This window comes from Thalassotalea sp. G2M2-11, assembly GCF_017168195.1.
Taxonomy (GTDB): domain Bacteria; phylum Pseudomonadota; class Gammaproteobacteria; order Enterobacterales; family Alteromonadaceae; genus Thalassotalea_E.
This window is the reverse complement of sequence record NZ_JADNYL010000002.1, coordinates 1-57671: the sequence shown is the minus strand read 5'-3', so window position 1 is coordinate 57671 and position 57671 is coordinate 1. Positions and strand designations below refer to the sequence as shown.

Below are 57671 nucleotides of genomic sequence, written 5' to 3'. Positions count from 1 at the left end.
TCTTATTCTTAAGAGAATAACTTTAATGTTTCATTAACGTCTATGTATGAAGAAGTATTTGAATCAATTATTAAAATAACCAAGAAACAAGACTCAGATGAGTTTAGTGTAAGTGTTGTTGCTACGATAGCTGAAATAATACCTAAATCTATTGTTGCCTTGTTTAGATATTCTGCTTTTGCCGAAGTAGGGTATCAGTGTGTCACTTCTTTAACCATAGATAAATCGAACAAAAAAGGGGAACAATACCAGTGGGAAGTGGACTTACCTTCCTCTTCTTTACAATATATAGATGAGTATCAAAAAAGCTTAACTCAGCTGACAGAATTTAGCACCGATGATGGTCGATATCATGTGTTTATCCCTATCGAAATAGACGGTAAAATTGTTTACGGCATTGAAATTTCATCTCCCAAGAACTTTAAGAAAAAGCTCGATATGCTCAGTGCTATCACTAAGGTGTGTAATAACTTTTATACCATTTTGTCGTTTAGTGAAGTGGATAGTTTAACTGGCCTATATAATCGTAGAACCTATGATAATAAATTAAATTCGTTATTAAAAAACCAGCAAGCGACTCAACAAGGAAGTGAGCATCAAGGTCGTATGGAAGATGAAAATGCTCGCTTAGTAACCCATGAAACACACTCTTGGTTAGCCATTATCGATATTGATTTATTTAAAAAGGTTAACGATAAGTATGGTCATCTTTATGGTGATGAAGTGTTATTGAGTTTGTCACAATTGATGCAAAAATCTTTTAGAAAAAATGATTTACTGTTTCGTTTTGGTGGTGAAGAGTTTGTCATTATTTTAGAGCCTATTTCGTTTGAGCAGGCAGAAAATGTGTTAGTTAAATTTAAAGATATTGTTGAAGGGCATCCCTTTCCTATGGTAGAACGCATCACAATTAGTTGTGGTTTTGCTAAAATATCTGAAAAAGATCACCCTAAAACTGTCTTTGATAATGCTGATAAAGCCCTATATTACGCAAAAGAAAGTGGTCGAAATCGTGTTTGTAGTTATGAAACATTGGTCAAAATGAGCCTAATATCCGACAATGCTGAAGAAGGTGAAATTGAGTTATTTTAACTGTTTGTCATACCGATAAACCGTGAGCAAGTTTATATCAAGTGAAAGTGTGTTGTTGTCGTGTTTAAAGAGATGGCTTTCGCTTGAGCATTAGTCAAAATAAGGTGTTGTGTTGCGATGAACCGTAAAAAGAAAATTAACGAAACATTAAAAAAGAAAGCTAAAAAAGCGAACGCAAAACTACATAAAAATAATAAACCTCGTTACATTTCTAAAGCTGAAAGGGAAAAACTAGCTGCACTTGAGCAAACTGAAAACGATACATTGCACGAGTAGCGAATAAGCTTATTCTGTGCTGATGGTTAATATCGATTAATCGGTATTGTTACTAGGGGAGAACAGGTGTTTTTAAAAGGAGTTAGTCTTCCAGAATGCCGCAGCCAACTTTAGTCCTGAACACCTTGTGTTCAGGGCGGAAATTGCTTAACTGCCGTAGGCTTCCCGATACGAGCCGGGCTTGCGCAATAGTAATTAATTAACTTCCTTAGGTAATACTTATCGGCTCAGGGACATAGTCAACATACAAACACCCCAGAAGACTTAATGCTAATTATAGCGAATATTAGTGGCGTCATTAAGTCTTTTTTCGATTAATCTATACCAAGTGGTGATAGAACAAGCTAATTGACTTATCTTTAACCACTTATTGATTTTGAATATTTGGGCAGGGTTGGTAATTAGGATCTTTTGATCGCCAAATGACTTCATCAATCAATTGTTGATTCGCTTTTGCTTCGCCGTAATTCAGCCCACTATCTAGCCATTGTATGAACAGTGATGGATCAAAAAACATGACATTACTTGCTTGGTTAAATCGGCTCCTTGATTCTTTGTTAAAAGGCTTCTCTTTTATCACTTCTAGGGCAAGTTCCTTAAAGTTGTGCTTTTCATAATAGGTTTTCATTAATCCTATACCAACCATAGTGCCCAGCATTGATTGACTGTTGTTTTTCATTTGTTGCCCTAGTTCAAAGCAAGTTTCTGCAAGTACTGAGTTTACCTCAGCACTACGGCAATAGTTTACTGGACCAAGAAAACCGGAAGTAAAGCTATCAAGATTAAAGCTGAGCCAAATAAGGTTTGCGTTGTCAGTACTTGTTAGAAAATATTTACTTGCCGTTTGATAAAATAATGCGATTTGCTCATGATAATATCCTGTAAACTTATCCGCTTGGCTTGCATGTAGAAGGACATTGTTGGCTTGTTCAATTTCCCCTTGTTTTAGTAAAATCATGGCTAATTTGAGCCAGAGTTCACCATTATCGTCAAAAGCCGTTATTTGCTTAAATAAACTGTCATCACAATAACGGTAATTGTTTTGTAAACAAGCAGATAATAAGTGTGAATAGGCTATGGTGTTATCAGGGTACTGTTGGTAAAAATTAAAAAGAGAGTCAGTATATTCTTGGTGATCTTTAAGGCGTTTAGCTTCGGCTTTTTGTTGACCACTTTCATCGTATCTTTTCGCCTTATCAGACAGTAAAATACTCATTAACTGTTCATTTGGCAGAGTTATATCTAATTGTTTTAATAGTTGTGACTCTAAATTTAATACCGTTTTTTCATCCAATATTGATGAAGGTTCGCAGCTGATCATGTCATTGAATTCTGTCTTTTCTATCTTAGTTCCGTTATTTTCTTCTTTGTTTTCGGCAGGTTGAGCGTTTTCTGTTTGCAAGGGAGGCTTTTTTACTTTAGTTGTATTTATTGTTGCCTTTTGTTGCAGCACTGATTTATTTTGTACTGCGGCGTTTGTATTATTTTCAGAATGGTTTGGAAGATAAACAAAGTAATAAAATATAAGAAAAACAAGAGAGAGTAGAGTAAGTATAAGACCTCGTTGTCTGTTATTCATGTTTCCTCCATAAACACGAAAATTGGCTTAAGCTTTTTTCTTTGGCTGTTTTACTGCTTGTTCAATGGTTTGTTGTAATAGGTCTATTTGGCTGTGTAATGCTTTTTTCTCTTGTTCAAATTTGCGTTGTTGAGTCAAATAATCATTCGCTAAATTGAGCGCCGTCATTAACATGGTTTGCTCGGGGGTCTTTAACGACTGTCCCTTTTGTTTATCGTTATTTAATCGTTGGTTAACTTCTTCTGCTGCTTGTAACAATGCAGATTCTTGTCCTTGCGGGCAAGCAACTTTTAGTCGGCGGTTCGCCACTTCAATTGTTACATTATGTTGATTCATAAAAGTACAGCGACTCTGGTTAACGATTAATGACAGTTCAAATACATTACTAAGTTTGCTATTTGACTGTAAAACATACAGTTTTAGCTTACTAGCATCAAAATGAACTATAACGGTGCACGATCACAAGTGCAAGCGCGATTTTGTATTATTCTTCAATAGTTTTATGAGCGGTGCAATGGTAGGATAAAGCGATATAAAATTTGGCTAATATATTGAGCAAATGACAGACAATAATCCTTTAGACTTCGCTTCAGTACAAGCGATCATTACCACCGAAGATATAAAAATTCATGCGGCCGAGTTGCACGGCGTGTTAACTGGCTTAGTGTGTGCGGGCTACCATTTTGAGAATAGCGATTATTTAAGCATGTTAAATGATGTGTTTAATAATGGTGAACCCTTGCCAAATAAAGTGCGTACGACCACCAAATTGATGTTCGGCCAAGTGTGGCAAACCATACTTGACGATTCTTATAGTTTTAATTTGTTACTGCCTGATGATGATGACTCTTTGGTTGAGCGAGGTCATGCGTTGGGAGCTTGGGTACAAGGCTTTAATTTAGGCTTTGGTTTACAACAAACTAAAACGGCGAAATTTTCTGATGACGTAAAAGAAGTGCTGAGTGATTTCGCCGAAATTGCCAATCTTTCTGATGAAATTGAAGAAGATGAAACTACAGAACAAGCCTATTTTGAAATTGCTGAATATGTCAGAATTTCTGCGTTGTTATGTTTTACCGAATTAGGTACACCGCCAGAAACTAAAGATACATCTGACACTTTGCATTAAGGGGGAGTGATGAAGCATACCTTAATGCCTGTTGGTGAATTTGCTGCGCGACGTGCCAAAGTACTGGCGCAAATGCAAGATAACAGCATTGCATTTTTTTCTGCCAATAGTGAAGTAACTCGAAGCAATGACACTGAATACTTATTTTGCCAAGACAAAGGGTTTTATTATTTAACTGGTTTTAATGAACCTGATGCTGTGCTGATGTTGGTAAAATCTGATTCCTGTCACAGTGTCTTATTTTGTCTAGCCAAAGATCCATTAGCAGAAGTTTGGCATGGCAGGCGAGTGGGGGCAGAAAATGCCCAAAAAGACTATCAATTTGATCAGGCTTTTGAATTAGCACAGCTTGAAGATATCGCCATAGAGCATCTTGCTAATAAGTGTGCGGTTTATTATTGTCGAGGACATCAAAAAGCCTTTGATACGCAACTGATGCATTGGCTTGCACAAGTGAAAGGACAATCTCGTCAAGGGATTAAAGCACCACAATCACTGATTGATGTTCAACCATTGCTCAATGAGCTGCGTTTGATCAAATCATCGGCTGAAATTGACATCATGCGGCAAGTGAATCAAATAAGTGGTAAGGCGCATCAACGGGCGATGAAAAAAACTCATGGGGGCGTATTTGAGTATCAAATTGAAGCAGAATTATTACATGAGTTTGCCCGTCATGGTGCGCGTCATGCCGCGTATAATTCGATTGTTGCTGGTGGTGAAAATGCCACCATTTTACATTACACCGATAATTGCGATCCGTTAGCAGATGGTGAATTATTGTTAATTGATGCTGGTGGTGAGCTTGCTGGCTATGCTGCCGATATTACCCGAACCTTTCCGATCAATGGACGATTTACTGAGCAACAAAAAGCACTGTATCAGTTGGTGTTAGACGCGCAAGAACAATGTATTAATGCCATCAAACCCGGGCAAACCTTAGCGAAATTGAATGAACTTTGTATTGAGATCTTAACTCAGGGCTTGATTGACTTAGGCATATTGAACGGCCAGTTAACTGAATTAATTGCTGATGGCGCATGTAAAAAGTATTTTATTCATGGCTTAGGTCATTGGTTAGGGCTTGATGTACATGATGTGGGTGATTACCAAGTTGAAAACCGTAAACAACTAAGAGCATTTGAACCTGGTATGGTGTTGACCATTGAACCAGGGTTGTATTTTGCTAAAGATGATCTTGATGTAGAAGAACAATGGCGTGGTATAGGGATCAGAATTGAAGATAATGTCTTAGTCACTGATCAAGGTCATGAAAATTTAACGACAAATGCGCCAAAATCTATCCAAGAGATAGAGCAATTAATGAATAAATAATTGTTTGAATAAAACAACAAACCAAAGTACGAGATATTTGTGAGTGATACCAAGCAACATTTTGACGTAGTCATCGCAGGCGGCGGTTTATCAGGCGTTTTGTCTGCGATTAGTTTGGCGCCATTAACCAAACAAGATGGTAGCAAACTGTCAATAGCCATAGTTGAAAATAATGCGCTGCATGATGACGTGTCGTTAACCTTTGACTCCAGAGTATTAGCGCTTTCTCATGGCAGTGTCAGTTATCTGCAATCGTTAGGTGTGTGGCAAGAGCTGGGGCAAAATGCTGCGCCGATCAACCAGATTCATATTTCCGATCGCGGTAAATATGGCAAAGCTAGAATTAATGCTGATAGCCATCAAGTTTCTGCGTTAGGTTATGTGGTGGAAATGTCTCTTTTAGGTAAGGCCTTGCTTTATTGTGCAGCACAATTTGTCAATATCACGTGGTTTTGCCCTGATACTATTACGTCAGTTAACTGGCAAGTTTCACACGTTGACATGCTGTTGGCGTCAGAGCAAGCGATATCAGCTCAATTATTACTTGCGTGTGATGGCGCACAATCTAAATGTCGACAATATGCCAATATTGCTTCAAGCACTAAAGCATATGAACAATCAGCGTTAATAGTTAATGTTACTATGGCAAAGCCTCATCACCATGTTGCTTATGAGCGCTTTACTGAGACTGGCCCCATTGCCATGTTACCATTGACTGATGGTTCACAAAATAGCCATAAATGCTCGGTTGTGTGGACAGTTCGCCCTGAACAGGCTCAAACATTAATGTCATTATCGGCCGCTGAATTTAGTCACGCATTAACTAATGCTTTCGGTCGTTGGTTAGGCACCGTGGATAAAGTAGGGCAACGAGTAGTATATCCTCTGCATTTAGTCAGGGCGAAGGAGCAAGTATTTCATCGTATGGTGTTGGTGGGTAACGCTTCTCATACCATTCACCCGATTGCGGGACAAGGTTTTAACTTAGGGTTGAGGGACGTTGCCGCGCTTAGCCATATGATAGCCAACCAACTTGCTGACGCTAATGATATTGGGGGATTTTCTAATTTAGCTGCCTACGCAGAGCAACGAGCGAGAGATCATCAAAGTGTGATTGATTTAACGGACTCCTTGGTGACGCTATTTTCTAATGAGTTACCGCCATTAGTAGCAGGACGTAATGTCGGCTTAAAAGTATTAAATTATTTCACGCCATTAAAAAATACCTTTGTTAATAAAACCATGGGTTATTAAGGGGAGTGAAATGATGATAAACAAAAGAGATTTACATGCAAAAGTATGATGTTTTAATTGTTGGTGGTGGCATGGTGGGGTTAACCACTGCGTTAGCCATTCGCCAAAGCAGTGCGTTAACCGTTGCCATTGTTGATACTCAACCATTAGCCAAACTCGGTCAAGACGCTGATGTTAGAGTGAGTGCGATTAATGCCGTTAGCCAGCAATTATTTGAAAACTTGGGCGTATGGACGGCAATCGAAAGCCAACGAATTCAGCCATACCAGCACATGCATATTTGGGATAAGGCTGGCTACGGACAATTAGATTTCTGCCTTGATGATTTGTCTGAGCGTCAACATAAAGGTCAATTAGGCTGGATCATTGAAAATAGTGTGATCCGCCAAGCGTTATGGCAAAAAGCCGAGCAGGATGACGGGATCAGTTTTTATACTCAAGAGCAATTGAGCAATATCAGTATCGGGCAAAGTGAAGTGTTTGCCAGCTTTAGCCAACAAGCACCTATTACGGCTAAACTAGTTGTTGGCGCGGATGGGGCACGTTCTTGGGTCAGAGAGCAAATGCAGTTTTCATTAACCTTTAGGGATTATGATCATCATGCCATTGTTGCCACTGTAAAAACACCGCAAGGGCATAATAATACCGCTTGGCAAGTATTTTTGCCTGAAGGACCGCTGGCTTTTTTACCTTTATCGCTAAGGCAGCAGGGTAGTGACTTGTGCTCTATTGTTTGGTCCACCTCACCCGATGAAGCTAAGCGTCTTTGTGCATTACCTGCGCAAGAGTTTGCTAAAGCGTTAAGTGCTGCCTCTGATGGTAAACTTGGCCAAACTTCGTTAGTGAGTGAACGGTATACCTATCCGTTAACCATGCGTTTTGCGCAAGAAGTGGTGAAAGATAAAGTGGTGTTAGTAGGAGATGCCGCCCACACGATACACCCTCTAGCTGGTCAAGGTGTCAACTTAGGTTTGTTAGACGCTGCGGCGCTGGCACAAACATTAACGGAGTCATGTGCAGATGATGATAATGAGTTTAGCTCCATAGCGTTAAATCACTATCAACGCTGGCGAAAATCAGATGCAATGGAAATGATCGCCGCAATGGAGGGGATCAAACAGGCGTTTACCCCGCAACAGCAGCCAATTAAACTGTTGCGAGGCTTAGGTTTGAGTGTGATTAATCAACTTCCTCCTGTTAAAAGTCTAATGATTAAACAAGCGCTCGGTTATAAAGGTCAGCTGCCGACATTAGCAAAAGCGTTGTAGTTTTTGCTAGCCACATCAATGATGAAAATAACAAAGGAAGCGCCTTGGTGCTTCCTTTGTTGTATCGTCTAAGCTGTTTTGGGGGTTAACGGTAGCTGTAATACTGATAATTTGTTGTTTTGTAAGGCAGTAATTCATAATGCGGCTGTATAAAAGTGACTAAATTAATCAGCTCACTAACGGTCATGACATCATTAAATACTTTCATCTTGGATTTACCATCTTGTTGGATCTCAGCTAAAGGATAGCCTCGTGCAAATTTATGTGATGGATTGATCACTGAGGTTAATAACTCTGCATAGGTTTTAACTTTCGTCTTTTTACCGCCCAGTTTAATGGCAAATTCAGCATCTTCAGGTTGTGCTATATCATCTAATTGATGACAGCCATTACATTGATACTTAATAAATACTTGTTTTCCTAATTCAGCATTACCTTGAGGTAGGCTAAAGCCTCGAGGGGAATCAACACCTTTCTCACAACTGGTTATTAATAATAAACAAAGAATAACTCCCACAGTAATTATGTATTTCATTGTGTAAATTCCTCTTATCTTTAGTTGTTACTAACAAACATAGACTAAAAATCTGATTTTAATAAAGAATAAATAGAAATTTACTGATGTTTTACACGGTGGAAATATTAGGGTGAGCAAGGTTTGAGTAGTAGCAGCAAGTGTGATGGTGCTGTGCTGAAGAAGTTTGGTTTAAGGCCTAATTTAGTGAAATTTAGCGCTAACATTATTGAGTAAAAACTTGCTTGAGCTTTCTTTGATCACGCAGCGAAGAAATTCAGGGATATACTCAGCATTTGCGATATAAGCATCACTGTCAAATTTATTGAAGGCGTTATTTTTGGTAAATTGCATATCTAAGTCGTCGGATAAATGTTCAATAATATGCTCTGGCACCGCTAAACGTGTGGCGAGCATAATTAACTTAGTGGCTTTGTTTTGGTGTAATTCTCTTAAAAAGAACACATCGTATGTGACCCCTTGTTCACTGACACGAATAGGATCTATTATCAACTCGGCAGTGGCAATGGCCACAAAAGTGTATTTCATCTTGCGATCAAGCGAGCTATTCAACCAAATGGTGGTATGACGCTTTTTATCTAGACCAACTTTGCAATAGTCTTTTAAATCATCATCAAGTTTGATTTTGATTTTGAGCTTTTGACAGATTGCTTTTAAATCAACGGTATCACCCTTTGTTGCTGATTTAATTAATTGTTGAATATCAATGCCACTCATACTGATGATCCTTAAACTGTCATACTGACAAGATCTTGCCTATTACATTTAGTTTGTTATCTATCTTATACATTTTCAAGAATATTTTGGGGAACCAGTTGTTATCGTGTTCTTATAACAGTTTAACCTTTCTATGATAAAAGACATTTTAACGCCATGGTGTTGTTCTACAATATATAATTATCTTTGGTTGAATGGAATAAGCACAATAATGTTTGGTCTTGTCTTATTTAGCCATTAACAAACTGATAAATATTTTCAAAAGGTAATAGTTTTCGAATAAAATTTTTATTAACGCATTTAAATGGTTTTTAATTTGCACTCTTGCTATTTACTTGTTGAATCAACAAAGTCTCCTCGCTATACTTAGCGCAAATTTGTAAACACTTAGCTTTAGGTGAACACTGGAGGTTTGCACTAAGGTTATTACTGCTATCACACTGGAATTTTTACAATGACTAATAAAACCGTATTACATGAAAAGCATCTTGAAGCAGGTGCAAAAATGGTGGATTTCCACGGTTGGGAAATGCCAATTAATTATGGCTCTCAAATGGAAGAACATCATGCAGTACGCAAAGATGCGGGTATGTTTGATGTTTCACATATGACCATTGTGGATGTAGCAGGTAGTGATGCAAAAGCTTATTTACGCCGTTTAGTCATTAATGATGTTGCTAAACTAGATGTAGCTGGTAAAGCGCTTTACACCGGAATGTGTAATGAACAAGGCGGTGTAATTGATGATTTGATCATCTACTTTTTTTCTGACACAGAATATCGTTTAGTGGTTAACTCAGCGACTCGTGAAAAAGATTTAGCGTGGATGAATCAACAAGCACAAGGTTTTGATATTACCATTACCGAGCGTCCTGAATTTGGCATGATCGCTGTGCAAGGCCCACAAGCGAAAGCTAAAGTAGCCACTATTTTAACTGCTGAACAAACACAAGCAGTGGATGGAATGAAACCATTTTTTGGTGTGCAAGCGGGTAATTTATTTATCGCAACAACCGGCTATACCGGTGAAAATGGCTATGAAATTGTGGTTCCACAAGAGCAAGCAGCTGATTTATGGCAGCAGTTAATTGATGCTGGTGTTGCACCTTGTGGCTTAGGCGCTCGTGATACGCTTCGTTTAGAAGCGGGTATGAACCTTTACGGGTTAGATATGGACGAAACTGTATCGCCATTGGCGGCTAATATGGCATGGACAATTAGCTGGGAACCAGAAGAGCGTAACTTTATTGGTCGTGAAGTGTTAGCTGCTCAACGCGAAGCAGGCAATCAACCTAAGTTAGTTGGTTTAGTGATGACAGATAAAGGCGTATTACGTACAGGCTTAAAAGTTGTAACCGATAGTGGTGAAGGAGTAATCACCTCAGGTACATTCTCACCAACATTACAGCATTCAATTGCCATGGCACGCGTTCCTCGTAGTGTGAAAGTAGGTGATGAAGTTGAAGTTGAAATGCGTAAAAAGTTGGTTAAAGTTAAAGTGGTCAAGCCAAGTTTTGTACGAAACGGTAAAAGCCAGTTGGATTAATTTTTAACATGCTCTATAGTCAATATTTGAGTAGGGCACAGTATAAATTTTTGATAAAAATACATAAACATTAGGACAAAAAAATGAGCAACATTCCTTCAGAGTTAAAATACGCAACTTCGCATGAATGGGTACGTAATGAAGGTGACGGTATCGTTACTGTTGGTATCACTGAGCATGCGCAAGATCTACTAGGCGATATGGTTTTTGTTGAGCTACCTGAAGTGGGTGAAAATGTAAGCACAGGTGATGATGTTGCCGTTGCTGAATCAGTAAAAGCGGCTTCAGACATCTATGCACCAGTATCTGGTGAAATTGTTGAAGTTAATGAAGACTTAGAAGATTCACCTGAATTAGTTAACTCAGATGCTTTTGGTGATGGTTGGTTGTTCAAAGTGAAATTGGATGATGAGAGCGAGCTTGAAGCATTATTAGATGCTGAAGGTTATGCAAGCTCAATCGATGAAGACTAATCGTTAATTAACAAATAGTTAAAAGCCCTGAACAGCAGTTTGGGGCTTTCTTTTTTATACATTTATAGTGAACCTGTTTTATGACTACTCAATCGTTATATGAATTAGAGCAAACTCAAGATTTTATTCGCCGTCATATCGGCCCAAATCAGGCACAAACGCAAGCCATGTTAAATGATATTGGCGCTGAGTCTGTTGATGCCTTAATCAATGAAATTGTACCAAGCGATATTCGCTTAGCTGATTTACCAAATATTGAAGAAAGTAAAACAGAAGTTAAAGCGTTAACTGATTTAAAAGCTGTCGCCCAGTTAAATACAGTGAACACTAGCTATATTGGTTTAGGCTATTATGGCACATTAACACCCAATGTTATTTTACGTAACGTATTAGAAAATCCAGGCTGGTATACTGCTTATACACCATATCAACCTGAAATTGCGCAAGGGCGTTTAGAGTCATTATTAAACTTCCAACAAATGTGTTTAGATCTAACGGGTTTAGACCTAGCATCAGCGTCATTACTTGATGAAGGTACGGCTGCTGCAGAAGCCATGGCATTGGCAAAGCGTGTTTCTAAAAACAAGAAATCAAACGCATTCTTTATTTCTTCTGATACATACCCACAAACGATTGACGTAGTGAAGCAACGTGCAGAAATGTTTGGTTTTGACATCATTGAAGGAGATACGGATGATGTGGTTAATCACGATGTATTTGGCGCCTTGTTACAATACCCAACGGCAACGGGGGAAGTGCGTGATCTTTCTGAGTTAATTGCCAAAGTTCATGAGAAAAAAGGGATTGTTGCTGTTGCTGCCGACATCATGAGCTTAGTATTATTAAAATCACCAGGTGAACTGGGTGCTGATGCGGTTATTGGGTCTACCCAACGTTTTGGTGTACCAATGGGCTATGGTGGTCCTCATGCGGCATTTTTCACAACATCTGATAAATACAAACGTTCTTTACCTGGCCGTATTATTGGTGTTTCAAAAGATACGCGTGGTAATAACGCACTGCGTATGGCAATGCAAACGCGTGAACAACATATTCGCCGTGAAAAAGCCAATTCAAACATTTGTACTGCGCAAGTATTATTAGCCAATATGGCTGCATTTTATGCGGTGTATCATGGTCCTCAAGGGTTAAAAACAATTGCAACACGTATCCACCGTTTTGCCGATATTTTAGCGCATGCAGCTAACACCAAAGGCTTAACGCCTTTACATGGTAGCTATTTCGATACGCTTACGTTTAACTTATCTGAAGGATTAAAAGCAGAGATCGTGACACGAGCATTAGCTAACGGTGTTAACTTCCGTGTTGATGTGAAAAACCAAATTAGTATCTCGCTTGATGAAACGACCACGCGTGATGATTTAAGTACCTTGTTCAACGTACTATTTGGTGATGAGCACGGTTTAGATATTGAGTTGTTAGATGCAGAAGTAAGGGTATTAGACACACCGTCAATTCCTGAGTCTTTAGTACGTGAATCAGAAATACTGACTCACCCAGTATTTAACTCATATCATAGCGAAACAGAAATGTTACGTTATATCAAAAAGTTAGAAAATAAAGATTTAGCATTAAACCATTCAATGATTTCATTAGGTTCGTGTACGATGAAATTAAATGCGACCGCACAGATGATCCCAGTATCATGGCCTGAATTTGCTAACATGCATCCGTTTGCGCCAACCGATCAAGCACAAGGTTATAAGCAGATGATCGATGAGCTGGGCAAATGGTTGGTTGAATTGACCGGCTATGACAACATTTCAATGCAGCCAAACTCTGGTGCGCAAGGTGAATATGCTGGTCTTATCGCGATTCATAAATACCATGAAAGCCGTGGCGAAGGTCATCGTAACGTGTGTTTAATTCCTTCTTCTGCTCACGGCACTAACCCTGCCTCTGCGCAAATGGTGGGGATGAAAGTCGTGGTAGTTGCTTGTGATAAAGAAGGTAATGTTGATATGGATGACTTACGTGCGAAAGCAAGTGAGTTAGCTGACAACTTAGCTTGTATCATGATCACTTACCCGTCAACGCACGGTGTATATGAAACGACCATTGCAGAAATTTGTAATATTGTTCATGAACATGGTGGTCAAGTATATCTTGATGGTGCCAACATGAACGCCCAAGTTGGTTTAACTTCACCTGGGCATATTGGTGCTGATGTATCACACCTTAACTTGCATAAAACGTTCGCTATTCCACATGGTGGTGGCGGTCCTGGTATGGGGCCAATTGGTGTGAAATCTCATTTAGCGCCATTTTTACCGGATCACAGCTTAGTTAACGTTGATGAAACCACCAAAGGTAACGGTGCTGTATCTGCTGCGCCATACGGTAGTGCAGGTATTTTATGTATTTCATACCTTTATATTGCCATGTTAGGTAAAAAAGGTGTCACAGATGCAACGAAATACGCCATCACGAATGCCAATTATTTAGCAACAAAACTGAGCCAACATTATCCGATTTTATATACCGGTAAAAATGGTCGTGTTGCCCATGAATGTATTGTTGATTTACGTCCATTAAAAGAAACCTCAGGTATTACTGAAATGGATGTGGCTAAGCGTTTACAAGATTACGGTTTTCACTCACCAACGATGTCATTCCCAGTGGCGGGCACATTAATGATTGAACCAACCGAATCTGAGTCTAAGGTGGAATTAGATCGTTTCGTTGAAGCGATGAGCTCAATTCGTGATGAAATACGTAAAGTAGAGCAAGGGGAATGGACTGCGGAAGATAACCCGTTACACAATGCTCCGCATACTTTAGCCGATATCACAGATACATGGGAGCGCGCATACTCCATTGCAGAAGCCGTATTCCCAGTACCAGCGGCTGCCGCGAACAAGTTCTGGCCAACGGTTAACCGTATTGATGACGTTTATGGGGATCGAAATTTGATCTGTAGTTGTCCTGCGATAGAGACGTATCAAGACTCGTAACTACTGTTGTCGATGCTTAATTAAGTTTGTGAACGTTTTAATAAAGTTTGTGACTTAGAATTAAGTTTGTGATCGAAAGTTTGTGAAAAGGTGGCTTTAGCCACCTTTTTTATTTTAAAGCTTATGTAAACTGGCTTGATTGTTGTTTTTAAATTTACGATAGATCAAGCTTGAAGAGGAAAATCTATATTGAAGCTTTCTAATTACTTCTTGCCGTGGCAATATCTTATGATTAATAAAAGAATAAGAGATTGAAATGTCAGAAGTTAAAAATGGATTTTACGTCTTTCCGGTTCAACCCTTCCCTATTGGACAAACGATCGAATCCGCCCTAGCTAAGTTGAACCGTTCGAAAGTAAACATACAGTCTTGGACTGAGATGGATATAGTTGGAAGCTTTATTGCAAGCGAAGTCTTGCAAAGTATTGATGAGTCAGATTTTGTTGTTGCTGACATATCGGTTCTTAATTTCAATGTTACTTATGAAGCAGGGTTTGCAATAGGAAAAGGTAAAAAGCTATTACTGACAAAGAATAAGAGTATTCGAGAACAATCGCCCTCAATAAGAGAAGTTGGGATATTTGATACACTAGGTTACAGAGAGTATCAAAACTCTGATGAACTTGCTGCTTTTCTTAATCAACATGATAGTTTTAAGTGTATAAACGTTCCCAACAAGATAAACACAAAATCTCCAGTATACTTGCTGGAGGGGATGTACCGAACAGACTGGGCTACTCGAATTGTCTCTAGAATCAAAAAAGCTAGATATCTATTTCGTTCATTTGATCCAAATGAGCAGCCAAGACTTTCTGCAAGTGATGCTATTTCGCAAGTGGCTCAATCTCATGGTGTTGTTATTCCGCTTCTGAGTAATGGAGATGATGGTGGTGATATTAATAACATGCGTGCGGCATTTTTGGCGGGGTTATCTCATGGCTTAGGAAAAGCTACCTGTATGATTCAAAATGGTGAGGAACCTGTGCCAATTGATTATAGGGATTTAGTAACAGCGACATATCACCCCAATGATATTAATGAAGTAATAGCAAATTTTGCAGGTGACGTAGCTGAAGCTTTCCAGAGAGATTTTGTTCTTTTACCTAAGGCTAAAGAAACATTTTTGCAGTCTTTGGAGTTAGGCGCTAGTTCAGCAGAAAATGAGATGAGGACGCTCCAAAATTATTATCTAAAAACAGACCAGTTTTTGAAGTCACTCCGCGGTGAAGCAAATATTGTTGTTGGTCGAAAAGGTGCAGGTAAATCAGCGATATTCTTACAGGTTAGGGATAAGGAAAGAAACAAAAAAGATAATATAGTTCTAGATTTAAAACCAGATGGTTACAAACTCATTAAGTTTAAAGAATTAATTTTAAGCTTTTTAGAAGAGGGTACATTTCAGCATACAATTATGGCGTTTTGGGAATATGTTCTCTTATTAGAAATATGTTATAAAATTTTGGAAGCAGACCGAGAACAGCATATTCACGACCATAACTTATATGAGCCGTATAGAAAGTTAGCTGAGCTATATAATGCGGATGGTTATGTTACCGAAGGGGATTTTTCAGAGCGAATGTCCGCCTTGATGGAAAAAATTTCTACTGAGTATCGATCTAAATATGGTGAGGAGAGTTCGGTTCGTCTTTCGGTTCCAAATATTACAGAAATGCTGTATTCGCATGATGTTAAGACCCTCAGTTCTCTAGTAATTGACTATATGAAGAGAAAAGATACCTGTTGGTTACTATTCGATAATATTGATAAGGGGTGGCCAACATCTGGATTGCAACATGAAGACTTACTAATAATCAGAGCGTTAATAGATGCAACCAAAAAGATAGAAAGGCAATTCAGTAGGTCAAACGTAGCGGTAAATACTATCGTTTTTCTTAGAAATGATGTGTATGAGTTGCTTGTTCAAGAAACATCTGACAGGGGGAAAGAGGCGAAAGTTCTTTTAGATTGGACAGATCCTGATCTATTACGTGAACTGGTTCGCCTTAGAATTGTATACAGCAACGCAAACGGTGATAACTCATTTGAAGCATTATGGCGTAGGCTTTGTGTTAGCCACTATAAAGGAGAAGAATCTTCTCAATTTTTGATTGAGCGTTCATTAATGCGACCTCGATTTTTATTGAACTTGATTAGTCAGTGTAAAAGTTTTGCCATTAACCTGAATCACGAGCAAATAAAGGAAGATGATATTACTAAAGGCCTTGAGGCATACTCAACTGATTTATTGACTGATATAAGTTATGAAATTACTGATATTTCGCGGAATGCCGAAGATGTTTTATACGCATTTATCGGTTGTACAGCTAAGTTAACAAGAGATCAAATCAACGAAAATTTGGTAGAGCACGGTATTGAAAAAGAGAGTCTTGATAACATATTTGAGTTGCTTTTATGGTACGGTTTTATCGGTGTAGAGCATCAAGGTGAAGTAAAATATATATTTGATTTCAATTATAGTATGAAGTTAATGGAAGGGGTTATGAAGAAGAACACTGGCACTATGTTTAATATAAACCCTGCATTTTGGCCATCACTTATGATTGACTAAGCTCAGTTTATGGTTTTAAGCACTTTGCCATTGGCGAAGTGCTGGGACATATACAAGCGATGATATGAATTTTAAAACTGGTCATGGGCCCTATCTGGCATCAAAGAAATAAGATTAGAGTGAAGCTTTAGTAATGTTTTTTTTGGCAGCGTATTACGAAACAGCCACTATAAAAAATGAAAATTTGGTCTGATTCAATGTAGTTATTTTACAATATCTTTTATTAGTAATAGAGTAATAGAGTAATAAGTAATCAAGTTATATGATTGAATTTATAACTAAACCTATTTTAACAGTATTAAATGGAAGTAATATCTTTGTTCTCATCTCAATCAAATTTAACAAATAAACTTCCTTTTATCATTGGTGTTTCAGGGCACCGTGATATTAAGCATCTTGATATTCCCGGTAAGGAAGCTAGTTTAGATGGTGTAAAAGATGAAATAAAAAAAGCCTTGAAATACTGGATAGAAAGGCTTGGGGGTAATACACCTATTTGGCTATTAAGTGGGATGGCTGAAGGAGCGGATTTATTAGCAATTGATGCTGCTGAAGAGTTAATTAAGAATGAAAAGTCCTTAACATCTGACTCAATAAAGATTATTCCATGTTTACCTATGCAAAAAGAAAGTTACGAAATGGACTTTCAGGCAACCAATGGTGCAAAGGTCTCGGGATTAGAAAAGTTTAAGGAATTGTTTGAAAGGTACGCTAAAAATCATATTGTTATTGCGAATAGTTTAAATGTTGATGATTATGAACGAGCTATGAGTAACTCTGATGGTGGGGTGTTACGCTCATCGTTATATTTAAATTTAGGTGCTTTTATTGCAAAGTATAGTAATGTTCTTATTGCTGTTTGGGATGGTTACGAAGGTAGTGGTGTAGGTGGAACACATGACGTTGTTTTTTTTACAGCGGGAAGAAAAATCTCTTGGCCTGAAAATACTGAAAATGAAGTTTTAAAGCAACTAAGTGACTTTGATGGCCAACAAGGTGGGGTTATCCATCACATTCCTGTTAAACGTAAAAATAAATCTCAGGGGAGTAATTGCCTTAAACAGTTGTTACCGTTTGAAGAAACTTCAGAATCGGAGCATAAACTATATATTTGTGCAAAAAATGACATCTCCGATGAAGCTAAAAAATATAATTGTGATGATTGGAATGAATCGTCATTGCAAAAGTTCTTACAAAAAGAGTTTCAAATCCTCATTCAACAAATAACTGAAAATAATTTGAGTTTAAACTATTGGGAAAGAGTGTTTTTTAAACAAAAATACTATCTAAAAGATATTTTTCAAACAATAAAAAGGAAAATATTTTTTAGAAGTAAGCAAGAAAAAAAAGCTACGAATAAAAGTGAATTTGAATCCAGCTTGTATGATGCTCAATCTATATTTAGTCGGGCAGATAAGAATGCTATTGTTTATCAATACATGTATAGATGGATAACATCTATCTTCTTTTTTTCTGCTTTTATAGGGCTTGTACTTTACGAATATCTATCCAGCTATATTGGTACAAATACCGGGGTAACTCTTAATAAAGTTATTATTCTTAGCATCATAATATGTGTTGCTAGTATCAAGTTATCTAAAAAGAAAAAGCTCAAAACTAAATATCAACTATATAGGAGTGTGGCTGAGGCTATGAGAATTAGAGGGTTCTTAAACTTAGGCAGTGTACCTCCTGAGAGTAAACCTATTTTACCAAGACGTTATCGGCAAAGGTTTCCTGTGATTAATCATGCAATATCGGTAGTTGAAATTGGTTGGTGGAAACATTCCCCTTTAGCTAACTTGAAAAAAGTTAAGGAAAATTGGATTGATTCACAGTTAGAGTTTTTGGAAAACAGGTTACAAGTAGATAACAAAAATAACTGGTTAGGAAGGGAGTCTATTTTTAAAAAAACTAAGTTGGCAGCTAGCCTTTTAACTACTTCAGCACAATATGCTTTTATTTGTTCTGTCTTAAGTGGAATAGGTCTTTTGGTTATTCAGTACCTCCACTTAAATAATTATTTGTTTATTTCAATTCCTTATTCGGTTGCGGAAAGCAGCTTAATGTTGATTGTTCAATTGACACTGGTGTTGGCTGGTGCCTTGGCATTATGGAAAGAGTTAGCTAATTATGAAACAACGGTAGTCGGATATGAGGACTTGTATTTATTATATCAAAGAGCACACTTGCTTCTTCAAGTTGATAGCGGAGATAAAACTAAAAGAATGCTGATGGAGCTAGCTAGAGAAGCTATTCAAGAGCACGCTGAATGGAATCATAATGAAGATAAAAGCGATTTAAGTAATCGTTAGAATTTAATATCAATATTTAGGGGAAAGGAGATATAAATGGAAGAAGTATTTATTTCGCATGTATTTGACGAATTTAAAGAAGAAGTGCGGGAGATTGAAAATGAAATTAATAATTCTCCTTTTTTAAAGCAGTATAATATTCGTCCAAGGATATTATCAAATAATGAAGCCTATTATCAAAACCCAAAAGAAAATAGTGTTAAATTATTACAAGACTCTGAATATGTAGTTATTCTTATTGGTGAAACCGCTGGTAGCTTTGCAGATGACGGCATAACATACTTAGAACATGAAATTAACGCAGCATTATCTAGCGATAAAGTAGGGGTTTACGTATATGTTATTAGGAAATCAAGTGATATAGATTTTAAAGAAGAAGAGTATGAGTACCCTCCAGCAACTAGAGACTTAATTGAGAGGTTGAAGTCTAAAGTTACCATTTCACATAAAAGAGCTTCCGAAATTGTACTGTTACCTAAAGATATAGTGAATGATATTGGAAAAGATATACATGAAGTTGTAAACAGAGAAGAGTATACAGAGAGTATATTAGACAAAGAAGTATTAAACGTATCTGGTTTTGATTTTGAAAAAATCGGCAAAATCCCTCAAGGCTATAGAAGTGAAATAGAACAAGTTTATTTTAGCCAAGACGAGACAAATCAATCGTTAAATCACTTTCATAGTCAAATGCAAGGCTGGAGAGAAGCCATTTGTGATAATCTTTCTCATGGGGCGCACAATGACGCATTAAACAACGTAGAGAAAATCCTTGAAAACAATGGTACTGATATGTTCGGTTGTTTTTGGGGAAGCAGAATATTAGCTATTTATGGGGATAATACAAGTGACTGGAATAAAGCAATAGCATTAGGTGAAAAATCTTGTTCTATAACTGAGCGAAAAAATCTTCCATTTTTGAAAGCATTGAGTATGTCAGCTATTGGTTTATCCTATTTAAAAATAGGTAACTATACAAAAGCTTTTGAATATTTAGAGCTTTCTCAAAAGTCAAAACACAATTGGGAAACTGAGTATTATATCGCGAAGTGCTATATTCAATCATTTATTGATAATCAAACCAATGAGAGTTTATTGGATAACGCTGCGAATTCTTTACTTAAAATATTTAAGAGTAAACCAAAGTATTTTTCTGAAATAGAGAGTAAATTTTCTGAAGACTATAGTGATATTTACCCAAAAATAAGAGATAAAATATCTATTGAACTAAGTAAGACATATATGTCTATGTATAAGGCGTATATGAGAACTAGTAAGTGGGCGCAAGAAAAATTAGATATAAAGCGTAAAGAAGTAACTAAACCAGATTCAGAATTACCTATTATGGTACAAGCGTATCATTCATCAAGATTAGTATACTCCCATTACATTCTATTAAAGAAGTGTATAGCAGAAATTTATTTCAAACTTGGTAGGCAGCTTGATTCAGAAAAGAAGCTTGAAGTAAAAGTAATAGAAAGAAAAAATAACTATATTGGAGCAATTCAATCATTAGACTTAATGATTGAAGAATTAGAGTCGCTTAAATCTCAGTTAGATTTATGTAAAAAGAAGGAAGAAAAAATAGGCTACCTATGTGAAGCCAAAGGAAAAATGGGAATGGCCAAAATTACGGTATTTATATTAGTCGTAATTCTAGTCTCATTGGTACTGTTTGATTATGCAGGCATTTATACCCTTGTTCCATTTTCGATATATAGTCAAATTGGATTTGTACTCCTGTTCTCAATGGGGTTGTTTTTTCGATTTAAAGAAAATGAACACTCCGAAGACCTTGATATAGAAGTTAGAAATAAGAAAAAAATTAGTGAAGCTATTAATTTGCATGTTAACTCTTCACTTGAATTAGCTGAATTACCTTTTTTTAATGGTGGTCTTAATCATGATAAATTAGTCGAATCAGACTGGTTGAAAGAAAAGCTAACTGGATTGTATGCTGAGAAAGAAAAAGCTGGGCTAGATCTAAGTGAAATGGAGCACTCTTTACAAGTTATAAATGCTTCTTTTGACAATAATATCAATGAACTTCAAGAAATAAGCTCTCAAATTGACGAGTTTGAACAGTATGTTGTTTCTGCTCATAAAGGTCAATATTGTACTTTGATCTTTAGGAAGGCGGGTTTTAATCGGCAGTCAAGCAATGATAGAACAATTGGTATGTATAGTGTTTTTACTAATACTAATATTGAAACTGAAAAAGACGGAAGTACTTATTCATATTTGGTTAAAGGAGCAAGTAGGTTAGATGCATGGGTTACTTCCAAATTAACAAGAAGCGGAGCATTAATTGATTATATAAAAAATAAGCTCGAGGATGATTCTGAACTTACATATGGCGATGTTGTATCTGTACCTGTTTATGATAAAGAGATAATAAATGAGGCCAATGGAACTGTAATAGTTGATGAAGTGTACGTGAATGTTGGTGATTATGTTACATCTTCTGATACTTTATTTAGTATTAAGATAGATGGGGAAGGTATGGTGCAAAGAGAAATATCTTCGCCTTGCAATGGATATGTTTATTCATTATTGATTTCTGAAAAACATAGGGTCTTAGCTAACTCTCTAGCGTTGGTTATTCAACACTCTAAAAGTTGTTCTGCTATTTTAGAGTACGTGATATTGGGCGGGGATATAGAAACTGTTGAAGAAAATAAGGCTTTATTTACTTCTGGTAGCTACAAAAATTTAGAAGTCTCTACAGCTATTATGGATGCACTAGTTCCAACTTTAAAAAGTTATACCTGTCAACAAAGTGCTTCTAAAACAATAAAAGAAATACTTGTCCCTGTCTTACCTGAGTCTGTTGCCGATGCTACTGTAGCTACATGGTACGTGTCTGAAGGTGATAAAGTAACTAAAGATCAGGTGATTGTAGATATTGAAACTGATAAGGTGGTTTTGGAAGTACCAGCTAAATTTGAAGGTGTAATTGGAAAGGTTTTCTACGCAGAGGGGAGTACAGTGTTGGGGGAACAAAAAATAGCAGAATTAGTTATTAATTAAAGTTTAAATTGCTTTTTAAAATTGCTTATATGTACTAGCTCAGACTCTTTTTTGAGAAAAGAGGCTATAAGCTGTCTTTTCTACGACCTCTGCTGACATACACATACTAGTTTAGCATCTTTGATTTTAGTTTTTCATAAGGTGTTCTTCCAGCATGAGCTGCATGAGGTCGCAGAAAATTATAATAGTCTTCCCATTGAGCTAATTTAAGCCTTAAATCTACGTCATCTTTATAATCTAACAGTTGGTAGAACTCACGTTTATCAGTTAAATGGGATCGCTCTACTTTACCATTTAAGTTTGGGCTAGCAGGCTTAATGTAGACATGTATTAAGCCTAGTTCAGATGCATGCCAATGAAACATCGTTTGGAATTCATGACCGTTATCAGTTCTGATTATTTTTATTCTAAAAGGAAATTTTTTAACAACGTAATTTAGGAAATCAATTGAGCTTTATTGAGTATGTTTTTCATATATTTTCAGTGCTCTTACACGAGTGCAATCATCAATAGCTGTGTATTGAAATCTTTTAATGATTCTTCCGTCTTTGGCCTTGAATTTCAGAAACTTAACATCTATCTGCACGTGATGACCGGGAACTCTTTTCTCATAACGTTTAAATTTAGAACGAGAACGCTTAGGGATATTATCTGGTAAGCGATTAAGTTTATTGCGCACTAGAACGTAATAGCATCCATTTCTAGAGACTTTGATATCGTGGTATCGCTGTAAGTGCCAAGCAATCATATCTGGGCCAAAATGATAGGTCTGGCGAAGATAAACGATCTTCTCTTCGATTGGCTTGGGAATCCTTAACTTATGATTTTCAGGACATGGTTTACTATTAATTAGCCCTTGCTCACCATCCTTATCATAGATCCTTTTCCATTTATAAAAGGTTTCTCTACAGATACCAAAGTAACGGCATGCCTTAGCAACATTCTTAATTTTCTTTGCGTGATTAAGAACTTTTAATTTACGTGTAATATCTTGTTGGTGTTTGATATTCATAAGCTCGACTCCAGATCTTTATATAACAGTATGAACTGTCAATCGAAGTCGAGATTTTTATATATAAGCTTTTTTATAATTACTATTCAATAATTTGTTTAGTTAGCCAGTTTTTCAAATTACCCTTCAAATTGCTAATTTGACTTATGTTAAATATTTCTATGTTTAACTCTCTGGCTCTAGCAACTTCACTTTTGTTTAAAGAATAAAATGTAATAAGAGCCGCGTTACATTTTATACCTCCAAGCCGTTCTGCTAATGAATCAATTTTATAGAGCATGTTGGCTCCATCTCCATTTTTAAGCCTTTTAGTTTTACACTCAATTACGTGGAGCTTGTTGTTTACTAATGCGACAACATCTAATTCATTCTTTATTGTTTTACCATTGATTGAGCGTTCAATTTCAACACTATGACCATCATCTTGTAGCTCTGCTATTTCGCTGCTTAAGTTTCGAATATAGCTATATGTTATCTCTTCAAGCCATCCGCCATTAGCAAAAAAACGTGTTTTTTCATTTTGGAAATTAACTGATTTTCCTTTTACTTCAATTAATTCCATGGTTTCTAAATCATTGAGTAGCCATTGCAATGACTCATCGTTTAGCATTGCATTATCTTGCTCTTCGCTTATGAAGGTATCGCTATTGGTAAACTGAGCAAGATAATTTAGTTTAGCTAAGCCAGTTTGAAGTTTGTCAGCTTGTTTTAGCCAGTTTTCGCCAATAGCTCTCAAATTAACAGGTATGCCTTTGTTATTCTGTTGTGAAGTTAAACTACAGCCATAAACAGTAAGAAACTCATGTAACTTAATTTTATCAGCAACGGGTGTCATTTCTTTATTTTTAGATGAAAGCCAACATAGTGCATCGTACTTTGGCTCAACAATATAGATTTTGGCTTCATACGCTTTTGCAACCTCATATGCGGCTAGAATTTGATAGCGAGAGCCATTACTTGCATTTAACCATGTATCGCTAGGGTGGCTAGCCTCTTGCTCAAATAGCTGCATGAAATTAAATTTTATTTCTTCAGTATTGAAAGTTGTTGGTAATAACCACTTGTCAACTTTATAGCCTCTGGTTTGGATCACTTTTTTGAGTTGTTTAACTTGTTCATGTTGATGTTCTTCATGAGCAATAATGACCCTGTCACTAGGTATATTCTTGTCAATAATTGGTGTAAGGTTGGCTGTTGGGTCATCACCAATTAAGCAAAGATGTGTGACTTTATTTTGTTGTTCCATATTGTTTTTATTCTTTAGGGTTCAGTTAATCTTCTTGGGCTGAGTCTGTCGTTATCTTTTCTTCTTTATTTGATTTTTTCTCGTTTGAAAAAACTTTCCTTAGTTTTTCATAGTCTTTATTATACTTTTGATGCATCCCATCAATGGTTAGATTATTAATATCAAACGATGCTGAAACTTCGGGAGCATTCTTTGATGGTCTTTTATAAATGCGTTGTGGATGAATAGGCACAAACCCTTTTGCGTCAATCTTGCTATGAAAAGGATTGTTATTAAATTTACCTACAAAAGTATTATCTTGTAAATAGTTTGGCTTTTGTGCAATTACTGCTTCATCACCAGCCAACTGCAATAACATTTCGTCTCGGTCTAAATCGAGTAGGTTAGTGATTTGGTTGTACCCCGTAATATTTGATATTTCGTCACAGGCTAGTTTATTTGGAAAACCAAATGCTTGTATCGCTTTACAGTTATTTAATAAGGTTTGCCAATTGTCAGGGTAAAGTTGCTTGAGCTGATTTATATCTTGCCAAAATGTCCACACTTGCATTCCATAACCACGTAGTAAAGTAACTGATTGTACTAACTCAGATAGGTGCCCAAGCTGTGCAGCTTCATCTAGCATCATTAGGGTTGGTTTAGCGGGTGCTCCGGGACGTTTTAATATTAGTCTAATTAAGGTACCTATCCACAGGCGAAGTAATTTTCGGTGTGTATAGAGTTTGTCTGGTGGCAAAACTAAGTAAATAGTCATAGGTTTACCAGAGATGAAATCTAATAATGAAAAACTTGTATTGCTTATAGAGTCACCAACAGCACCTTTTTGAATATGCTGTAGATGCTGCTTTGCTGTTGTTACTATTCCACTAATGGTATTGTTTGCCACGGTATCTAAAATCGATGAGTAACCATTAAACATATTATTGGTTTGTTTATTCAAAACAAAAAATAGCTCACGAAGTTTCTTTTCACTTTGATTGAGTAAGTCAGCTACTTTGTCTAAATGTCTTTCTTCATTACTACCTATAGCAACTACTCCAATTAAAGCAGCAATAACTCTATGTGCAGCTTGGTCCCAAAAGGGATCTTTTATATTAGTTTCTTCAACTAATAGTGCCGTTAGAGCCGAACACTCATCTAAAAGAGAAGGCATTGCATCTTTATCAATCGCGATTAAATCGAGGGGATTCAAACAATCTTTATTAACAGCGTCAGTTACATTAAAAGGGTCAATAACAACAACCTTGTGTCCCATTGCTTTTCGATGCTTTGCTGTTACAGCATAGTTTTCGCCTTTAGGATCTATAATAACTGCTTGCCCTGAATAATGGAGCAGGTTAGGGATAACACAACTAACACCTTTACCCGTACCCGTTGGCGCAATGGTTGCTACATGACCACCAGACTCTAAAATTACAGGATCAAGAAAATCACTGGATGGCGAATTACTTTGGTTGGTTTGTTCACCGTAATTAAAGCCAATAGGGAGTCTTTGATGCTCATGCTCAAGTGACCATGCTAGTAACAAACCATCGTCATCTAAATTCTTTGGTGGAGCTTTTTGAGTAGTCATCTGAACCTTTAATGTTTTGATTAAATTTATAGAATTTGAGTTTTACGTAACTATTCAATATTTAAAGATGTTTTCGTATTTTAGAGATATATAAAATGATAAACACAGCGGAAAATATATACACAAACAAGAAAAAACCGCTGGTTGTGTCATTATTCTTGCCAAATCTATCTTCGTAGTACAAAAAGTCTGGTATGTTGCTTGCTAGCCTGAGTAGTGTTAAACAACCGGGAACAACTAGAATAGCTGCTGTTATAAAAGCAGGTTTAAGTGAACTCATTGATGCTTCTACTGAGTCAGAAAAACTCAGTTTTTTTGTAGTTAATCCAAGTAACCCCATAAATAGGCTTAAAACTACACCAAACAGGGTACAAACTAGACCTATTAATGCAAAACCTAAAAATAAACTTAAAAATGAAATCACTACTTAAATCCTTTTACAGAGCTTATACATTTGTATGAAATTTAATCATAAAGTATTTAGACTAACATTCAAGCAATTAGAGCAATATAGCTTGAATTTTAAATGCAGTGAATTAGTCACAAACTTAATTAAGCTAAAGATGTGCAAATTGAGTGGAGCTTGCTTTCTAGTCACAAACTTAATTCAATTGTTTTGCTGTTGTAGCTCTTTGTTTTTGAGAGCCGAGTCACAAACTTAATTAGAGCATGACACTACTTGATTGAGGGGAATTAATTAAGTTGGTTAACGATTTAATTAAGATGGTTATCTTAATGAAGTTGGTTAATTTAGACGACTATTGTCGATACTTAATGAAGTTTGTGAGCGATTTAATAAAGTTTGTGACTAAATCGAATTGAAAAGGCGAGCCAAGTGCTCGCTTTTTTTATGGGTGAAATAAAGTTATATTTTGCGAACATTGGATTTAGTAAATGTTCTTATTGAACAAGATGCTAAAAATCATCTGTTTTGGACAAAGTTGTAGTTAAGGTGGTAATCTAACCGCTCTCTAATATTATAAAAACAAAGGGATTTTATGTTCATTGCAGGGAAGAGATTACTTAAATACCTCTCTATAATTTTTGTTGTATTTTTGGCAATCGTTTTTTTGTTTGCAGCCTATGTGTTAGTGGACTTTTCGCCAAAGCCAGAGCCTTTTCCCAATAACGTTAATTTAGTAAATGATGTCACTCAGCTTAATCCAATAGAAGTGTTAAAAGTGGTTTCGCCTAAATCCATCGAAGATATTCAGCAAGCGATAAGTGCAACAAAAGGAAAAGTATCCATTGGCGGTGGTCGCTATAGCCAAGGGGGGCAAATTGCGCTTCAAGATCATCTTCACCTTGATATGAGAGAATTCAATCAAGTTGTTTCTTTTGACCCCACAGCAAAGGAAATTACTGTGCAAAGTGGTATCCGCTGGCGTGACATTCAGGATGTTATTGATCCAGAAGATCTCTCTATAAAAATTATGCAGTCATATTCTAACTTCACGGTAGGTGGCTCATTAAGCGTTAATGTGCATGGACGCTATATGGGTGAAGGTCCAATTATAAGATCCGTTAAATCAATCAAAGTTGTTTTAGCTAATGGCGATATTGTAAATACGTCACCAGACGAAAACTCTGGAGTGTTTTATGGTGTTATCGGAGGGTATGGCGGACTTGGTGTTATCGCAGAGGCGACTCTTGAGCTTGTGCCAAACGTAAAAGTTGGTCGAGAAACTGACTACATGACGATTGATAAATACACCTCTTACTTTGAACAGAACGTGAAAAATAACTCAAGTGTCGTTTTTCATAATGCTGATATTTACCCGCCAGATTATACACATGTGAATAGTGTTAGCTGGGTTAACACGGACAAGCCTCTTACGGTTCAAGATAAATTGATTTCACGTAACAAGGATTATTGGTGGCAACCTAAAGCAGCTAAGTTTGTTGCTGATACTGATCTTGGTAAATGGATGAGGCAACATATTTTTGAGCCTATTCAGTACTCTTCAGAAGCTGTTCAATGGCGAAACTATGAGGCTAGTTATGATGTTAGAGAACTAGAACCCAAAAGCCGAAAAAATGAAACCTATGTCCTCAGGGAGTATTTTGTTCCTATTGATCGGTTTGATAGCTTTTCTGCAAAAATGTCAGCCATTTTTAAAGCGCACGAAGTTAATGTACTTAATGTATCAATACGCCATGCGTTACCTGATACAGGTTCTCTGCTAGCTTGGGCGAGAGAAGAAGTATTTGCTTTTGTTGTTTATTACCGCCAAGGAACATCAGAACAGGATAAGGCAGAGGTTAATGCGTGGAGCCGGGAAATGATTGACGCGGTAATTTCTGAAGGTGGAGCATATTATTTACCATATCAACTGCACGCTACGACAGAGCAGTTTCATAATGCCTACCCAAGAGCTAATGAATTTTTTGCATTAAAGAAAAAGCTAGATCCCAATAATCGATTCAGTAATAAATTGTGGGAGCAGCATTATGACGAATAGCGCGAAACGGGAAATTTTTAATAAGGTACTCAATTAATGCACTATTGGAATCAGGAGAACTTTGAGGGCCTTAAAAATATTGCTGAGAGGTTTAAAAACGAAGCAGGCTTTGAACTCTTTGCAGAATATTGTTCTCTGAAGGAAAAAGGCTTAAAAAAGCAAGCTGTCAGTATTGTGAAAGATTACGTCAAGAATCTTGAAAATCTTGAATTAAAAAAACAGCGAGATATTTGTGTTCGTTTAGCAGAGCTAGCATTTTGGAATAGTGACATTCATCAGTTGCTTTCCCATCCTCTTCAAGTTTACATCACGGATATTTTCACTAAGTGGTGTTCAATTGAGTCATCGGCAGCCCCATATACTCTGCTGGGCTACATGACTGGAGAAAACGAATGTTTTATCCAAGCTTTGAAACATAACCCTACGGATCAAATCGCTCTTTATAGGCTGGCGATATCAGCGATTGATGATGTTGACTTCCAGGTACACCATGTATCTGAATCGATATTTTTAGGAGAAGAAAAAAACGCTATTAACAGATTAGAAGAAGCTAAAACTTACTTCAATCGAATGGAAGACTCGAAATATAAAGAGTACCTAACCAAAGAAATAACAGATAGCGAAGAGCTACTAAAAGACTGGATGAGTTATAAAGAACAAGTTGGACAGGCAGATATTGCGAGTATTTCATTCCCTAAGTGGTGTGAAGTTAATGGCAAATCATATTCATTTAGCCAACCCATTTATTATGATGAGTAATTAATATGAAAATTGATTTAAGCGAAACGCATTTACATTACATTGGATTGTTTGGTGGCTTAGGTCTGTTGATGCTATTCGCATTCGGAGGTTGGCATTTGTCAGAAACAAGTGAATGGTTTCGAAATATTTGGGATCAAACTGATTATAGATTACTCATAATATTTGGATTTCCTGCAATTACTTTATGGGCATTTTCATTTGTTTATTCTTATTTTTGGGGGAGACGCAAATTTATTCGTACTTTCAAGGAAGTTAAAAAATCGAATTTGGTTAGTTGCAATGATGATGAAGTTGTACGAATTCAAGGAACTCTTAGATTAATGGGAGAATCGCTTGTTGCACCTTTTTCCGATAAGCAATGTGCAGCATATGAAACAAGAGCTTTATGTGAAGAAGAGGTTGTAACTGCAAAAGGTTCAGGCTCTCACGTTGAATCCAAGACTATTTGGGAAACGATTAAAGTTGTAAAAGAAGTTAGCGATTTTCTAATAAAATGTGGTGAGCAATATGCTTTAGTAAGAGTGAATGAAGCCCAGATTAAGATTCATGAAGATATTGTTCATGATGATTCTAATTATAAAAAAGATCGTGGTGGCTTTTTAACTGAACAAGAAAACGAAAAAAGAAAAAATGCATTAGAAAAAATGGGGTTATCCCCTCGAAACTACGTTGGTGTATATGCAGCCAATATTAAATTTGAAGAAGGTATTTTAGAGCCAGACGAACAAGTTGCGGTTCTAGGTAAAGGAAAATGGGTTGATACTAGCGGTATTGAAGAGTTGCAGTTTCTCGTTGAGCAGGGAGTCAGTAAAATTTTTGAGATAAAAAATGATGCTAAAGCGGAGCTTCATATTAGTGACTCTATTGATGTTTTAGATAACCACGTTGGAAAAAAATGGTAAAAGGAACTACCAAATGAACCGTGTTTTATCTATATGTGTCTCGCTATATTTAATTGGCTATGTGGCAGTTAAGATCTATTTAAATGATATTGTTCTCATGTCAATTACGGAAACCCAGTCTGAAATTTTATGGTTAGTTGGATTTGTAACGGTATGATTTAACTATCGTTAATAGTATTTGTAGACAATAATAGGTAGCTCAATAAAAAAGCCCTCAGAAGAGGGCTTAGTGAATTTTGTAAAATTATGTATTAACCATTAGGCCATTGAGCCCAATTACTACAATGAGATCCACTATCACGTCCAGTCAAATCTCTCAATTGACCACCATAGACAGCATTCATTATTGCTCTTGGTTTAGCAAATAAACGTTGATTCTTAACTGCAATCATCCCAAAGTGAGCCGCACTTACCCCGTGACCGACCTCATGTATGGCGACAGTTGGAAAATCTATAGCTCCTTGGGCAACAGCATCCGAATCCGACCATTCATATTCGTCGTTATAATAAATTTCTCTGAAAGCAACATCTGCTTTACCGTTATTGTCAATATCTGTTGGGGCTCCATTTTCATCTACCCATGTTAGCGTAAAAGTGACCCCTAATATGTTTGAACCTCCACCAAAAACAGCAGGGAACTCTGCTGCAGAGCGAAAACCTACTTGAGTAAGGTCGGCACCCCAATCTGCATTAATACCTTGGCCTTCAAAATAACGCTCTACAACACCTCTATTTCCATTGTGAGCAACTTCATCCATACGCATATTTGAACATGTTTCTCTATTCCAAATATGAACTGAATCTCTCATCCAAAATGCTTGACTAGACATTCCGGCATCACTTGTCATTGAAGTATCGTCAACCGCAAAGTTAACATTGGCCTCACCGCCGTTAAACGAAGCACGACGAGGATCATTGTAAACAAAGTCCGCTCCCAATTGCCCATTGCCTTTATCACGTTGGTATACGATGATTCCACCAGCTTCGTCGCTGTCAGGGTGTGTCATAAGCTCTGCATATGCTAATACAGCTCTATGTTTGCTAAAGTCTGGTGCCTTTTCGGCTAAAGTCGTAGCGCTAAACGCTGCACTAGCTAACATCATTGATTTTATTATTAAATTCTTCATATTCATTATTATTTTATCCTTTAATTATTCTTATTCCCTGTAAAACATAATCAGGACTATTTGTTGAACATCCCAAAATTCTTGTGATTTTGGTAGTTTATCGAGTCTAGTTAAAGAAATACTTAAAAACAACTGCCGAGGAATTTTACACATTAACAGTCGCTGCAAATTGATTAAGTAAACAATGAGATAATTAATGGTACGATCAGTTAAATTCGAAATTTATGTCAAAAATTTTTACAACATTCAGTTGATTTTCGTCCTATATAACAAAAAAGCCGAGCATAGCGCTCGGCATTTTTCTTTAACTCAAATTCAGTCTTTTGTTGGTTTTAATCAACGATAACTGAATTTGAATAATCAGAAGCACCATTATTGTTCACCGCACGAACGCGATAGCGCCAGCCGGGTTCATTACTCACCGAGGTGCTTTGTGTATTCGCAGTGAGTGTCTGATACAGGCTGTAATCACAGGTGACGGTTTGCTTTTTGCCTTTACCTGAAACGGTTTCAAAGCAACGCTCTAGTTCAAAACCGGTTTCATTGCCAGAGTTGTCGTTCCAGACCAAGACAACTTCGGTGATTGTTTTATCTTTTCCTTTGCCAGTATAGGTGTAGTTGGCTAGCAAATTGCTCGGTGAGTCTGGAGCTTGGGCCATAACGGTCAAAGACTGTGTGGCCGTATCGGTTATGCTGTCATTATCGGTGACCGTTAAGCTTACGGTATAAGTACCATTGTCTAGATAGCTGTGCTGTGGATGTTGTTCGCTCGATGAAGTGCCATCGCCAAAGTCCCATAACCAGCTTTGAATGGTGCCGTCAGCATCATACGATAAGTCAGTAAAGTTAACAGTTAAGCCACTCACATTGGTGTCAAATTGTGCATTCGGATCGCCACTTGGCGGAACCGATGCACGGAACTGTTCGATGATTGGCGTGGTATTTTTTGCTGTTTGAGCATTGTTATGTTTATTGGCAACGCCGGTGGGTTTGCCATTGTATACTACATCTGGGTTAGAAAAATACGCGACGCGGCTGCATCCGTTGTTGCAGGGCGATGAGTACGACATGGTCGTGCGGTAATTGCCGTCATGGTATAAGCCGAAAGAATATGCGAACGAGGCGGTATCAGACGTCGCACTGGTATTTTCTGGGTTGTGCTCCATGCCTAAGTTATGACCATGCTCATGGCTAAATGTCATATTACCAACCGCACAATCAATGTCTGTCGCTTGATAGGCCAAAGGCGCAAAGTCTGGACCTGGTTGACGCTGAATATATGCAGTTCCACAGCTGGAAGGGGTGTCAAGCACAATGGAGACCATATCGGCACTGTATTGGTCGCGCAGAGCTTGCACTTGTGGATTATTTGCCGCCCAATCACGCGCATCTCGCGTAGTTGACTGAGTCCCGTCATAGTTTACGAGTTCGGTATGTACCAAGCGATATTCAGCATTAACTTGGCTGTTAACAAATGCTGTGTTGGCAACATCGATCGCAGCTTGGATTAACGCATTAACTTCGGCTACTCCGCCTGCACCGTCGATGGCATCCTGAGTATAAACAGACAGCAAATCGATAATAACTGTGCCATCCTCCTCATTAGCGGCCGCTTCATTTTGGACCACAAAATTGTTTGTGGTATTGAAGTCGTGAATGGAGCTATCGCAGTCAGGAAATGACTCGGTGTCTAATTGTTCGACAACCGTATATCCGCCTTGGCTACGAATCTCATACGTATCTTGGCCTAAGCCGATACGTCCAAATACCAATCCCTTGTATATCGTTAAGCTAACATCGCTGTCTTTTCGGCCCATCACTTTGCCATGCCATGAGGCATTATTGAGTTGTCCGCGATTGTTGTGACGCTGCACCTCAATTGTTTTGCCATTGGGCAGAGTCAACTGAATCTGCTGAGTGCCATTAGCCACCGCTTGCGCGTTCAATTTACCTCTAACTGCAGACACTCCATGTTTCGATGGCAACACCGAAAATGTAGGGTGAGTGAACAAGGGTTGTGCCTCAAGTGCCTCTGGTTGAGCCATAGCAGTGAGCGGGGCTGATATCATCGTACTAAGTAACAGTGGCTTCAGAACATAACGAGATGAAAACATAGTAACCATCCTCTTTTTGGTTGGGATTTAGTTGAACTCACGACAAGGCATGATTGGGTTTGTTAATGCGTTGTGTGAGAATGTTAAGGTTGTTGCTTTGTATCTTTTTTGGCAACACCTGTCATATCTTTTTATTCTCGTTTTTATGTCTGTTCTTAATAGTGAATCGCTGTGTTGCACGAGCCCTCATGGGGCGGTCGTAATTTTTACTTCAAGGGAACAGGACTGTTTACTTAAACGCAATGCATTTGGTTTGTAAATGCTCTTTAACTAGCCTGTTTGTGAAGGGAATAGATAGCTCATTAAGTTTGTAAAAAAGTCATAGCGAAACGTAAAGGTCAGTGAAATATTATTAATGTTGCTCGCTAAATTTAAAAGCTTTCTTCAAGAGGCGTGAAGGTTTTGGTGATATTTTCAATGGTAAAAGGCAGTTTATCATCAGCATTATAACTAAGCTGGCTAAAGTCATAACTTTCAAGTTGATGTTGTTTTAATCGTTTTTTAAATAGCTCTGAGTAAGGGGTTAGGCTTGATTCGAACATATCAATAACTTGATGTCTTTCGGTTTTTGGTAATTGATTGTTATCAATATCTTTAAGCATAATTAATGCTAATGCGCCTAATGTAACATGGCCGCCAAACGATAAATTTGTCGGGTAATGTGGATCCTCAACATCCCAATTAATGCCGCCGATCACTACAGGGTGTGCTAACGAAAGTTCGTTGACGGCTTTTTTAGCGCCATGAGCCATTGCGTCATTTGCAGCCCAAATAATATCAACTCGTTTACGCTGCAATATGCCTTTAACTTTTTGATAGGCTTGTTGTTTAGACCAGTTGGCCACTGTACTATCGATAATATGAATAGTTTGATGTTGCGCTAATGCGTCTTGTAAGCCATTATCTCGTTCAATTGATGCAGGGGTGGTGTAGTCTCCTCTCAAAATCAACAAATTACGTAAGGTGTTTACCTTGCCTTGATTAGTTAAAGATTCATATTGTTCAATTAAACCGTTGAGTAGTTTATATCCTGCGTTATAGTTATTTGGAATAACGCTCCCAACTAATAAGTTTTTCTCTTTAGCTGATAATGATGAATAGTCTTTTTCGTTTAACGTATTTAATAACATAAAAGTAGGTATGTTGTGCGCTGCTAATTGTTTGATAATGCTAAGCGCAATGCCTTTTTCATTAACGACTATTACATAATTGGGCTGTTGGGCTGCTATTTCATCTACCAAAGATTTCATTAAGATATGGTTTCTAAATGCGTAGATAGTTTTTAATTCAATATTTAAATCATTTGCGGCTGCTGTCATAAATTCGCTGACATTAGACCAAAACTTGCCAGTAGTATTTTGATCGGGATAGCCAGGGTTTAAAAAAAACACTTTGAAATTACTGGCAAAACATAACAACGGAATCTGTAAAACTATTAATAATGCAAACGTTTTTTTATTCATGTAAAACACTACTTTTTGAAAATTTTATTATTGATGTAGTTTAATTTATTAATGATGGCAATTGGCTCATACGATTGAGTTTTGTTCTTAATAAAAGTTTTTGCATACTTTGGTTTAGGATAATCTATTTGATAAATAATGAACAAGCTAATAAATTATAGATATATAAAATATTAATTTGAATATCGTCCCAATATGAGTGCTTCTTTTAGTTCATCTACTCTGCCACTGTCTATAAGCTGCTTTAGCCCTATATTAAATTGTTGAACGAGCTTTTTACTGTTTTTATCTGATTTTGGGAACAACAAATGTCCAGTACGTACACTTAATGGAGGTCGCATAACTTCTACTCGGTTGACTTGCTCTTTAGCAAATGAGCTCTGTAAATAATGCCAACCTACAGTTTCTTGTATTGGGGTTAAATCAATTCTTTCTAATAACAGCATTTTGAAATTTTGCATATCGGTGTTAACAATAGAAATGCTATCACTGTGTTGTTTGGCGTATCGCCAAAGTTCTTGTGTATAGGTGTAGCTACGGGTTATCCCTATGGTTAAGCCGTCAAAATCAGATAAGCCTTTCCATGTCACTGGTTTATCTGATTTTAAACGGAAAAACACAACATTTTCACGGGAAACGGCCTCGCTTAAATAAAAGTCTTTTTCATGCTTTGGATCTTTATACCAATAAGATGTCGCATTAACATTGCCATGCCTTGCTTCCTCATAGGCTCGTGCCCAAGGATAGAAGACAAAGTTAACTTTTATGTTCATTTTGCCAAATGCTTCTTCAACTATTTGACAGATATAACCATAGTTGGGTGACTTTTCAGAAATATAGGGAGGCCACTCTGATGTACTAATAGTGATAGTTTGTTCGGCAATAGCATTGTGAATAACAAGCGAGAAAATGATCAGCCAATAAACCCTTTTCATGAATAACTATCCTTTTATATCGTGATATGTTTATAGATTAGTACGCTTAGCTGCTTAGTGCGAATATGGTGTTTATAGCAAGATAATTACTTATCGATTTTTTATGAGTTACATAGTATGCTGAGGTAAATGCAGGGAAGCATAAAAAAGTTAATGGACTAAAGCCAACCAACGCTGCTTAGTTTCCCTGAATACTGTTAATTAGATTTTAAGGGAACAAAATGAAAATATTTACTCATATCCGTTATTGTATCTTGGTAATGTCACTCATTACCTTTACTTCACATGCATATAATAAAGTCAGTGACGAACAAGTGTATACCTTGATGGATAAATCAGGTATCACGCGTTCAATTCAAGGTTTGCCGATGCAAATGAATATGATCGGTCAGCAAATGGCACTCACTGCAAAAGATCCTGCTGAACATCAAAAGTTTATGCAAATTTTTACCTCATCAATGGATACCGATGGCATGGTGCAAAAGATGTTAGTACATATTCAAAATAATGTTTCAGCAAGTGAAATGGAAAGTATCCTTGCGTGGTTAGACAGTGATTTAGCAACGCGTATTGTCAAAGCAGAGTTACAATCAACTGAGCCAGAGTTTCAACAAAACTTCATGCGTTTTATGGCAGATATGCAATCGAATCCGCCAGCTCAAGCAAGAACACAAGCAATTATTCATTATGTAGAGTCATCCAAAGTAGCAGAGCAAGCGATGAAAATGATGAAAGGTATGATGAAAAATATGTTTATGGCGATAAAGGCATCTAAACCAGAAGACCAAGAACTTGCCGCAAATTTAGATAAGCAACTGGAACAAATGTCTGCCAGTTTACAACCAGTGTTAAAGCAGCAAATGATCCTTACCTCATACTTTATATATCAAAATATTAGTAATGAAGATTTAGCAAATTATAGTAACTTTTTTATGCATGATACGGGGAAAAAATATTTGTCTGTGTTAGTGGATGCGGTTGGTGCTGCCATGAATGATTGGGGAGCAACCCTGATGAAAAATGTGATAGCAGAGCAAAGTTAATTTATTAATTCACCTCAGTATTTAAAATTAAGCCTCGTTAATGCGAGGCTTTTTATTATCTATAACAGTGATAAAAGCACAATCGTGTAATACCTATAATCAGTAGCGCATAAAACTGACTATAGGTATTAAACATCAGTCGTTAAATAAAAATGGAAACAAGTAACGAAATAAAAGCGATGTATGAAAGCAAAGTGATTGCATATTTTTTTGAAATGTTTACTGGGATCTCAAGTTTCTTTTCACTGGTGTGGGTGTTTGAATGATGCATTGTTAAGTCCTTTAGTTCCTTATGCGGTAGCGAGATCTTAGTATATATGTGCAATTTGTCAAAGAAGGAGTTGTCGTAAAGTACGGGAATGGCGCAGGTTTTGCGCTAGGTGTATGTTTTTATTCATGTAATTTAATCAGTTTTTTAGTCAACTTTTTTCACATCTATGAGCATAAATAGGGTGAAAAATATCGAGAAAAAATGTCATGGATAGTTGTTTTAGATCATATTTACTCATCTGTTGTGCAACATATACTACGCCGAAATTTATATTTGCATTATATCTACACTATATTGATTTATATCTACGATTAAAACGGATAAAAAATGTGTTGAATTAAGCTGTTTTTTGCCGTGAAAAATAATTCAAAAATGGGTGATATTTTACTGGTATTCCAGTTAACAAAAATGTATTGTGGCGGCTTTTAAAGTCACCGAAAGCCCAAACATTTTAAAAAGCATCGGTTAAGAGAGTATGTCTATGTTATTTAAAGATAAATTTAGTAGTGACAATCCGATTCGGCAAAAAATTCGAGAGTTTTACCGAATCGATGAAAGCCAAGCTATTGACCTGATTTTGCCAGAAGCAGAAGTTAATATGCGAGCTCGAAGTCGTGCTTGGGATCGTGCGCGAAAAATGGTGTTAAAAATTCGTCGTGAACAAGCCGGTCATGGTGGTGTTGACGCGCTGTTAAATGAATACTCATTATCAACAGAAGAAGGTGTGGTGTTAATGTGTTTGGCTGAAGCGTTATTGCGTGTGCCAGACAAGAAAACACAAGATGAATTAATCAGAGATAAATTATCTAAAGGACAATGGACGCCTCATTTAGGTAATAGTGACTCTTTATTTGTGAATGCATCATCTTGGGGACTGCTATTTACCGGTAATATGGTGAACTATGCGAATGAACGTAAAAAGCATCAGTTTGGTATATTGAAAAAAACCATCGGTCGCCTAGGTGAACCAGTGATCAGACGAGCAATGAATATTGCCATGAAGATCATGGGGCGTCAGTTTGTTATGGGTGAAACCATCGAAGATGCGGTTGAACGTGCGAAACAAAAGGAAACAAAAGGTTACGTATATTCATATGACATGCTAGGTGAAGGCGCGCGCACAATGGCAGATGCTGAGCGTTATTTTAAAGCCTATGAAGATGCTATTAAAGTGATCGGTGTTGCGGCAAACAATAAAGGGCCGCGAAAAAGCCCTGGTATTTCTGTTAAGTTATCAGCAATTTACCCTCGTTATGAGGCATTCCATCGTGATGCTGTGCTTGAGTATATTCCAGCTAAGTTAAAACAGCTCTGTTTGTTAGCTAAAGAATATGACATAGGTTTAACCGTTGATGCTGAAGAATCTGAAAGGCTTGATATTTCATTAGACATTATTGAAAAAGTATTTGCTGATGATGATCTAGGAGATTGGGCTGGCTTTGGTCTTGCGGTACAGGCTTATCAAAAACGTGCTATTTGGGTGATTGATTGGTTAAAAGAATTAACTGATCGTGTTGGTCGAAAAATGATGGTGCGTTTGGTTAAAGGTGCGTATTGGGATACTGAAATTAAAAATACGCAATCAGACGGTTTAGAAAGCTTTCCAGTATTTACTCGTAAGTCGTCAACAGATGTTAGCTACCATGCCTGCGCCAACAAATTATTAGCGTACAGAGATACTATTTATCCACAATTTGCTACGCATAATGCCTATACAGCGGCAACCATTGTTGAGCTTGCTGGTGATGATAAAGAAGGCTTTGAATTCCAATGCTTACATGGCATGGGTGATACGCTTTATGATCAAGTGGTGGAAGAAGAATCTATTCAATGTCGAATTTATGCACCTGTAGGTGAGCATGAAGATTTATTGGCTTACTTGGTACGTCGATTATTAGAAAATGGCGCTAACTCTTCTTTTGTGAACGCGATTGTTGATGACTCTCAGCCAGTAGAATCATTACTTGAAGATCCTGTTGAAAAAACACAGCGTCTTAAAACTAAGTATAACGTGCAAATTACTAAACCGTCTGAGTTATATGGTGATGAACGTAAGAACTCAAAAGGCTTAGATTTAACGGACATTAATGCACTAGAAAACCTTAAATTAAACTGTGATAAATGGTTTAGTGAATTGACGGTAGAGCGTCCTGAAGATGCTGATAGTGAATGTGACATTATCAACCCAGCTAATACCAGTGAAGTGATTGGTTACCAAGCATTACATAATGAGCAAGATATGGCTCAAATGTTAACCAATGCAGAAAATGCGTATCAAGATTGGTCAACACAACCTGTTACTGAGCGTGCAGAATTGTTGCGACGTACCGCTGATATTCTAGAACGTCACATGGATGAATTGATCGCTATTTGTATTAAAGAAGCGGGTAAAGTCGCACAAGACGGTATTGACGAAGTCAGAGAAGCAGTCGATTTTTGTCGCTATTACGCCGCTCGTGCAGAAGAATTGTTTGAAGATGATCGTATTAAACCTCGTGGCGTTACGGTTTGTATCAGTCCTTGGAACTTTCCATTAGCGATCTTTTTAGGGCAAGTTGCAGCAGCAATCGTAACTGGTAACACTGTATTGGCGAAACCTGCAGAGCAAACAAGTTTAATTGCTAAACGTGCAATAGAGTTAATGCATTCTGTTGGCTTACCAGAACATGTAGTGCAATTATTAATTGCTCGTGGTTCACAAGTAGGTCAACACGTATTACCTGATGAGCGAGTTCGTGCGGTAATGTTTACTGGCTCAACGGCAACCGGAACTTTGATTTCACAAATTCTAGCCGAGCGCGGCGGTGAGCAAGTGCCTTTAATTGCTGAAACTGGCGGTCAGAACTGTATGATTGTTGACTCAACTGCTTTACCAGAGCAAGTGGTTGATGATGTGATTGCCTCAGGCTTTCAAAGTGCCGGCCAGCGTTGTTCAGCATTAAGAGTGTTGTATATTCAGGAAGACATTGCTGATACGGTCACTGAAATGCTTATCGGTGCAATGAAAGAATTGACCATTGGCGATCCAAGTTTACTGGAAACAGACATTGGCCCTGTTATTGATAATAGAGCATTACAAACATTAGAAAACCATGTCGAGTACATGAAAGAGAACGGTAAGTTGCTCTACTGTTGTAAGCCGACCGGAGATGTATCAAACGGTACTTTCTTTATGCCTAGATTGTATCAAATCGATAATATCAATGTGCTTAAACAAGAAGTGTTTGGTCCATGTGTCCATATCGTGCGTTTTAAAGCTAAAGATATTGATAATGTGGTTGAGCAAATCAATGGTACTGGTTTTGGTTTAACCATGGGCATTCATTCTCGTATAGAAGAGCGTGCCTTTGAATTAGCAAAACAATCACGTGCGGGTAATATTTATATTAACCGTAATATGATTGGTGCTATTGTTGGTGTGCAGCCATTTGGTGGACGTGGACTGTCAGGTACAGGACCAAAAGCAGGTGGCCCAAACTACTTGTTACGTTTAACCATGGAAAAAGCAACACCAAAAGAAGTTGTCCATGAAAACATTACTGATGATGCAGCGATGGAAACGGATCCTACTTCTGAAAAAGAAGCACAGTTGATCATGCAAAATGCTGTTTCAGTTGAAAACCAATGGCGTTTAACTGGGTTGAATGAACGTGTGAGCTCAGTAAGACAGTTACTAGCGAAAATCTCAACCGTTGAAATTGTTGATGATTTTGCGGACGACTTGAACCGCACATTAGCTAATGCTCGTTCACAAATTACCCATATTGAGCGTAAACTGAAAAGTTCTGTAAAATTACCTGGACCAACGGGTGAATCGAATATTTTATATTACGAACCACGTGGTGTTTTGGTGTGTTTTGCCGATAAAGATGTAACGTTTGAATATTGGACACAATCAATAGTATCAGCATTGGCAACGGGTAATACGGTTGTTTCTGTGGTCTCTGATGTTTTCTATAATGAGGCGCTAGCTTTTAAAGAAAAATTTGTTGCAACAGGCGCGCCAGCAAATGTGCTTCAAGTAGCAAAACTTAAGCATTTAGATACTTTGCTAATGCATGAAAGTCTTGCTGGTGTGGTTGTAGATAGTGAAACAAGTCGAAGTGCTTATATTTCAGCAACGCTTGCACACCGTACAGGCGCAATTTTGCCAGTTATTACTGCAGAATACATGGATAACTTAGTACAACGTCTACTCACGGAAAAAACAGTGAGTATTGATACAACAGCTTCTGGCGGTAATACTTCGTTAATGACCATGATTGAAGATGATGAATAATCGTTAACAAGCATTGATAATAACGATAAGTGAAAAGGTGAACATTTGGTTCACCTTTTTTTATGTCTATTTGTTATGTTTAAGCATGCAGACGTTGTGAAATGAATGCTCTTATCGGAAAAGAAGACTAGCACCATAAAGATAACGGGGGATCGTTCATCGTTGCTTTAATAATATCCGTTCTGGAAATAACCCCAACAATCTTCTCGTTTGGCTCAACTATAGGAATTGTATGAAGTTGTTTGTCAATAAACAGCCAGGCAATTCGTCGAATATCTGTCACAGGTTCAGCAGAATAAGTGATGGTTTTATCGGTTAGAAATAATTCAGCAATACTACTGGTTTTATCTGCTTGCAACTGTGGTTTGTTAAACAGTAAGTATTCGTATAAATCTTGTCGCGATAAACTTGCAACTAATTGCTGTTGTTGATTCACTACAGGGAACTCGCGATAGGAAAATTGCTTAAATTTTTCTATCGTATATGCAAATGTATCCTTTTCATACAGCGTTTCTACCGGTGCCGTCATTAATTGATAGGCATGCTTGATCGCTGTTAATTTTTCAGGTTGTTTTATTACTTCTTTATAAGCTTCTATTGCGTTTGGAGTTGGTTGATAGCTCTGCCCTCGATGAGCGGGGCCATCATCTAAGTCATGACGTTTTTTTGGGGCAACAGCGCGAGCTGATTTATCAACTTTTTGCAGCTGCTCAAGCGTACCTGTAAATGTTCGCCCGTTGGGTGTGTATATTGCAAACATAAGATCTTATCCCCTAAAGGTAAGTGATGTGCAAAGTCAGTTAGCAAAGCCACAGCGTTAAGTGGCCATTGTCTAACTAACTTATTTTTATGTTAAACAGTAATTTCACCGTTATTTACAGGGAAAGTTTGCAATTAAAGTTTCAAATAGCACTTCTTTTAGCGGCTTACTGGCTAATTGTGTTATATCAATAGATTTTGCAATTTTTGAGGTAATAAAGGCTCGGTCGTATTCCTGTGGAAGACAAAACTGAATATCTTGGTGCGTACTTAAAAAAGCAGAATCATTGACGCGAGTACGATACGCGCGTTTAAGATAGCTACTTTGAGCACTTGTATGGCCAGTGATGGTTTTGGGCTCAATTACGGCATCATCGGTTAATAACGCTGAGTCTATAAAGCCATCAATGTATAATTTACAGGCATTTACTTCCTGTTTTTCTTGATATTTTTGATAATCAGAGCAGGATGCAATGATATCTGATTTAAAGTCTGCCCATACCGTTGTTGAGATGATAAACAGATTTATAGTGACTAAACTAAGCATTAGATGTTTTATATTGTTCATTGCTACTTCCTTTTTCTTTGATAAGTTTATTTGAGGATGTTCTCAGTAAATAAGCGCCAGCAATTGCCGATAATAATGAACCGACTAATACACCTACTTTTACTTGTGTTTGATAGGCAAAACCTTGAGTTTCAAAGGCAAGAGAGCCGATAAATAAACTCATGGTAAAGCCCACACCACACAGCAAACATACGCCATACATTTGCGTCCAAGTGGCATCTTTTGGTAATTGACATAATTTTAGTTTGATCGCGATAAAACATGCGATAAAAATACCCAATTGTTTGCCGATAAATAAGCCGCCAATGATACCGATAGAAATGGGCGTGAATAATTCGCTAATGGATGCATTCATTAATCCAACCCCTGCATTTGCAAAAGCAAAAAGCGGCAACACAAAAAATACGATCCAAGGTTCCAGGCCATGTTCGATTTGATAGGACATGGATTGTCTCTCATCGCGTTTCGTCGGTATGAACCAAGCCACAGCAAAACCAGCTAAAGTTGCATGCACTCCGGATTTTAATACGGCAGCCCATACCACGATAGCAACTAAGATAAAGGGGGTTTTATTTTCCAACGCTAAGCGATTGAAAATAAATAGCACCAATAAACCGATTGAGGCAACAATTAATGAGTTAGTTGCCAGTTCTTCCGAGTAGAACATGGCGATAATGATCACTGCACCTATATCATCAATGATGGCTACGGATAACAAGAACAGCTTTAAACTAGTAGGTAAATGCTTACCAAAAAGAATAAAAATACCTAAAGCAAAGGCAATATCTGTTGCAGATGGTATCGCCCAACCATTAATCGCAATGGCATCTTGGTGGTTAAATGCGGCATAAATTAGCGCAGGAAATGCAATACCGGCGATAGCAGCAAGAAAAGGTAAAACAATTTGATCTGGGCGAGAAAGATGCCCATAGAACAATTCACGTTTGATCTCTAGTCCGACAACGAAGAAGAAAATCGCCATCAGACCATCATTGACCCAAAGCACTAAGGGTTTGCTGATGGCAAATGTGCCTAGTGTAATACTGACCGGAAATTCTAGGAAGGCATGGTAACTTGTACTAAACACACTATTTGCCATAAGTAAGGCAAGTAGCGCTGATAGCACTAGAATAATACCTGAGCTGGCATCAGTTTGGATAAATTGTTTCCATTGAATAATGAGCTTATTTTCTGACATACAAACTTCCTCGCAAACCTGAATTACGTTATAACGAAAATAACAAAACAACAAAAGTCGTATATAATTGCTTTATCATCAATTTTTAATTGATACTTGGATAAGTAATATCATGACGAGGTAGATTTATATGGCTAAGCTTAATTATCACCACTTACAGTATTTTCATGCCATTGCGACACACGGAAGCATTGCTAAGGCATCGAGTAGTTTACATATCACTCCACAAACATTAAGCGCACAGCTTAATTTATTAGAAGAGCAATTAGGCTATCGTTTGTTTGAGCGCAAGGGGAGGCGCTTAATACTGAATGATATGGGACACATTACCCATAATTATGCGCAAGAGATCTTCAACTTAGGTGATGAGCTATTACATTCATTGAAAAACCATTCTACAGGGTTTACTTCACGTTTTTCGCTCGGAGTAACCGATGTAGTTGCCAAAGTTTTCTCTTTTAACTTTCTTAAAACGGTTTATGAAATGGATGACAAGATCAAGTTGGTATGTAAAGAAACCCACCTTGACGTGTTGTTAGGAGAGTTAGCAACGAATAAACTTGATGCAGTGCTGACTGATACGCCTTTGCCTGTAGGGTCGCCATTAAAAGCGTATAGCCATTTAATCGGTAAGTGTGGGCTTAGTTTCTTCGCTGATGAAACGCGTGCCAATGAGCTTTCTGATAATTTTCCTTACTCACTTGATAACAGCCCATTTTTTACTGCAGGAGAGGGCTCTAACCAGCATTTATCTATTCACTCATGGTTTGAACAACTCAATATTTCACCTTTGATCATCGGTGAATTTGATGACTCAGTGCTAGCTAAATATTTTGGTCAAGCAGGTTACGGGGTGTTTTGTGCACCGAGTATAATCGAAGAGCATGTCATTACTCAGTTTAATGTGCAATTGGTTGGTCGTACGAAAGAGATCACTGAACATTATTATCTCATATCGCCAGAACGGAAAGTAAAACATCCCGCCGTGCATCATTTGTTAGAAGAAGGAAAAAAACTATTTAATCAAGCGAGATACCCAATGTTATAGTCACCAGTCTAATAAGCGTGGTGATTATGCTAAACCATGTCAGTACAAGTATTCTATTTGCTTAATTAAATGTTTGTGGAGCCAAATGAAACATAAACCATCAGTTGAAATCCAATCACAAGCGATGAAAATTGCTAAAGGTAATCAAAAGAAAGGTCAAACCAAAGAGCAAACGAAATTGATTGCCCAAGGAATTGAAAAAGGGATCGCTCAATATAAAAAACAGCAAAGCCAAAAGCAGCGAGAAAGAGACAAGCAACGCAAGAAAAATTTACATCAAGCAGCACCTAAAGAAACGCAAGATATTACACTGCCTGACACTAGCGTGAAAAATAACAGCTTACCTTGGCTGTTGTTAGCATTAAGTTGGCTTGGTTTTATACTTTATCTCAGTTGGCGATGACGCTCAGCGTTAACCGTTCAAATTTAAGTAACCGGCAGGGTTTTCTTTTAATGTCGGTAAAGCCGGTGTTTTGCCCACTAAGGCGAGAGATAAATAACATCCGCTTAATGACAGTAACAATTTGTTATTAATTAAATCCGTTAAACTTTGGTTTAGTTTGTTGTCATCAAGGTCAGAGAAGTTACTTTTTAGTTTTGCTTCGAGTCGATTTAGCGTAATAGGCTCTTGGCATAACCGATATATTTCGGCGCTTAATCCGGTTAATTGGTGCGTAAAGTTAGTGGCAACTTTACGACTGTCGATAATGACAATGTGCTCGCCTTGGTCACTCATATAGAGAAATGGCGTGTTAGCGTGAGCCCAGTGTTCAATCCATCTGTCTAAAGCCTTTTGAAGGTTTTGATGAGATTTTAGTGTAAAGTTTTGATGTTCATTAAGAGCAAAGATATTTTTTTCCACATTAGATTGATGATCAAAAAAATAGGCAATATTAGCTAATGCTGGCTCATCAAGTGGGTAGATATATTGATAACTTTTTAGTGGGGCTAAGTTTAGTCCATACTTTTCTGGTTGTTTAAAGTAAGGGCTAAAACGAGGAAAGCGTATAGGGATCAACTTTTTATATGGCGGTTGAAGGTGTGAGAGCAAAGGCAAAATCTCACTCATTTCATCATACCACTGCGTTTGTTCATTTGGCGCTGCACATAAGAGGTTCCAAGTGACATTAATACCGTAATTTCTACACCACTTTAATGCCGATACATTTTGAATGCCGGTCACCCCTTTATCGATGAGCTTTAAAAAATCATCATGCAAGCTTTCAAAACCTGGCTGGATCCATTTAATTCCTGCATCAGCAAGTTGTTCAATATGGGATTTCTTGAGGTTAGATTTAGTTTCATAAAAAATGTGATAAGCGCTATCTTTACTGAGCTCAGGCAACAAACTTGTCATGTACTCCATGGGTAAAATATTATCGACAATTTCAAATTTTGTGTTGTTATATGTTGTTGATAATTGTTTAAACTCTGCCAGGACTTGCTCAGTAGGTTTACATCTATGCGCCATACTAACGCCATTAAGGCCACAAAAAGTGCAATGTTTTTTGGCTCCCCACCAGCAACCTCGGGAGGTTTCAGCCAATAAGCCTGTTGCTATTTTATTCGTTAATCCTAATGTGTGAATCGTTGAAAAATAACTATCATAAATAGGCGTGCCCACTTGCTGCATATCTTCAATATAACCACGAGGAGGCTGGTTATTATTTGTTGCCTGCGTGATTAACAATTTGCCATGGCCCTGTGCAATAAAGCCATGAGGTAAATTGTGAATGTCTATCGTTTTATCTCGGATGAGTTTATCGACAAACTCGCCAATGACTGCATCGCACTCGCCAGAAAATACGTAGTCTACCCATGGAAATGATTCACTTATGGTTTGTCCCATAATACTTTCACAATTTGCTCCGCCCATCATGGTAATGATGCTGTTATCTTTTGCTTTTAATTGTCTTAACAGCGCCAATGAAGCGCAATTTTGCTGAAAGGTGGAGGTGCAGGCAACAATTTTTACATTAGCAGCAAGTATTCGTTTAGTTAACGTGTCAATGAAGCTATGTGCATGATCGCGGATACAACATAGCTGATATTTTTGTTCATCGGTAATATCGCTAAAAAGTGCAAAAAACTGTTCATCAGTATTGGCTTTGTCTGAAAAGGCGGCTTGGGAAAACGTCCACTCGCCGATGAGATGTTCAAAATAAGAATGATCAATAAGGTCATATTCGGCAAGACCAATGGCATGGGCAAACTCTAAATTGGCGTAGATCACATCAACCTGATGATTATATGCCTTGATATAGGTTTCAATTAAGCCAAGCGCTAATGACGGGTGCGTAAGCGAGGAATAAGGCATGTTAACTAAACATATATCTGCAGACATTTATGAGACTCTTGTACTTCTATGACGATTCTTAGTTATAGCAAGTTAGCTTATCTCATCGCTAAATTAAACAGTAAAAACCGACTGAAAAGGAAATATGAAAAAACTTTGCCTTAATTACCGGCTTTTATTAGCACTCCCCCTAGTAATAACTTAATGGGACAGTATAATGTGCCTGCTGCCTTGTGGCAGTCAACGTAAATAGTCCAAACTGTATAATTATTTGTTTATTATTTGATAAGTTTAAGCGTTCAAATTCAATTAGTTAAATAAAAGTAAGCAAATAATTGTACAGATTGGATAGAGTAAAATTTAATAAGTAAGGAACAGAATTAATGTTCAATCCAGTAACAAAATCATTTAAGTTCGGTCAACATACCGTAACTTTAGAAACCGGTGCGATTGCACGTCAAGCAACCGCAGCTGTTATGGCTAGCATGGACGATACGTCAGTATTAGTCTCAGTTGTCGCTAAAAAAGAAGCGGTAGAAGGTCAAGACTTTTTCCCGTTAACGGTAAATTATCAAGAGCGTACTTACGCAGCGGGTAAAATACCTGGTGGCTTCTTTAAGCGTGAAGGTCGCCCTTCTGAAGAAGAAACGTTAATTGCACGATTAATTGACCGTCCAATTCGTCCGTTATTCCCTGAAGGATTTACCAACGAAGTTCAAGTTATTATCACTGTAGTTTCTGCTAACCCAGAAATTTCACCTGACATTATCTCTTTGTTAGGTACGTCTGCGGCATTAGCTATTTCAGGCGCACCATTTAATGGTCCTGTTGGTGCTGCTCGTGTTGGTTATGCTGACGGTAAATATATACTTAACCCGTTACAATCTGAATTAGAAACATCACAATTAGACTTAGTGGTTTCGGGTACTGAATCTGCGGTATTGATGGTTGAATCAGAAGCTGACATTTTATCAGAAGAAGTAATGCTTGGTGCTGTTGTATACGGTCACGAGCAAATGCAAACAGCGGTTACTGCCATTAATGAATTTGCTGCAGAAGTTGCAACGCCATCATGGAATTGGACTGCACCTGAGAAAAATGCTGATTTAACAGCAAAAATTGCTGAATTAGCAACAGCGCAAGTAAATGAAGCTTATCAAATTACTGAAAAAGCAGCACGTTATGAAAAAGTTGCTGAAATTCGTAACGCAGTTGTTGCACAGTTAGAAGAAGCTGATGCAGAGCTTAACGTACAAGAAGCGAAAGATTTATTTCATGACCTAGAGAAACAAGTTGTTCGTGGTCGTATTACACAAGGTTCACCTCGTATTGATGGTCGTGATCCTGAAATGATCCGTGCACTAGACGTCATGACGGGTGTTTTACCAAGAACACATGGTTCTGCGGTATTTACACGTGGTGAAACACAGGCGTTAGTAACGGCAACATTGGGCACACAGCGTGATGCTCAGCGTTTAGATACTATTATGGGTGAAAAAACAGACAACTTTATGTTGCACTATAACTTCCCTCCATACTGTGTTGGTGAAACAGGTTTTGTTGGTTCTCCAAAGCGTCGTGAGATTGGCCATGGTCGTTTAGCTAAGCGTGGTATTTTAGCGGTTATGCCATCTGCTGAAGAATTCCCATATGCAGTGCGTGTGGTTTCTGAAATCACGGAATCAAACGGTTCGTCTTCAATGGCATCTGTTTGTGGTACGTCATTAGCATTAATGGATGCTGGTGTACCTATTAAGTCTTCAGTTGCGGGTATTGCAATGGGCTTAGTGAAAGAAGGCGATGACTTTGTCGTACTTTCTGATATTTTAGGTGACGAAGATCACTTAGGTGATATGGACTTTAAAGTTGCAGGTACTACCGAAGGTATTACAGCGCTACAAATGGACATTAAAATTGAAGGTATTACGCAAGAGATTATGCAAATTGCGTTAAACCAAGCAAAAGCTGCACGTACTCATATTTTATCTGTAATGGATTCAGCGATTAATTCAGCACGTGATGATATTTCTCAATTTGCGCCACGTATTCATACGTTAAAAATTAACGCTGATAAAATCCGTGATGTCATTGGTAAAGGTGGTGCAACGATTCGTCAGCTTACTGAAGAAACCGGTACCACCATTGAAATTGAAGATGATGGTACGGTGAAAATTGCTGCAACTGATGGCTTACAAGCTGAAGATGCAATCAATCGTATTAAAGCGTTAACTGCTGAAATTGAAGTGGGCACAGTTTACCAAGGTAAAGTGGTTCGCATCGTTGATTTTGGTGCTTTCGTTAACGTACTGCCAGGTAAAGATGGTTTAGTTCATATTTCACAAATTTCAGATGAGCGTGTTAATGCGGTAAGCGATGTGCTTTCTGAAGGTCAAGAAGTGACAGTGAAAGTATTAGAAGTTGATCGTCAAGGCCGTGTACGTTTAAGCATGAAAGAAGCGGTTGAAAAACCTGCTGAAGAGACTGCTGCAAAAACGGATGATGCTGAATAACTAAGTTATTACTTTCAGTAAATCGTAAAAAAACCAGTGGCTTGCCACTGGTTTTTTCATTCTCAATGTTATCAAATTAATAGTTGTTTATTAAAAGTTAAGTTTATATTGACTAAGTAGTTTATGGTAGTCATCCGATTGTTTTAGCCGTTGAATGAGTTGACTTAATGTTTGTTTAAGTTCATTTGAATCTGCTCTATTTCGAGTGATAGCCATGTAGACAGGAGTGGTAGCGACATAGGGCTTAATACCTATTACTCGATCCTTTATTTTTCTTTCTTCCAAGATTCGATTAAACAGAAACGGATTTCCGATCAACATATCTATGCGTTTACCAAGTAACAGCTTTAGTAATATTCCTTCAGTTAATACTGGAAGTTTATTTAAATACTGTGCTTGATCAAATGTTTTTCCGTATGAATATTCCCTTAACATACCTATTGTATATGGAGCTAACTGTGTGAGTTGGCCGCTAAAATTAATTTTGTTGTCGGTTAGGGTAAACAGTTGATTAATTTCATTTGCGTAGGCTGGCTCAATAAAGTGATAAATACCTTCCCTAATATCTGTTTTAAATAATGTCAGAATGATATCTACTTTACCTTGTTCAACAAATTTAAGTGCTCTAGGCCATGGTAAGAAAACAAACTCAAAATCATATTTTGAATGGGCTTCCATATAGCGAATAACATCAATTGAGAATCCGGAAATAATGTTACTTTCTTTGGTGTAAAACGGGTAGTAACCATCTTCAGAAATGGCGACTGTCAGAATTGTTTTTGCTTGGTTTGTTGAGCTGTCGTTGGACGTTATATTCGCATTCGCATTAATAGGACAAGATACAACGAATAGTAATAATAGCTTTATTAATAACAAAGGCATAATAGCTCAAAGTAAAACGTTTAGTTTAATTAAGCTTAACTATAGCAAATGTAATTAAAATTTAGATCCTGTGACAATATTTTAGATGTTCAATAAAAAAGGAAAAACATGAGTTTTTCCTTTTTTATGAACCATAACTGGTAGAAGCTACAAACAATAGAGTTTTATCAACTAGGTTTAGCCGCCAACTAATCGGTTATTTGGGTAATTCGCTGCTAATACTTGCATTGCATTACTTTTTAAATCATCTAATCCCATTTTATCGTAGCATTCGATCATTATTTCAAGTGCTTGTTCAACCTCTAGGCTAGGGTTGTAATATTTGACGATGTAACGACCACGGTTAGCTGCAGAAGCATATGCTTCGCGCTTAAGGTAAAAACGTGCAACAGCAAGCTCATATTTTGCTAAACGTGATTTTATATCTAACATACGTTTTCTAGCATCTGCTGCGTATTTACTTTGAGGATATTCATTAATGATGGTTTTTAAGTCATTAAATGCTTCACGAGAAGCTGTTGGATCACGATCCGAGCGGTCAATGCCCGCTAAGTCTTGAAAAAGGTTTTCTTCGGTTGAAATGTTCATTAATGCGCGCATGTAATAAACATAGTCAATATTGGCATGGTTTGGGTTCAAGCGTAAAAAGCGATCGGCGAGTGCAATACCTTGGGCTGAATCACCACTTTTATAGTAACTGTAGATCAAATCTAATTGTACTTGATGAGAAATAGGTCCGTAAGGAAAGCGAGAATCAATTGCGGATAGAATTTGGATCGCTTTTTTATATAAGCCACTATCTAATGCTTCGCGAGCGTCGGTAAATAATGCTTGAGCTGATTTATCTGGTACTTTGTCAACTTCGGTATCGTCTGATGACGAGCAACCTACAATAGTTAAGATAAGTGCTAAAAATAAAGTTTTAATTGTCAGTTTGTCCATAGACTTTGATATCACTACGTTATACTCGTTAAAAATAAATTGTTTACTTGTTTTATTTACTTAATGTAATTGGTTTATCAAACAGGTAAAATAAGCACAGGCATTCTAACCTAGCAAACTAACCTTGCACAGTGCTAATTGATAGAGAATTTAATGGCTGAAATTATTCAACACAAAGATATAGTCCCTGAAACCTGTTTAGGTAAGCGATTCGACCAAACTTTGGCGCAAATGTTCCCTGAATATTCGCGTTCGAGATTAAAAGAGTGGATCCTTGCTGGTCATGTTAAGGTTAATGGTCATGTACTTACCAAAGCACGTGAAAAAATGTACGGTGGCGAAAGCATCGTGATTGAAACAGAGGTTGAAGCCGAAGAGCGCTTTGAGCCACAAAACATTCCGTTAAATATTGTCTATGAAGACGACGACATTCTAGTGATCAATAAACCTGCGGGCTTAGTTGTTCATCCTGGTGCTGGTAACCCCGATGGCACCGTTTTAAATGCTTTATTACATCATTGCCCCGAAGTTGCCGTGGTACCAAGAGCCGGCATCGTACATCGATTAGATAAAGACACTACCGGATTAATGGTAGTGGCTAAAACCATTGCGGCACAAACGCATTTGGTTGAATCATTACAGGCAAGAGAGATCACCCGTGAATATGAAGCTATTGCCAATGGCGTGATGACAGCTGGTGGGATCGTTGATGAGCCCATAGGGCGCCATGCAACAAAGCGCACACATATGGCGGTCACTATGTCAGGCAGGCCATCGGTTACACATTATCGAGTGATGGAAAAATTTAGACTGCATACTCGACTACGTTTACGACTAGAAACAGGCCGAACGCACCAAATTCGTGTGCATATGGCGCATATTACCCATCCTTTAGTTGGTGATCCTGTTTATGGTGGGCGTCCACGACCACCAAAAAATGCCACACCAGAATTAAGAGAGTTGTTAAAAAGTTTTAAACGCCAAGCGTTGCACGCTGCTATGTTATCGTTATTTCACCCTATCACTGGAGAAGAAATGACATGGTATGCAGATGTACCAGAGGACATGGTGAAGTTAACCAATGTCTTACGCGAAGACACTGAACTTAATGAGCAACTCTAGTTTCAATAATGCTTTTGATCATGTTGAATTGCCTGTTAAAAATATTCAGGCGATTCAGACTACTCGTTTAGCATTAGCAAAATCTATTTCAAATACGCCACCATTTCACTCATTTAACCTTGGTTTACATGTTGGTGATGATAAAAAGCAAGTTGAAAGTAATCGTCAGCAGTTACTATCCTGTTTCCCTCAATATGCTAAAATTCAATGGTTAGAGCAAATCCACGGTACAAATGTTGCCGTGATTAACGCTCATCATCAGCAAGCAATTATTGCCGATGCTGTCGTGACACAAACACCTCGTTTAGCACTGGCGATAATGACGGCGGATTGCTTACCTATTTTACTCACTAATCAAGCTGGTACCGAAATCGCGGCCATACATGGTGGTTGGCGTCCATTAGCCGGTAATATTATTGCTCAAACCCTTGATAAAATGAGTAGCGATAGTACCCAAATAATCGCTTGGTTAGGACCTTGTATTGGTAACACCGCATTTGAAGTGGGTAATGAGGTTAAGCAAGCATTTCTCACGTTATCTGCAAAGTTTGAATCATGCTTTATTGCGAGCAAAGATGATAAGTGGTTAGCTGATTTAGTGGCAATTGCATCAATCATGTTAAAGCAACAAGGTGTCGAGCAGGTAATTAATGGTCATCATTGCACTTATTCTAACACTGAGCGTTATTATTCCTATCGTAAGCATCAGCAAACAGGGCGTATGGCGTCAATTATTTGCATAAAATGAGATCCGTGAGTGTTAGACAAATACTTGATGCTCATCAAGTATTTGTCTGGTAGTTGCTTGATTTTTTTCTTAATGCCCATAGGTTTATATTAAGATTAATCGTAAGCCCAGTAATATGGCAGTAGGAGAAAAACTTATGCGCTTAGATCGCTTTACTCAAACCTTTCAAGTTGCTATTTCTGATGCACAATCAATCGCATTAGGTAAAGATCATCAATTTATTGAGCCAGCACATTTAATGTTGGCATTACTTAACCAAAATAATGGCAGTACGTTACCTTTATTAAAAAGTGCAGGTATCGATATTTATTCATTGCGTAGTCAGCTTGAGCAATTAATTGAGAGCTTTGCTCAGGTGAGTGGTACCGGAGGTGAAGTACAACTGTCAAATGCTTTAGGTAATTTACTTAATCTTTGTGATAAGTACGCGCAAAAAGAAGGCGATAAATTTATTTCGTCAGAAATATTTGTTTTAGCGGCGCTTGAGGATAAAGGTAAGTTAGGCCAATTATTAAAATCACTCGGGGCAAGTGAAGCAAGAATTAAAGATGCGATAAAACATGTACGAGGCGGTCAAAATGTCAATGACCAAAATGCAGAGGATGTTCGCCAAGCCTTAGATAAGTTTACTGTTGATGTTACTGCGCGTGCTGAAGAAGGGAAGTTAGACCCTGTGATCGGTCGAGATGATGAAATTCGTCGTACCATCCAAGTATTGCAACGCCGTACCAAAAATAATCCCGTATTAATTGGTCAGCCTGGGGTTGGTAAAACAGCGATTGTTGAAGGTTTAGCGCAACGGATCGTTGATCACGAAGTCCCTGAAGGGTTAAAGAATAAGCGAGTCTTATCGTTAGATATGGGAACGCTTGTGGCTGGTGCTAAATATCGCGGTGAATTTGAAGAGCGCTTAAAAGCGGTACTTAATGAACTTGCTAAAGAAGAAGGGCAAGTGATTTTATTCATTGATGAATTACATACTATGGTGGGCGCAGGTAAAACGGATGGTGCAATGGATGCTGGTAATATGTTAAAGCCGGCACTTGCTCGAGGGGATTTACACTGTGTGGGAGCAACAACGCTGGATGAGTATCGCCAGTACATCGAAAAAGATGCAGCTCTAGAAAGACGCTTCCAAAAAGTGATTGTTGATGAACCTAGCGTTGAAGATACCATTGCAATTTTACGTGGCTTAAAAGAGCGTTATGAGTTACATCATAATGTCGAAGTTACTGATCCGGCAATTGTTGCAGCGGCCACTTTATCCCATCGTTATATCAGTGATCGCCAGTTGCCTGATAAGGCAATTGATTTGATTGATGAATCGGCTTCAAGTATTCGCTTGCAGATGGACTCTAAACCAGAAGAGCTAGATAAGCTGGAACGTAAAATTATTCAGTTGAAGCTTGAAAAGAAATCAATGGAAGATGAAACCGATGATGCATCAACTAAACGTTTAACATTAATCAACGAGCAATTAGCGGCTTTACAACAACAGTATGATGAACTTGATGAGGTTTGGACATCAGAGAAAGCGGCAATCCATGGTACACAAGCAATTAAAACAGATCTTGAACAAGCAAGGATAGAGCTTGATGCTGCTAGACGAAGTGGTGATTTAAATCGTATGGCTGAATTGCAATACAGTCGCATACCTGATTTAGAGAAACAGCTAGATTTAGCGACGCAAGCGGAAATGGATGAAATGAGCTTGTTACGAAACAAAGTTACTGACGTTGAAATCGCGGATGTGCTTAGTCGCGCTACCGGTATTCCTGTAGCAAAAATGTTAGAAGAAGACCGTAATAAACTGTTACGCATGGAAGATGAATTACATCAGCGTGTTATCGGTCAATCTGAAGCGGTATTAACCGTGTCAAATGCGATCAGACGTTCGAGAGCTGGGCTTTCTGATCCGCAGCAGCCGATTGGCTCTTTCTTATTTTTAGGGCCAACTGGGGTTGGTAAAACTGAATTAACTAAAGCTCTGGCAAGTTTTCTTTTTGATACAGAAGAAGCGTTAGTGCGAGTAGATATGTCAGAATTTATGGAGAAACATTCTGTTGCTCGCTTAGTTGGTGCGCCTCCTGGTTATGTGGGGTATGAAGAAGGTGGTTACTTAACAGAAGCCGTAAGACGTAAGCCTTATTCTGTTATCTTATTAGACGAAATCGAAAAAGCGCACCCTGATGTTTTTAATATCTTATTGCAAGTACTCGATGATGGGCGTTTGACTGATGGACAAGGGCGAACCGTCGATTTTAGAAACACTGTGGTGATCATGACATCAAATATTGGCTCAGATATTATTCAGAGCTTTGGAGATGACAGCCATTATGATGCAATGAAAACACAAGTTATGGCGGAGTTAGGGCAGCACTTTAAACCTGAATTTATTAACCGTGTTGATGAATCGGTTGTTTTCCATCCATTACTAGCGGAACAAATTAAATCTATCGCTGATATTCAAGTCAAAGAATTAGCGAAACGATTAGTTGATCGAGATATTGAGCTTGTTGTGACAGACGAGGCACTTACCTTGGTTGCTCAGGCAGGATTTGATCCATTGTTTGGTGCAAGACCTTTAAAAAGAGCTATTCAGCAGGGGATAGAAAACCCACTTGCACATAAAATACTTGCTAATGAGTTTACTTCAGGGTCCGTGATAACCATAGACGCTAAAAACAATGAATTAGTTTTTAGCACCGATAGTTAAAGTTAATCGACTGCGTAGAAGTTTATTGAGCGCAATAAACTTCTACGTGTTTCTCGTTGATTTCAAGTTGTTGTGATTTTTCTAAATCACTCAACACTTGCACAGTACCTGTTGAATCTGTGTACTGAATATTGTCATAGGCTTTTAATGTTTTAACATTCGCTTTAGCTTCTTCACACTTATTCGAATCACTGTTTAGGCTTTGCGGGCTAGCTTGCTTATTGCTGACGCGATCGCTTTTTACCTTTTGTGCCACCATTTTTGGTTTGTTTTTTTCAAAGTTAGCTAGGGTTAATTCGGTATAGTTATTGTGACCAGGTTGGTTTTGACTAAAATGGACGACATTATTTTCATCAACCCAGCGATAGACAGTGATATTGTTTGCTAAGCTTACTCCCGAAATACAGAGTAACGATACACTAATAAATGTTCTTGAAATTAAATTTTGCATAAGCAGTCCAGCCAATTAATGCTTAAATTCATTTTAAGCATGTTGATATTAAATTTATAACAACTCCGTAGGAAGTTTACAAATTTTGAGCACATATTTCCTGAAATTTGCCTCACAAGAGGTGTGCCATCAGGATTTATCTATGATAGATTAGCGCCAATTGAACAATTACATTTAGTTATATTTATGCCAAATAAAGAAAAATCATCTACTGTTCCTACAAAAGGGATTTATTTATTACCTAACTTATTGACTACTGCGGGGCTTTTTTCAGGCTTTTTTGCTGTTGTCTCTTCTATGAACGGCCATTTCGAACATGCAGCCATTGCTATTTTTGTGGCCATGATTTTTGATGGTTTAGATGGGCGTGTAGCACGAATGACTAATACGCAAAGTGAATTTGGTGCTGAATATGACAGTATGGCTGATATGGTCTCTTTTGGTATTGCGCCTGGCTTAGTTGCTTATAATTGGGCTTTAGATGACATGGGAAAATTTGGTTGGTTAGCTGCGTTTATCTTTGTCTCATGTGCCGCATTACGTTTAGCGAGGTTTAATACTCAGGTTGGTGTAGCAGATAAACGTTTTTTTCAGGGATTGGCAAGCCCCGCGGCCGCTGGAGTTATTGCCAGCATTGTTTGGGTGGGAACTGAGTATCAGCTTAATGGTCATGACTATGGCTTGATCATGGGAATTATTACAATTGTTACTGGCTTGTTGATGGTGAGTAATTTTAGATACAACAGCTTTAAAGAAGTAGACTGGAAAGGAAAAGTAAACTTTGTTGTAGTGTTACTTATTGTTTTAGTTTTTGTCATTGTCGCTGCAAGCCCTGCTGAATTACTCTGTGCTATTTTTGTTCTATATATGGCCTCTGGTCCTGTCACTACTATCAAGACGGTTAAAAAGTTGAAGCTTGAACATGTTGTAGGTGATGATCAAGATGCTGAGTTTAAAACTGATAGCAAACCAAAGGTTGATAAAGAGTCTGATTAAGGCGAACTAAAATATTTACCTATTTTAGTTCCATCCGCCTTTAACCTTTTATAATAGGAAGAAAGGTTAACTTAAGAAAAAGTCCGTATAGCGGACTTTTTTCATTTTTATATTGGTAAAAAGACCATCTTTGTACTATTTTTAAGCACTCAG

The 57671-nt window shown here is 37.7% G+C and carries 42 protein-coding genes, 1 other RNA gene and 1 pseudogene; 24 read left to right on the top strand and 20 right to left on the bottom strand.

Going from position 1 to position 57671, the window contains the following annotated elements; genetic code table 11:
• Positions 1 to 42: 42 nt before the first annotated feature.
• Positions 43 to 1092 carry a GGDEF domain-containing protein gene (locus IV514_RS06105; RefSeq protein ID WP_206484080.1) on the top strand — a complete coding sequence of 350 codons (1050 nt, stop codon included), beginning with the start codon at positions 43 to 45 and terminating at the stop codon, positions 1090 to 1092.
• Positions 1093 to 1209: 117 nt separating this feature from the next.
• Complete coding sequence (locus tag IV514_RS06100) at positions 1210 to 1368, top strand: DUF2986 domain-containing protein (protein ID WP_206484079.1); 159 nt, start codon at positions 1210 to 1212, stop codon at positions 1366 to 1368.
• 83 nt (positions 1369 to 1451) lie between these two features.
• Here the strand turns inward: IV514_RS06100 and ssrS are convergent.
• The 3 genes from ssrS to IV514_RS06085 form a co-directional block, all read right to left on the bottom strand.
• Positions 1452 to 1633: non-coding RNA, 6S RNA (ssrS, locus tag IV514_RS06095), on the bottom strand.
• 102 nt (positions 1634 to 1735) lie between these two features.
• Positions 1736 to 2947, bottom strand: coding sequence for a tetratricopeptide repeat protein (locus IV514_RS06090; RefSeq protein ID WP_206484078.1), 1212 nt, complete (start codon positions 2945 to 2947; stop codon positions 1736 to 1738).
• A 27-nt stretch (positions 2948 to 2974) separates the two neighbouring features.
• Entirely contained in the window at positions 2975 to 3283 is a 309-nt protein-coding gene (locus IV514_RS06085; RefSeq protein WP_206484077.1) for a cell division protein ZapA, read from the bottom strand.
• Between the two features lie 223 nt (positions 3284 to 3506).
• Here IV514_RS06085 and IV514_RS06080 point away from each other — a divergent pair, with 223 nt between their 5' ends.
• Genes IV514_RS06080 through IV514_RS06065 form a run of 4 tightly spaced genes read left to right on the top strand, consistent with a single transcriptional unit; the run spans position 3507 to position 7933 of the window.
• Positions 3507 to 4076 (top strand): UPF0149 family protein, encoded by a 570-nt coding sequence (locus IV514_RS06080; RefSeq protein WP_206484076.1) that lies wholly within the window; start codon positions 3507 to 3509, stop codon positions 4074 to 4076.
• Between the two features lie 9 nt (positions 4077 to 4085).
• On the top strand, positions 4086 to 5411 hold the full coding sequence (gene pepP / locus IV514_RS06075; protein WP_206484075.1) for a Xaa-Pro aminopeptidase: 1326 nt from the start codon (positions 4086 to 4088) through the stop codon (positions 5409 to 5411).
• Between the two features lie 39 nt (positions 5412 to 5450).
• Positions 5451 to 6665 (top strand): 2-octaprenyl-6-methoxyphenyl hydroxylase, encoded by a 1215-nt coding sequence (gene ubiH, locus IV514_RS06070; RefSeq protein WP_206484074.1) that lies wholly within the window; start codon positions 5451 to 5453, stop codon positions 6663 to 6665.
• Positions 6666 to 6700: 35 nt separating this feature from the next.
• Positions 6701 to 7933 (top strand): UbiH/UbiF/VisC/COQ6 family ubiquinone biosynthesis hydroxylase, encoded by a 1233-nt coding sequence (locus IV514_RS06065; protein WP_206484073.1) that lies wholly within the window; start codon positions 6701 to 6703, stop codon positions 7931 to 7933.
• 85 nt (positions 7934 to 8018) lie between these two features.
• Here IV514_RS06065 and IV514_RS06060 read toward each other — a convergent pair whose 3' ends face one another.
• Positions 8019 to 8468 (bottom strand): c-type cytochrome, encoded by a 450-nt coding sequence (locus IV514_RS06060; RefSeq protein ID WP_206484072.1) that lies wholly within the window; start codon positions 8466 to 8468, stop codon positions 8019 to 8021.
• A gap of 183 nt (positions 8469 to 8651) precedes the next feature.
• Complete coding sequence (locus tag IV514_RS06055) at positions 8652 to 9185, bottom strand: hypothetical protein (protein WP_206484071.1); 534 nt, start codon at positions 9183 to 9185, stop codon at positions 8652 to 8654.
• Between the two features lie 454 nt (positions 9186 to 9639).
• On the opposite strand from IV514_RS06055, the gene gcvT reads away from it, so the two are divergent.
• From gcvT to IV514_RS06025, 6 genes are all read left to right on the top strand, one after another.
• Positions 9640 to 10731, top strand: a complete 1092-nt coding sequence (gcvT, locus tag IV514_RS06050; protein ID WP_206484070.1) for a glycine cleavage system aminomethyltransferase GcvT — start codon at positions 9640 to 9642, stop codon at positions 10729 to 10731.
• A gap of 83 nt (positions 10732 to 10814) precedes the next feature.
• Positions 10815 to 11204, top strand: a complete 390-nt coding sequence (gcvH, locus tag IV514_RS06045; RefSeq protein ID WP_206484069.1) for a glycine cleavage system protein GcvH — start codon at positions 10815 to 10817, stop codon at positions 11202 to 11204.
• 80 nt (positions 11205 to 11284) lie between these two features.
• Complete coding sequence (gene gcvP / locus IV514_RS06040; protein WP_206484068.1) at positions 11285 to 14179, top strand: aminomethyl-transferring glycine dehydrogenase; 2895 nt, start codon at positions 11285 to 11287, stop codon at positions 14177 to 14179.
• A 256-nt stretch (positions 14180 to 14435) separates the two neighbouring features.
• On the top strand, positions 14436 to 16748 hold the full coding sequence (locus IV514_RS06035; RefSeq protein ID WP_206484067.1) for a hypothetical protein: 2313 nt from the start codon (positions 14436 to 14438) through the stop codon (positions 16746 to 16748).
• A 302-nt stretch (positions 16749 to 17050) separates the two neighbouring features.
• Positions 17051 to 19063, top strand: coding sequence for a hypothetical protein (locus tag IV514_RS06030; RefSeq protein WP_206484066.1), 2013 nt, complete (start codon positions 17051 to 17053; stop codon positions 19061 to 19063).
• A 36-nt stretch (positions 19064 to 19099) separates the two neighbouring features.
• Entirely contained in the window at positions 19100 to 22093 is a 2994-nt protein-coding gene (locus IV514_RS06025; RefSeq protein WP_206484065.1) for a biotin/lipoyl-containing protein, read from the top strand.
• A 106-nt stretch (positions 22094 to 22199) separates the two neighbouring features.
• Here the strand turns inward: IV514_RS06025 and IV514_RS06020 are convergent.
• The 4 genes and pseudogenes from IV514_RS06020 to IV514_RS06005 form a co-directional block, all read right to left on the bottom strand.
• Positions 22200 to 23105: pseudogene (locus tag IV514_RS06020) on the bottom strand (IS481 family transposase).
• Positions 23106 to 23187: 82 nt separating this feature from the next.
• Complete coding sequence (locus tag IV514_RS06015) at positions 23188 to 24351, bottom strand: DUF1887 family CARF protein (protein WP_206484064.1); 1164 nt, start codon at positions 24349 to 24351, stop codon at positions 23188 to 23190.
• A 25-nt stretch (positions 24352 to 24376) separates the two neighbouring features.
• Entirely contained in the window at positions 24377 to 25924 is a 1548-nt protein-coding gene (locus IV514_RS06010; RefSeq protein WP_206484063.1) for a type IV secretory system conjugative DNA transfer family protein, read from the bottom strand.
• A gap of 61 nt (positions 25925 to 25985) precedes the next feature.
• A complete protein-coding gene (locus tag IV514_RS06005) occupies positions 25986 to 26348 on the bottom strand; it encodes a hypothetical protein (RefSeq protein ID WP_206484062.1) in 363 nt (120 codons plus the stop codon).
• 631 nt (positions 26349 to 26979) lie between these two features.
• On the opposite strand from IV514_RS06005, the gene IV514_RS06000 reads away from it, so the two are divergent.
• From IV514_RS06000 to IV514_RS05990, 3 genes are read left to right on the top strand one after another with little or no spacing between them, the layout of a single operon-like run.
• Positions 26980 to 28386 carry an FAD-binding oxidoreductase gene (locus IV514_RS06000; protein WP_241242229.1) on the top strand — a complete coding sequence of 469 codons (1407 nt, stop codon included), beginning with the start codon at positions 26980 to 26982 and terminating at the stop codon, positions 28384 to 28386.
• A gap of 36 nt (positions 28387 to 28422) precedes the next feature.
• Positions 28423 to 29145, top strand: coding sequence for a hypothetical protein (locus tag IV514_RS05995; protein WP_206484061.1), 723 nt, complete (start codon positions 28423 to 28425; stop codon positions 29143 to 29145).
• A gap of 5 nt (positions 29146 to 29150) precedes the next feature.
• Positions 29151 to 30050 (top strand): hypothetical protein, encoded by a 900-nt coding sequence (locus tag IV514_RS05990; protein WP_206484060.1) that lies wholly within the window; start codon positions 29151 to 29153, stop codon positions 30048 to 30050.
• 251 nt (positions 30051 to 30301) lie between these two features.
• Here the strand turns inward: IV514_RS05990 and IV514_RS05985 are convergent, their stop codons facing one another.
• The 4 genes from IV514_RS05985 to IV514_RS05970 all read right to left on the bottom strand — a co-directional run bounded on the left by IV514_RS05985 (position 30302) and on the right by IV514_RS05970 (position 35689).
• The gene (locus IV514_RS05985; protein WP_206484059.1) at positions 30302 to 31153 is read right to left on the bottom strand and encodes a hypothetical protein; all 852 of its coding nucleotides are present in this window, start codon (positions 31151 to 31153) and stop codon (positions 30302 to 30304) included.
• Between the two features lie 356 nt (positions 31154 to 31509).
• Positions 31510 to 33291 (bottom strand): PKD domain-containing protein, encoded by a 1782-nt coding sequence (locus IV514_RS17445; protein WP_241242228.1) that lies wholly within the window; start codon positions 33289 to 33291, stop codon positions 31510 to 31512.
• A 371-nt stretch (positions 33292 to 33662) separates the two neighbouring features.
• Entirely contained in the window at positions 33663 to 34754 is a 1092-nt protein-coding gene (locus IV514_RS05975) for an ABC transporter substrate-binding protein (protein WP_206484058.1), read from the bottom strand.
• Between the two features lie 173 nt (positions 34755 to 34927).
• Positions 34928 to 35689, bottom strand: coding sequence for a transporter substrate-binding domain-containing protein (locus IV514_RS05970; RefSeq protein ID WP_206484057.1), 762 nt, complete (start codon positions 35687 to 35689; stop codon positions 34928 to 34930).
• A 221-nt stretch (positions 35690 to 35910) separates the two neighbouring features.
• Between IV514_RS05970 and IV514_RS05965 the strand changes: the two genes are divergently transcribed.
• Both IV514_RS05965 and putA read left to right on the top strand, forming a co-directional pair.
• A complete protein-coding gene (locus IV514_RS05965) occupies positions 35911 to 36732 on the top strand; it encodes a hypothetical protein (protein WP_206484056.1) in 822 nt (273 codons plus the stop codon).
• A gap of 752 nt (positions 36733 to 37484) precedes the next feature.
• On the top strand, positions 37485 to 41282 hold the full coding sequence (gene putA / locus IV514_RS05960) for a bifunctional proline dehydrogenase/L-glutamate gamma-semialdehyde dehydrogenase PutA (protein ID WP_206485260.1): 3798 nt from the start codon (positions 37485 to 37487) through the stop codon (positions 41280 to 41282).
• 127 nt (positions 41283 to 41409) lie between these two features.
• Here putA and IV514_RS05955 read toward each other — a convergent pair whose 3' ends face one another.
• The 3 genes from IV514_RS05955 to nhaA form a co-directional block, all read right to left on the bottom strand.
• Positions 41410 to 42042 (bottom strand): CBS domain-containing protein, encoded by a 633-nt coding sequence (locus tag IV514_RS05955; protein WP_206484055.1) that lies wholly within the window; start codon positions 42040 to 42042, stop codon positions 41410 to 41412.
• Between the two features lie 111 nt (positions 42043 to 42153).
• On the bottom strand, positions 42154 to 42609 hold the full coding sequence (locus IV514_RS05950; RefSeq protein ID WP_206484054.1) for a hypothetical protein: 456 nt from the start codon (positions 42607 to 42609) through the stop codon (positions 42154 to 42156).
• Entirely contained in the window at positions 42581 to 43807 is a 1227-nt protein-coding gene (nhaA, locus tag IV514_RS05945; protein WP_206484053.1) for a Na+/H+ antiporter NhaA, read from the bottom strand. The genes IV514_RS05950 and nhaA overlap by 29 nt, the downstream gene beginning before the upstream one ends.
• A gap of 130 nt (positions 43808 to 43937) precedes the next feature.
• Between nhaA and nhaR the strand changes: the two genes are divergently transcribed.
• Both nhaR and IV514_RS05935 read left to right on the top strand, forming a co-directional pair.
• Positions 43938 to 44855, top strand: a complete 918-nt coding sequence (gene nhaR / locus IV514_RS05940) for a transcriptional activator NhaR (RefSeq protein WP_206484052.1) — start codon at positions 43938 to 43940, stop codon at positions 44853 to 44855.
• A gap of 85 nt (positions 44856 to 44940) precedes the next feature.
• Complete coding sequence (locus IV514_RS05935; protein ID WP_206484051.1) at positions 44941 to 45258, top strand: DUF2956 domain-containing protein; 318 nt, start codon at positions 44941 to 44943, stop codon at positions 45256 to 45258.
• Between the two features lie 9 nt (positions 45259 to 45267).
• Here IV514_RS05935 and IV514_RS05930 read toward each other — a convergent pair whose 3' ends face one another.
• On the bottom strand, positions 45268 to 47199 hold the full coding sequence (locus IV514_RS05930; RefSeq protein WP_206484050.1) for a RiPP maturation radical SAM C-methyltransferase: 1932 nt from the start codon (positions 47197 to 47199) through the stop codon (positions 45268 to 45270).
• 335 nt (positions 47200 to 47534) lie between these two features.
• Here IV514_RS05930 and pnp point away from each other — a divergent pair, with 335 nt between their 5' ends.
• Positions 47535 to 49661 (top strand): polyribonucleotide nucleotidyltransferase, encoded by a 2127-nt coding sequence (pnp, locus tag IV514_RS05925; RefSeq protein WP_206484049.1) that lies wholly within the window; start codon positions 47535 to 47537, stop codon positions 49659 to 49661.
• Positions 49662 to 49751: 90 nt separating this feature from the next.
• Here the strand turns inward: pnp and IV514_RS05920 are convergent, their stop codons facing one another.
• Entirely contained in the window at positions 49752 to 50543 is a 792-nt protein-coding gene (locus tag IV514_RS05920; RefSeq protein WP_206484048.1) for a transporter substrate-binding domain-containing protein, read from the bottom strand.
• Positions 50544 to 50720: 177 nt separating this feature from the next.
• A complete protein-coding gene (locus IV514_RS05915) occupies positions 50721 to 51485 on the bottom strand; it encodes an outer membrane protein assembly factor BamD (RefSeq protein ID WP_206485259.1) in 765 nt (254 codons plus the stop codon).
• A 153-nt stretch (positions 51486 to 51638) separates the two neighbouring features.
• Here IV514_RS05915 and rluD point away from each other — a divergent pair, with 153 nt between their 5' ends.
• The 3 genes from rluD to clpB all read left to right on the top strand — a co-directional run bounded on the left by rluD (position 51639) and on the right by clpB (position 56071).
• On the top strand, positions 51639 to 52607 hold the full coding sequence (gene rluD / locus IV514_RS05910) for a 23S rRNA pseudouridine(1911/1915/1917) synthase RluD (protein ID WP_206484047.1): 969 nt from the start codon (positions 51639 to 51641) through the stop codon (positions 52605 to 52607).
• Positions 52594 to 53355: a peptidoglycan editing factor PgeF gene (pgeF, locus tag IV514_RS05905; protein ID WP_206484046.1), complete on the top strand. Its 762-nt coding sequence runs from the start codon at positions 52594 to 52596 to the stop codon at positions 53353 to 53355. Before rluD ends, pgeF begins: the two co-directional genes overlap by 14 nt.
• Before the next feature lie 136 nt (positions 53356 to 53491).
• Positions 53492 to 56071, top strand: a complete 2580-nt coding sequence (gene clpB, locus IV514_RS05900; protein ID WP_206484045.1) for an ATP-dependent chaperone ClpB — start codon at positions 53492 to 53494, stop codon at positions 56069 to 56071.
• 22 nt (positions 56072 to 56093) lie between these two features.
• Here clpB and IV514_RS05895 read toward each other — a convergent pair whose 3' ends face one another.
• Entirely contained in the window at positions 56094 to 56522 is a 429-nt protein-coding gene (locus IV514_RS05895) for a DUF4124 domain-containing protein (protein ID WP_206484044.1), read from the bottom strand.
• Between the two features lie 186 nt (positions 56523 to 56708).
• On the opposite strand from IV514_RS05895, the gene pssA reads away from it, so the two are divergent.
• Complete coding sequence (gene pssA, locus IV514_RS05890) at positions 56709 to 57518, top strand: CDP-diacylglycerol--serine O-phosphatidyltransferase (RefSeq protein WP_206484043.1); 810 nt, start codon at positions 56709 to 56711, stop codon at positions 57516 to 57518.
• The last annotated feature ends 153 nt before the right edge of the window (positions 57519 to 57671 follow it).

Bases quoted from the DNA above. Each gene is read 5' to 3' on its own strand.
- IV514_RS06105 (WP_206484080.1), top strand. From the start codon at position 43: ATGTATGAAGAAGTATTTGAATCAATTATTAAAATAACCAAGAAACAA.
- IV514_RS06100 (WP_206484079.1), top strand. From the start codon at position 1,210: ATGAACCGTAAAAAGAAAATTAACGAAACATTAAAAAAGAAAGCTAAA.
- IV514_RS06090 (WP_206484078.1), bottom strand. From the start codon at position 2,947: ATGAATAACAGACAACGAGGTCTTATACTTACTCTACTCTCTCTTGTT.
- IV514_RS06085 (WP_206484077.1), bottom strand. From the start codon at position 3,283: ATGAATCAACATAATGTAACAATTGAAGTGGCGAACCGCCGACTAAAA.
- IV514_RS06080 (WP_206484076.1), top strand. From the start codon at position 3,507: ATGACAGACAATAATCCTTTAGACTTCGCTTCAGTACAAGCGATCATT.
- pepP (WP_206484075.1), top strand. From the start codon at position 4,086: ATGAAGCATACCTTAATGCCTGTTGGTGAATTTGCTGCGCGACGTGCC.
- IV514_RS06065 (WP_206484073.1), top strand. From the start codon at position 6,701: ATGCAAAAGTATGATGTTTTAATTGTTGGTGGTGGCATGGTGGGGTTA.
- IV514_RS06060 (WP_206484072.1), bottom strand. From the start codon at position 8,468: ATGAAATACATAATTACTGTGGGAGTTATTCTTTGTTTATTATTAATA.
- IV514_RS06055 (WP_206484071.1), bottom strand. From the start codon at position 9,185: ATGAGTGGCATTGATATTCAACAATTAATTAAATCAGCAACAAAGGGT.
- gcvT (WP_206484070.1), top strand. From the start codon at position 9,640: ATGACTAATAAAACCGTATTACATGAAAAGCATCTTGAAGCAGGTGCA.
- gcvH (WP_206484069.1), top strand. From the start codon at position 10,815: ATGAGCAACATTCCTTCAGAGTTAAAATACGCAACTTCGCATGAATGG.
- gcvP (WP_206484068.1), top strand. From the start codon at position 11,285: ATGACTACTCAATCGTTATATGAATTAGAGCAAACTCAAGATTTTATT.
- IV514_RS06035 (WP_206484067.1), top strand. From the start codon at position 14,436: ATGTCAGAAGTTAAAAATGGATTTTACGTCTTTCCGGTTCAACCCTTC.
- IV514_RS06030 (WP_206484066.1), top strand. From the start codon at position 17,051: ATGGAAGTAATATCTTTGTTCTCATCTCAATCAAATTTAACAAATAAA.
- IV514_RS06025 (WP_206484065.1), top strand. From the start codon at position 19,100: ATGGAAGAAGTATTTATTTCGCATGTATTTGACGAATTTAAAGAAGAA.
- IV514_RS06015 (WP_206484064.1), bottom strand. From the start codon at position 24,351: ATGGAACAACAAAATAAAGTCACACATCTTTGCTTAATTGGTGATGAC.
- IV514_RS06010 (WP_206484063.1), bottom strand. From the start codon at position 25,924: ATGACTACTCAAAAAGCTCCACCAAAGAATTTAGATGACGATGGTTTG.
- IV514_RS05995 (WP_206484061.1), top strand. From the start codon at position 28,423: ATGCACTATTGGAATCAGGAGAACTTTGAGGGCCTTAAAAATATTGCT.
- IV514_RS05990 (WP_206484060.1), top strand. From the start codon at position 29,151: ATGAAAATTGATTTAAGCGAAACGCATTTACATTACATTGGATTGTTT.
- IV514_RS05985 (WP_206484059.1), bottom strand. From the start codon at position 31,153: ATGATGTTAGCTAGTGCAGCGTTTAGCGCTACGACTTTAGCCGAAAAG.
- IV514_RS17445 (WP_241242228.1), bottom strand. From the start codon at position 33,291: ATGTTTTCATCTCGTTATGTTCTGAAGCCACTGTTACTTAGTACGATG.
- IV514_RS05975 (WP_206484058.1), bottom strand. From the start codon at position 34,754: ATGAATAAAAAAACGTTTGCATTATTAATAGTTTTACAGATTCCGTTG.
- IV514_RS05970 (WP_206484057.1), bottom strand. From the start codon at position 35,689: ATGAAAAGGGTTTATTGGCTGATCATTTTCTCGCTTGTTATTCACAAT.
- IV514_RS05965 (WP_206484056.1), top strand. From the start codon at position 35,911: ATGAAAATATTTACTCATATCCGTTATTGTATCTTGGTAATGTCACTC.
- putA (WP_206485260.1), top strand. From the start codon at position 37,485: ATGTTATTTAAAGATAAATTTAGTAGTGACAATCCGATTCGGCAAAAA.
- IV514_RS05955 (WP_206484055.1), bottom strand. From the start codon at position 42,042: ATGTTTGCAATATACACACCCAACGGGCGAACATTTACAGGTACGCTT.
- IV514_RS05950 (WP_206484054.1), bottom strand. From the start codon at position 42,609: ATGAACAATATAAAACATCTAATGCTTAGTTTAGTCACTATAAATCTG.
- nhaA (WP_206484053.1), bottom strand. From the start codon at position 43,807: ATGTCAGAAAATAAGCTCATTATTCAATGGAAACAATTTATCCAAACT.
- nhaR (WP_206484052.1), top strand. From the start codon at position 43,938: ATGGCTAAGCTTAATTATCACCACTTACAGTATTTTCATGCCATTGCG.
- IV514_RS05935 (WP_206484051.1), top strand. From the start codon at position 44,941: ATGAAACATAAACCATCAGTTGAAATCCAATCACAAGCGATGAAAATT.
- IV514_RS05930 (WP_206484050.1), bottom strand. From the start codon at position 47,199: ATGTCTGCAGATATATGTTTAGTTAACATGCCTTATTCCTCGCTTACG.
- pnp (WP_206484049.1), top strand. From the start codon at position 47,535: ATGTTCAATCCAGTAACAAAATCATTTAAGTTCGGTCAACATACCGTA.
- IV514_RS05920 (WP_206484048.1), bottom strand. From the start codon at position 50,543: ATGCCTTTGTTATTAATAAAGCTATTATTACTATTCGTTGTATCTTGT.
- IV514_RS05915 (WP_206485259.1), bottom strand. From the start codon at position 51,485: ATGGACAAACTGACAATTAAAACTTTATTTTTAGCACTTATCTTAACT.
- rluD (WP_206484047.1), top strand. From the start codon at position 51,639: ATGGCTGAAATTATTCAACACAAAGATATAGTCCCTGAAACCTGTTTA.
- pgeF (WP_206484046.1), top strand. From the start codon at position 52,594: ATGAGCAACTCTAGTTTCAATAATGCTTTTGATCATGTTGAATTGCCT.
- clpB (WP_206484045.1), top strand. From the start codon at position 53,492: ATGCGCTTAGATCGCTTTACTCAAACCTTTCAAGTTGCTATTTCTGAT.
- IV514_RS05895 (WP_206484044.1), bottom strand. From the start codon at position 56,522: ATGCAAAATTTAATTTCAAGAACATTTATTAGTGTATCGTTACTCTGT.
- pssA (WP_206484043.1), top strand. From the start codon at position 56,709: ATGCCAAATAAAGAAAAATCATCTACTGTTCCTACAAAAGGGATTTAT.